This window comes from Pannonibacter sp. I15F10I1, from assembly GCF_900185665.1.
In the GTDB taxonomy this organism is placed as follows: Bacteria; Pseudomonadota; Alphaproteobacteria; order Rhizobiales; family Stappiaceae; genus Pannonibacter; species Pannonibacter indicus.
On the sequence record NZ_FYAN01000011.1, the window covers coordinates 1 to 57,671 of the forward strand.

General features: G+C 60.6%; 43 protein-coding genes and 2 pseudogenes (1 of these 45 running past the window's edge). 30 read left to right on the top strand and 15 right to left on the bottom strand.

Annotated elements, in window-relative coordinates:
- Positions 1 to 357: 357 nt before the first annotated feature.
- The 7 genes and pseudogenes from IF10I1_RS23140 to IF10I1_RS08620 all read left to right on the top strand — a co-directional run.
- A pseudogene (locus tag IF10I1_RS23140) lies at positions 358 to 411 on the top strand (hypothetical protein); the annotation flags it as partial.
- An 86-nt stretch (positions 412 to 497) separates the two neighbouring features.
- Positions 498 to 818 (top strand): annotated as a pseudogene (locus IF10I1_RS22945) (integrase core domain-containing protein); the annotation flags it as partial.
- 594 nt (positions 819 to 1,412) lie between these two features.
- Complete coding sequence (locus IF10I1_RS08600) at positions 1,413 to 2,237, top strand: ABC transporter permease (RefSeq protein ID WP_186393189.1); 825 nt, start codon at positions 1,413 to 1,415, stop codon at positions 2,235 to 2,237.
- Positions 2,227 to 3,609: an ABC transporter ATP-binding protein gene (locus IF10I1_RS08605; protein WP_186393190.1), complete on the top strand. Its 1,383-nt coding sequence runs from the start codon at positions 2,227 to 2,229 to the stop codon at positions 3,607 to 3,609. Before IF10I1_RS08600 ends, IF10I1_RS08605 begins: the two co-directional genes overlap by 11 nt.
- Positions 3,610 to 3,689: 80 nt before the next feature.
- The gene (locus IF10I1_RS08610) at positions 3,690 to 7,364 is read left to right on the top strand and encodes a rhamnan synthesis F family protein (protein WP_186393191.1); all 3,675 of its coding nucleotides are present in this window, start codon (positions 3,690 to 3,692) and stop codon (positions 7,362 to 7,364) included.
- The gene (locus tag IF10I1_RS08615) at positions 7,361 to 8,350 is read left to right on the top strand and encodes an NAD-dependent epimerase/dehydratase family protein (protein ID WP_186393192.1); all 990 of its coding nucleotides are present in this window, start codon (positions 7,361 to 7,363) and stop codon (positions 8,348 to 8,350) included. The genes IF10I1_RS08610 and IF10I1_RS08615 overlap by 4 nt, the downstream gene beginning before the upstream one ends.
- Positions 8,347 to 10,515, top strand: coding sequence for a glycosyltransferase (locus tag IF10I1_RS08620; RefSeq protein ID WP_186393193.1), 2,169 nt, complete (start codon positions 8,347 to 8,349; stop codon positions 10,513 to 10,515). Before IF10I1_RS08615 ends, IF10I1_RS08620 begins: the two co-directional genes overlap by 4 nt.
- 448 nt (positions 10,516 to 10,963) lie before the next feature.
- Here the strand turns inward: IF10I1_RS08620 and IF10I1_RS08625 are convergent, their stop codons facing one another.
- Complete coding sequence (locus IF10I1_RS08625) at positions 10,964 to 12,448, bottom strand: aldehyde dehydrogenase family protein (RefSeq protein WP_186393194.1); 1,485 nt, start codon at positions 12,446 to 12,448, stop codon at positions 10,964 to 10,966.
- A gap of 33 nt (positions 12,449 to 12,481) precedes the next feature.
- Positions 12,482 to 13,651 carry an alanine racemase gene (locus IF10I1_RS08630; protein ID WP_186393195.1) on the bottom strand — a complete coding sequence of 390 codons (1,170 nt, stop codon included), beginning with the start codon at positions 13,649 to 13,651 and terminating at the stop codon, positions 12,482 to 12,484.
- 401 nt (positions 13,652 to 14,052) lie between these two features.
- Here IF10I1_RS08630 and IF10I1_RS08635 point away from each other — a divergent pair, with 401 nt between their 5' ends.
- Positions 14,053 to 14,991: an ornithine cyclodeaminase family protein gene (locus tag IF10I1_RS08635; protein WP_186415065.1), complete on the top strand. Its 939-nt coding sequence runs from the start codon at positions 14,053 to 14,055 to the stop codon at positions 14,989 to 14,991.
- 102 nt (positions 14,992 to 15,093) lie between these two features.
- Here IF10I1_RS08635 and IF10I1_RS08640 read toward each other — a convergent pair whose 3' ends face one another.
- The gene (locus IF10I1_RS08640) at positions 15,094 to 16,416 is read right to left on the bottom strand and encodes an FAD-binding oxidoreductase (RefSeq protein ID WP_186415066.1); all 1,323 of its coding nucleotides are present in this window, start codon (positions 16,414 to 16,416) and stop codon (positions 15,094 to 15,096) included.
- A gap of 355 nt (positions 16,417 to 16,771) precedes the next feature.
- On the opposite strand from IF10I1_RS08640, the gene IF10I1_RS08645 reads away from it, so the two are divergent.
- Together IF10I1_RS08645 and IF10I1_RS08650 are read left to right on the top strand one after the other, a co-directional pair.
- Positions 16,772 to 17,020 (top strand): helix-turn-helix domain-containing protein, encoded by a 249-nt coding sequence (locus IF10I1_RS08645; protein ID WP_019962830.1) that lies wholly within the window; start codon positions 16,772 to 16,774, stop codon positions 17,018 to 17,020.
- On the top strand, positions 17,021 to 18,340 hold the full coding sequence (locus IF10I1_RS08650; protein ID WP_186415067.1) for a type II toxin-antitoxin system HipA family toxin: 1,320 nt from the start codon (positions 17,021 to 17,023) through the stop codon (positions 18,338 to 18,340). It abuts the gene before it with no gap.
- Between the two features lie 175 nt (positions 18,341 to 18,515).
- On the opposite strand, the gene scpA is transcribed toward IF10I1_RS08650, so the two are convergent.
- Positions 18,516 to 20,681 (bottom strand): methylmalonyl-CoA mutase, encoded by a 2,166-nt coding sequence (gene scpA, locus IF10I1_RS08655; protein WP_186415068.1) that lies wholly within the window; start codon positions 20,679 to 20,681, stop codon positions 18,516 to 18,518.
- On the bottom strand, positions 20,678 to 22,666 hold the full coding sequence (locus tag IF10I1_RS08660) for a methylmalonyl-CoA mutase subunit beta (RefSeq protein WP_186392486.1): 1,989 nt from the start codon (positions 22,664 to 22,666) through the stop codon (positions 20,678 to 20,680). Before IF10I1_RS08660 ends, scpA begins: the two co-directional genes overlap by 4 nt.
- Positions 22,667 to 22,769: 103 nt before the next feature.
- On the opposite strand from IF10I1_RS08660, the gene IF10I1_RS08665 reads away from it, so the two are divergent.
- Positions 22,770 to 23,003 (top strand): hypothetical protein, encoded by a 234-nt coding sequence (locus IF10I1_RS08665; protein ID WP_164477509.1) that lies wholly within the window; start codon positions 22,770 to 22,772, stop codon positions 23,001 to 23,003.
- Between the two features lie 69 nt (positions 23,004 to 23,072).
- On the top strand, positions 23,073 to 23,774 hold the full coding sequence (locus IF10I1_RS08670) for a helix-turn-helix transcriptional regulator (protein ID WP_186392487.1): 702 nt from the start codon (positions 23,073 to 23,075) through the stop codon (positions 23,772 to 23,774).
- Between the two features lie 92 nt (positions 23,775 to 23,866).
- On the opposite strand, the gene IF10I1_RS08675 is transcribed toward IF10I1_RS08670, so the two are convergent.
- On the bottom strand, positions 23,867 to 24,274 hold the full coding sequence (locus IF10I1_RS08675; RefSeq protein ID WP_123195610.1) for a DUF4332 domain-containing protein: 408 nt from the start codon (positions 24,272 to 24,274) through the stop codon (positions 23,867 to 23,869).
- A 187-nt stretch (positions 24,275 to 24,461) separates the two neighbouring features.
- Between IF10I1_RS08675 and IF10I1_RS08680 the strand changes: the two genes are divergently transcribed.
- From IF10I1_RS08680 to panC, 3 genes are all read left to right on the top strand, one after another.
- Positions 24,462 to 26,021 carry a helicase HerA-like domain-containing protein gene (locus tag IF10I1_RS08680; protein WP_186392488.1) on the top strand — a complete coding sequence of 520 codons (1,560 nt, stop codon included), beginning with the start codon at positions 24,462 to 24,464 and terminating at the stop codon, positions 26,019 to 26,021.
- A 148-nt stretch (positions 26,022 to 26,169) separates the two neighbouring features.
- Positions 26,170 to 27,009, top strand: coding sequence for a 3-methyl-2-oxobutanoate hydroxymethyltransferase (gene panB / locus IF10I1_RS08685; RefSeq protein WP_186392489.1), 840 nt, complete (start codon positions 26,170 to 26,172; stop codon positions 27,007 to 27,009).
- Complete coding sequence (gene panC / locus IF10I1_RS08690) at positions 27,006 to 27,860, top strand: pantoate--beta-alanine ligase (RefSeq protein ID WP_186392490.1); 855 nt, start codon at positions 27,006 to 27,008, stop codon at positions 27,858 to 27,860. The genes panB and panC overlap by 4 nt, the downstream gene beginning before the upstream one ends.
- Positions 27,861 to 27,872: 12 nt before the next feature.
- Here the strand turns inward: panC and IF10I1_RS08695 are convergent, their stop codons facing one another.
- Positions 27,873 to 29,258 (bottom strand): multicopper oxidase family protein, encoded by a 1,386-nt coding sequence (locus IF10I1_RS08695; RefSeq protein WP_186392491.1) that lies wholly within the window; start codon positions 29,256 to 29,258, stop codon positions 27,873 to 27,875.
- A gap of 226 nt (positions 29,259 to 29,484) precedes the next feature.
- Between IF10I1_RS08695 and IF10I1_RS08700 the strand changes: the two genes are divergently transcribed.
- Complete coding sequence (locus IF10I1_RS08700) at positions 29,485 to 30,873, top strand: dipeptidase (protein ID WP_050471042.1); 1,389 nt, start codon at positions 29,485 to 29,487, stop codon at positions 30,871 to 30,873.
- Between the two features lie 45 nt (positions 30,874 to 30,918).
- Here IF10I1_RS08700 and IF10I1_RS08705 read toward each other — a convergent pair whose 3' ends face one another.
- On the bottom strand, positions 30,919 to 31,665 hold the full coding sequence (locus tag IF10I1_RS08705; RefSeq protein ID WP_123193821.1) for a YoaK family protein: 747 nt from the start codon (positions 31,663 to 31,665) through the stop codon (positions 30,919 to 30,921).
- A gap of 630 nt (positions 31,666 to 32,295) precedes the next feature.
- Positions 32,296 to 34,458, bottom strand: coding sequence for a malate synthase G (locus IF10I1_RS08710; protein ID WP_186392492.1), 2,163 nt, complete (start codon positions 34,456 to 34,458; stop codon positions 32,296 to 32,298).
- 339 nt (positions 34,459 to 34,797) lie between these two features.
- On the opposite strand from IF10I1_RS08710, the gene IF10I1_RS08715 reads away from it, so the two are divergent.
- From IF10I1_RS08715 to IF10I1_RS08735, 5 genes are all read left to right on the top strand, one after another.
- The gene (locus IF10I1_RS08715; RefSeq protein ID WP_122519598.1) at positions 34,798 to 35,739 is read left to right on the top strand and encodes a DMT family transporter; all 942 of its coding nucleotides are present in this window, start codon (positions 34,798 to 34,800) and stop codon (positions 35,737 to 35,739) included.
- An 81-nt stretch (positions 35,740 to 35,820) separates the two neighbouring features.
- Positions 35,821 to 38,331 (top strand): cation:proton antiporter, encoded by a 2,511-nt coding sequence (locus tag IF10I1_RS08720; RefSeq protein ID WP_050471039.1) that lies wholly within the window; start codon positions 35,821 to 35,823, stop codon positions 38,329 to 38,331.
- A gap of 129 nt (positions 38,332 to 38,460) precedes the next feature.
- Complete coding sequence (locus IF10I1_RS08725) at positions 38,461 to 39,219, top strand: SDR family oxidoreductase (RefSeq protein ID WP_186392493.1); 759 nt, start codon at positions 38,461 to 38,463, stop codon at positions 39,217 to 39,219.
- A gap of 922 nt (positions 39,220 to 40,141) precedes the next feature.
- Positions 40,142 to 40,378: a hypothetical protein gene (locus IF10I1_RS08730; RefSeq protein WP_186392494.1), complete on the top strand. Its 237-nt coding sequence runs from the start codon at positions 40,142 to 40,144 to the stop codon at positions 40,376 to 40,378.
- 141 nt (positions 40,379 to 40,519) lie between these two features.
- The gene (locus IF10I1_RS08735; protein WP_186392495.1) at positions 40,520 to 42,004 is read left to right on the top strand and encodes an autotransporter outer membrane beta-barrel domain-containing protein; all 1,485 of its coding nucleotides are present in this window, start codon (positions 40,520 to 40,522) and stop codon (positions 42,002 to 42,004) included.
- A 74-nt stretch (positions 42,005 to 42,078) separates the two neighbouring features.
- Here the strand turns inward: IF10I1_RS08735 and mnmD are convergent, their stop codons facing one another.
- On the bottom strand, positions 42,079 to 42,837 hold the full coding sequence (gene mnmD, locus IF10I1_RS08740; protein ID WP_244284681.1) for a tRNA (5-methylaminomethyl-2-thiouridine)(34)-methyltransferase MnmD: 759 nt from the start codon (positions 42,835 to 42,837) through the stop codon (positions 42,079 to 42,081).
- Between the two features lie 137 nt (positions 42,838 to 42,974).
- On the opposite strand from mnmD, the gene IF10I1_RS08745 reads away from it, so the two are divergent.
- The 3 genes from IF10I1_RS08745 to IF10I1_RS08755 all read left to right on the top strand — a co-directional run bounded on the left by IF10I1_RS08745 (position 42,975) and on the right by IF10I1_RS08755 (position 46,092).
- Positions 42,975 to 44,123, top strand: coding sequence for an FAD-binding oxidoreductase (locus IF10I1_RS08745; protein ID WP_186392497.1), 1,149 nt, complete (start codon positions 42,975 to 42,977; stop codon positions 44,121 to 44,123).
- Positions 44,124 to 44,355: 232 nt separating this feature from the next.
- Complete coding sequence (locus tag IF10I1_RS08750; RefSeq protein WP_050471034.1) at positions 44,356 to 44,841, top strand: YbaK/EbsC family protein; 486 nt, start codon at positions 44,356 to 44,358, stop codon at positions 44,839 to 44,841.
- A gap of 81 nt (positions 44,842 to 44,922) precedes the next feature.
- Complete coding sequence (locus IF10I1_RS08755) at positions 44,923 to 46,092, top strand: OmpA family protein (RefSeq protein ID WP_186392498.1); 1,170 nt, start codon at positions 44,923 to 44,925, stop codon at positions 46,090 to 46,092.
- A gap of 178 nt (positions 46,093 to 46,270) precedes the next feature.
- Here the strand turns inward: IF10I1_RS08755 and IF10I1_RS08760 are convergent, their stop codons facing one another.
- From IF10I1_RS08760 to IF10I1_RS08770, 3 genes are all read right to left on the bottom strand, one after another.
- Positions 46,271 to 47,578 carry a UDP-glucose/GDP-mannose dehydrogenase family protein gene (locus tag IF10I1_RS08760; protein ID WP_186392499.1) on the bottom strand — a complete coding sequence of 436 codons (1,308 nt, stop codon included), beginning with the start codon at positions 47,576 to 47,578 and terminating at the stop codon, positions 46,271 to 46,273.
- A gap of 18 nt (positions 47,579 to 47,596) precedes the next feature.
- Entirely contained in the window at positions 47,597 to 48,472 is an 876-nt protein-coding gene (cysQ, locus tag IF10I1_RS08765; RefSeq protein ID WP_186392500.1) for a 3'(2'),5'-bisphosphate nucleotidase CysQ, read from the bottom strand.
- A gap of 112 nt (positions 48,473 to 48,584) precedes the next feature.
- Positions 48,585 to 48,860: a hypothetical protein gene (locus tag IF10I1_RS08770; RefSeq protein WP_186392501.1), complete on the bottom strand. Its 276-nt coding sequence runs from the start codon at positions 48,858 to 48,860 to the stop codon at positions 48,585 to 48,587.
- A 320-nt stretch (positions 48,861 to 49,180) separates the two neighbouring features.
- On the opposite strand from IF10I1_RS08770, the gene IF10I1_RS08775 reads away from it, so the two are divergent.
- Entirely contained in the window at positions 49,181 to 49,762 is a 582-nt protein-coding gene (locus tag IF10I1_RS08775) for a transglutaminase-like cysteine peptidase (protein ID WP_186392502.1), read from the top strand.
- A 288-nt stretch (positions 49,763 to 50,050) separates the two neighbouring features.
- On the opposite strand, the gene IF10I1_RS08780 is transcribed toward IF10I1_RS08775, so the two are convergent.
- Positions 50,051 to 50,479 carry a hypothetical protein gene (locus IF10I1_RS08780; protein WP_186392503.1) on the bottom strand — a complete coding sequence of 143 codons (429 nt, stop codon included), beginning with the start codon at positions 50,477 to 50,479 and terminating at the stop codon, positions 50,051 to 50,053.
- 349 nt (positions 50,480 to 50,828) lie between these two features.
- Between IF10I1_RS08780 and IF10I1_RS08785 the strand changes: the two genes are divergently transcribed.
- The 5 genes from IF10I1_RS08785 (at position 50,829) to IF10I1_RS08805 (ending at position 57,360) form a co-directional block, all read left to right on the top strand.
- On the top strand, positions 50,829 to 51,533 hold the full coding sequence (locus IF10I1_RS08785) for a hypothetical protein (RefSeq protein WP_186392504.1): 705 nt from the start codon (positions 50,829 to 50,831) through the stop codon (positions 51,531 to 51,533).
- A gap of 295 nt (positions 51,534 to 51,828) precedes the next feature.
- On the top strand, positions 51,829 to 53,019 hold the full coding sequence (locus IF10I1_RS08790; protein ID WP_186392505.1) for an O-antigen ligase: 1,191 nt from the start codon (positions 51,829 to 51,831) through the stop codon (positions 53,017 to 53,019).
- Entirely contained in the window at positions 53,016 to 53,840 is an 825-nt protein-coding gene (locus IF10I1_RS08795; RefSeq protein ID WP_186392506.1) for a metallophosphoesterase, read from the top strand. Before IF10I1_RS08790 ends, IF10I1_RS08795 begins: the two co-directional genes overlap by 4 nt.
- A gap of 82 nt (positions 53,841 to 53,922) precedes the next feature.
- Positions 53,923 to 56,061 (top strand): Wzz/FepE/Etk N-terminal domain-containing protein, encoded by a 2,139-nt coding sequence (locus IF10I1_RS08800; RefSeq protein WP_186392507.1) that lies wholly within the window; start codon positions 53,923 to 53,925, stop codon positions 56,059 to 56,061.
- A 396-nt stretch (positions 56,062 to 56,457) separates the two neighbouring features.
- The gene (locus tag IF10I1_RS08805) at positions 56,458 to 57,360 is read left to right on the top strand and encodes a sugar transferase (protein ID WP_186392508.1); all 903 of its coding nucleotides are present in this window, start codon (positions 56,458 to 56,460) and stop codon (positions 57,358 to 57,360) included.
- Between the two features lie 119 nt (positions 57,361 to 57,479).
- On the opposite strand, the gene IF10I1_RS08810 is transcribed toward IF10I1_RS08805, so the two are convergent.
- Positions 57,480 to 57,671: the end of a DMT family transporter gene (locus IF10I1_RS08810; protein ID WP_186392509.1), read on the bottom strand. Its footprint extends 717 nt past the window's final position; only the last 192 of its 909 coding nucleotides appear in the window; the start codon falls outside the window, past its right edge; the stop codon is at positions 57,480 to 57,482.

Genomic DNA, 57,671 nt, shown 5'->3' on the forward strand with positions numbered 1-57,671 from the left:
CGTCGACCTAACCGCAATCGATGAACAAACAGACATACCAGTCATCAAAAGCTGGATAACCGAAGACGGACACGTCATCTCAACAATCGGACACCAGCAAACATTCATCGAATTCGGAATCGTATAAGAGGCTGTTTGAAAAAGGCTTTATCGCGCGAGGCTGTGGCGCTTCAAGGTGCCGATGTGGACCACATCGGCACGCAACAGCATGGCGGCTATTGAAAAGAAGACGAGACAGTATCCCAGCGGCCTGACCGGTGAGGAGTGGGGTGCGCTGGAGCCATTGTTGCCGCAGCCTTCCGGCCAGAGCGCAGGAGGACGACCGATCTGCGCGAGGTGGCGAACGCCTTGCACTACATGGTGCGATCGGGCGGCGAGTGGCGGATGCTGCCGGTGCATTTTTCGCCGTGGCAGAAGGTCTATTGGTGGTTCCGGCGTTTCGTGCGTTCGCTGCTGTTTCGCACCATCCATGACGTGGCGCTGATGATCGGCCGCGAGCGTGCGGCCGGCCCGACCAGCATCCTTATGAACTCCTCCTGCAACTGGAGGAGATTGAGCACCGGACGACCAAGGTCAGGCGGCCGCAGTCGAACGGCATCGTCGAGCGCTTCCACCGCACCGTACTCAACGAACACTTCCGCGTCGAAGGCCGCAGAACCTGGTTCGAGACCATCGAGGAGATGCAGGCGGTGCTCGACGAATGGCTCGCCCTCTACAACACCAGGCGACCTCATCAGGGCCGAAACATGGAGGGACGGACACCCCTCAAGGCCTTCGTCGAAGGCCTGAAAAAAGCCCCGAAACGCCTCCGGAAAAAAGGGAGAGACGCTGACAGCCAGACCCAAACAGGCTTCAATGCAACCGGAAACCCGAGCCGCCTGAACCCGCTTCAAACCGCCGCACTGTCAGGTGAATACCATCTCTGTACACATATACATTGAGGCATATCGTGACTTTGTTCAGGAAAACTTAAATTAAAGCGAAAATCCATGAACGCAGCCGTGCTTTATTCGGAGAAAACCTCAACTCGCAGAGCCGTCGCCTGACGAAATGTGCAAAAGATTCTGGACACGATCGATCAGGCTGCTTGGGCTTCCACTCTCTTCCTCCAAAGAGCACCTGCACTCCCCGAATGGGCATCACGCCAGCTGATCGACACAGCAAAACATTGATATATTTACGTCTTTTTTGCGCATATTCTGCCCCGCCATACTGGTCTTGCGGCTGGTGATCAGGCGCTGTATACGGATAAATTCAGTGCAAGAGCCGATGAGTGTCCCCTACCGATGTATGGGATGGCGCGAGCTTGAGCAGAGGCTGGGCAAATACGCATGTCTTTGCACAGCGGAAAATTGACATGAGGTGCCGGGCATTAGGTCCGATTAGAGATACCTCGGCACAAGGCCTACAATATGAATTCTGCCAGTAAAGCCACCCTTGTCTCAAAATTCCATCAACTTTATCAAATTGCCATTCCCCTATTCAGACGCGATATCGCAGCACGTTACCGCGGCTCTGTTATGGGATTGGCATGGACCTTTCTTGTCCCACTGCTGATGCTTGCTGTCTATACTTTCATGTTCGGAAAAGTTTTTCAAATGCGGTGGTCAGCAGATGGAACCGACGAGCCCGGGGGTACGCTTGGCTTTGCGCTAACACTTTTCGTCGGGCTTATGACGCATAGCTATGCAACAGAAGTCCTAACTCGATCACCATCCATCATTCTCGCAAACGCAAACCTTGTGAAGAGAGTTGTTTTTCCACTGGAAATATTTCCAGTTATGACAATCTCAACAGCTCTATTCCAATACTTCATAAGTGTATTTGTTTTCCTATCATTCCAGTTCATTGCAACTGGCAGCATATCCGTTGGCGTTCTTTGGCTCCCATTGATCATTGCGCCTTTCACGCTTCTCCTAACAGGCTTGTCATGGGCGATCTCCGGCGTCTCCGTTTATGTCAGAGACACTGCTCAGTTAATGGGTCTCCTCGCAACGGTCTTGCTCTTCATGTCTCCCGTGTTCTACCCTGTTTCCCGTCTTCCTGAGTCAATTCAGCCAATATTTGCGATAAACCCTCTGACTTTTATTATAGAGCAATCCCGACTGGTAGTTTTTTCACATTCATTGCCCGATTTTTGGGGGTTGGCTATCTATTCCCTCATTTCACTTTTCATCGCGGCCGCCGGTTACACCGCTTTCTCTCGCATGAGACGAGGATTCTCAGATGTCCTGTGACGCAGCGACCGAAATTGCCATCGAAGTTCGCTGCCTGACGAAACAGTTCCGTCTGTTTACGAGGCAAATTCATCGGATCGCTGAACTCGTTTCATTTGGAAGGCAGCGGTATCACACGGCCTTCACAGCACTGAACAGCGTTTCCTTTACCGTAAAAAAAGGCGAGGCTGTTGGCATTATAGGAAAGAACGGGTCTGGCAAGTCGACCTTGCTGCAAATGATCTGCGGCACTCTCACACCGACAAGTGGTGAAATCCTAATAAAGGGCAAGGTCGCAGCACTTCTGGAACTCGGTGCGGGATTCAATCCTGAATTCACGGGACGTGAGAACGTCTACCTCAACGCTGCACTTTATGGCTTGACCAAGTCTGAAGTAGATCAGCGCTTTGACAAGATCACCCAGTTTGCTGATATTGGCCAATTTATCGATCAGCCTGTAAAGACATATTCAAGTGGTATGTTTGTGCGCTTAGCATTTGCCGTAATTGCACATGTCGATGCGGATATACTCGTTATCGATGAGGCTCTTGCAGTTGGGGACGTTGCCTTCGGTCAGAAATGCATGCGATTCCTACGGGCTTTTCGCGAAAGAGGCACCATCCTATTCGTCAGTCATGACACTGCTGCGGTCATCGGTCTATGTGATCAAGCCATTTGGCTGGACAGCGGAGAACTGAAGGCAGAGGGCCGGGCAAAAGACGTTTGTGAGCTTTATTTCGGTCACGTCTTTGGCGATGCGAAAGCTTCCGACGATGATACTCCGCTAGAAGACGAACCCGACAGTAGCCCAAGAGTAACAGTTGCACCAGAAGACTGGCTGGACTGCCGCCAGAAATGGATTAACGGCAGCAATCTTCGCAACGACATTGAGCTGTTTGCATTTGAGCCAAATAGCGGAGGAGATTTTGGATCTGGAGGAGCCCGAATTGAAGACGTGCGCTTTGTAGATACAAAAAACCGCCCATACCGCTGGATTGTTGGTGGAGAAGAGGTCATTTTGGCGGTCGAAGTAAAAGCGCTGATAGACCTGTCGCGTCCAATCGTCGGCTTCTATGTCAAGGACCGGCTGGGTCAGGCGCTCTTTGGCGACAATACCTTTCTTACAACCCTCAATGAGGACGGCAGCAGCACTACCTCGTTTAGGGCGGGAGAGCGGTTTACAGCGACCTTCAGATTTCCGATGCCCGCGCTACCCAAAGGATCTTACGTCATAGCCGTGGCTGTGGCTGATGGGACCCAGGAAGAGCATGTGCAGCATCACTGGATGCATGATGCACTGATATTTAAATCGCATAGTAGTCAGACGGTCAGCGGGCTTGTAGGAATTCCTATGCTTGATATCTCGCTCGCTCCCGCAAATAGCGCGACTTAACTTGCAACTGGAAGCCCATCTGCGCATCACATCCAGTTCAAAGGTATGCCTGCGCAGATGACTCGAACCTGAGTTGGATTATGGCAGAGACAGTCGAAATAGTACCGTCCCATATGAATTCGCTCTGGCGTCTCATGAGCGCTGACGCCACGGGGCTGGAGCCTGCCTTGACACGTCCAGAGCGTTTGGTTTTCCCTGATTCATGGGCAGGGCATCTGCCATTCGCATTCTGGATCGTCGCGACAGCAAAGCCGAGGCGGTACGTCGAGCTCGGCGTGCACACTGGCAACTCGTATTGCGCAATAGCTCAGGCTGTCACCGCGTTTCGGCTCGACACTTTGTGTTTCGGCGTGGACCATTGGTTCGGCGACGTTCAGGCTGGCCTCTATGGTGAGGATGTCTATGCCGACCTGAAGGCATGGCATGATCCGCGTTATGGGCAATTTTCAAGATTGATGCGCATGAGCTTTGCGAACGCAAGGGCCTATATCGAAGATGCGAGCGTAGATCTCCTCCACATCGACGGCCTTCATACATATGAGGCCGTCCGTGAGGACTTCGAGACTTGGGAGTCAAAACTTAGCGATCGTGCGATCGTATTGTTCCATGACACCAATGTGTTCAAGGAAGGCTTTGGTGTTTGTGATTACTGGCGCGAGATAAAGTCCCGCTACCCAACATTCGAATTCCTCAACTCAAATGGTCTCGGTGTCGCATATGTGGGCAGCCAGCCTCTGGAAACGCTGCCTGCAGCCGTCGCTTCACTCTTTTCGCTAACCGCGGAAGAAACCGCAGCCGTCCGGCTTTACTTCTCGTGTTTGGGAGATGCACATATTGATGCGATCCGGAGCACGGAAACACGGCGCCGCGCTGAAGAGACTGCAGAGCAGCTTCATAAAGCGTACAGCGATCTAGCTGCGCTGGACCAGGACCGGTCCGCTATACTTAGCGCGCGCACGGAACTACAGCACAAAGCTGTCAAATGGGATCAGCTGTATGTCAAGACAGGTGGAGCCATCAGTGTTGATATTGATGAGTTAAGTTTGGCCTTGGGACGTCTTTACAACAGTGACAATCCTCAGGCACGGCGCGACAGGGATATCCTGAAACGCCAATTTACTGAACTTGTAAAGACCGGTACGCTGACTCCACAATATAAGGACCTTGCCCTGCGTGCGGGCAAGCATGCCCTGAAGAAGATCGGCGTAGCCCTCGGCCGGCCAGTAAGCACGGATGAGGATAGTGCCATCGCATCCATTCGGGACAGCGGTTTTTTTGATGAGGGCCACTACACCCTCGCGGCCGAAGCTCGTGCCGCCGGTGTTGATCCGCTTGAGCACTATCTGCAGGTTGGTGAGGCGAAGCGTGTTGCTCCTTCAGCGCAATTTGATCCGGACTACTATGCCCGTCGCAATCCAGATGTGGCACAGTCCGGCTTTGGCCTGTTAAGACATTTTGTTCTGTTTGGAAGAAACGAACAACGACCGGGTATTACTCCTGCCAAAAGAATGACTCTTCCAACGTTGACACAGTCAGAACGCCCGCGCGTACTGTTGGTGCTTGGCAGTGATCCATATTTCACAAATTCTTGCTGGATCAGCGTTTCGAGGCAGATCAGCAAGACACACGACATCATTGCCTTTGTCAATGCGGGAACACCATTGCCTGCTGGCGTCTCTGACATTATGAGCGCCGTCGTAACCTTACCGGACGAGCCAGACATGGAAGGAAAGGACCGCAACGAAGCTCTTTCGCGGCTGGTAGACGAGTTACAACCGTCCTTCGCCCTTGTGATGTCAGTGAGTAGCCGTATTAATGTCAGGGGCTTGGCGGCTGCAGGTTTGGGCGTTGTGCAGGTCGTTGACGCATTTTCGTCCTCTGTCCGCCCGTATGGCAGCGCCTATGAGTTTCTTCCCTGGGCACACCGGCTCGTGTTCCCCTCCAGGGCAGTGGTAGAATCCTTCGCCGCGGAACACCCATATCTCTCCCGGCGCCAGATGAACATTCTGCCGCCTGCGGCAGAGCTCACTCCTGCGCGGCCAGACCGAGGCTTTGGAACGGAGCAATATCATCTGGAAGTCCGGAAGCTTGTCCGCCCGGCCCAGCATCAGGATGATTTCATCGTGCTAGGCTCCGGTGAGCTGACACCCGCATCAGGTATAGAAGCATTCATCGCGCTGGCAGCTGAAACCGGTGCAAGTGACCGGCAAGGTAGAGCATTGCGCTATATCTGGGTGACACAGGGGAGCTCAGCGTACCAAGACGGTAGATATGAAGATATCATACAAACACTTATCAAAAAAAGCGGCATCAAAGAATACATTTCCATCTTGAATGCGGAGAATGACCTCTCCGCCATTATGGATTGCGTCGATATCTACGCTTCTGTGTCGGTTTCTGATGCAATGTCGCAGATTTCAATTGCGGCTTTGAGATCAGGTACTCCTGTTGTATGCATTGATAATGCAAACTCTATTGCAGAAATTTTGAAGTCTCAGGATGAAACGCGACGCCTGGTTGCCCCACATTTGAGAGCATCCTCTCTTGCGGACATAGTCCTGCGCCTCTCCAGCGACAAAGTCTTCTATTCTCAGGCGCAGAAGGCTTGCCTTTCTTTCGGAGCTAACGTGTTCAGCGTAGAAAGCTATGCCGACGGCCTACGGAAGTGCGGTGAGGAAGCCCGTCAAGAAGCACTGGCGATCGGCCGTGACTATGAGCGGATTGCCAAGGCGAGACCTTCAGCTTTTGACGAAGCTGTTTTTGGCGGCAGCTGGCCTGCTGACCGGTATCCTCAAGATTTGCTGCACACTTATCTGCTCAGATCGCGAATTGCGCGCGCATTGCCCGGAACTTCACCAAGTGGGCTCAGACGCCCAATTGCCGGCTTTAATCCTGTGATCTACGCAGAAGACTGCAAGGACTATGACGGGAGTTGTGATCCTTTGGCGCATTGGCTGGAAAAAGGGCGGCCTGAAGGACGCTGGGCTCACGCGCTTGTTCATCTCAGCGGGGCCGCGCCAGCACCGACCAGTTTGAAGGCTCTTGTCCATGGACACTTCTATTACATTGACCTGCTGCAGGATTTTCTGACGCGACTTAGTCATAATGCGAGCGTGTTTGACCTCATCGTCACAGTGCCTGACGACGAAAAGGCGGCTGTAGCGCAAGAAATTATGTCGAAGGCGGGCCTCAAGGGGCAACACAGTATTTCTGTTGTGGGTAACAAAGGCCGCGATATTGGACCATTCTTGAGTGGAATAGATAGAGATTTACTGTCGCGCTATGATGTTGTCGGTCATTTTCATGGGAAAAAATCACCCCATGTTGAGAAACAAACTGGCGACCAATGGAGAGAGTTTCTGTGGGAACATCTGATCGGTAACAAGGTTCCTGCCGCAGACGTTTGTCTGGGTGCATTTTCTGCTGATCCGCGGCTGGGACTCGTTTTCCCGGAGGACGCACATATCCATGGATGGGATCAAAACTTTGACACCGCGCAGGAACTTGCACGCCGGATGGGACGTATTGCTGAGCTGCCAAGATCATTCGAGTGGCCAATCGGAACTATGTTCTGGGCAAGAACAGAAGCCCTGAAGCCACTTTTCGACCTGAAACTGGACTGGGCAGACTATCCGGCTGAACCGCTGCCAAGCGACGGCACATTACTCCATGCAATTGAACGCGTCATTCCTTTTGCTGTTGAGCAAGCAGGGTTCGGCTATGCCGCTTCATATCTGCCGGAGATCCAAAGATGACAGTGCACTTGATCCTTGGAGGAAACGGTTTCATCGGGCGTCATGTGGCACTTGCTCTTCACCGTCGCGGTGAAACAGTTATCCTGGCGGATGTGACCGACCCCTCTCCGGCTCTACTCGAACTCTTGCCGGTCAAACACCGCAAAGTCACCACACTCAATCCAGATTGGGAGGAGGTTCTGGAAGGCGCCGATGTAGTTCATCACTACGCATGGACCACGATTCCCTCTTCGGCAGATGCAGATCCATTGGTAGATTTCGATTCAAACCTACGCGAGACAATTCGCCTCCTGGAGGTTCTGAAGAAACGCAAGCAAGCTGGCGGACTCGGAACGAAGGTTGTCTTTTCCTCCTCCGGCGGAACAATCTATGGCCCGGTCAGACGCACACCCGTGACCGAGATCGAGCCCTACGACCCGATAAACGCCTATGGCGCCTCGAAGTCGGCAGCAGAGGTCTATTTGAAATATTACCGCAAGGCCCATGGGATCGACTGCCGTATCGCGAGAATTTCAAACCCCTACGGTGCTGGGCAGAATCCGGCAAAGCGCCAGGGAGCAGCCAGCACATTTCTGTTTCAAGCACTCGATGCCAAACCGATCTCCATCTGGGGAGATGGGGAAGTCGTGAGAGACTATATTCATATAGCGGATTTAACGGCGGCGCTTTTGGCTTTAAGCGATGCATCTCACAAAGCAATCAATGAGGCGCAGTCACCGGTTTTTAATATAGGAAGTGGTGAAGGCATTTCCTTGAATAGAATTCTGGATGTACTTCGCACTCAGCTGTGCTTGAGTCCTAGCGTCAGCTATCAGACTGCCAGGAGCTTTGACGTTCCGGTGAGCATTTTGGACATATCCAAAGCATGCCGGATCTTGGAGTGGAAACCCAAGCTTAGTTTTGAAGAAGGCTACTCTCTGATGCTTGCCGACGTTCGCGGCGGATCAGCTCTTTTTTCAACTCTTTTGGATTCGCTCCCGCAATGACAAACACAGTATCGACCTCCCCATTGGTTTCGGTCATCATCCCCGTCTATAATCACGGCCGTTATATTGTTGACGCGCTGATGTCAGTTGTGCAGCAGGACTGGCGGCCGCTCGAAATAATTGTCATCGACGACGGTTCAAAGGACGATAGCGTCCAAAAGCTTGAAGCTGCTGTTGCTAACTTGCAGATTGCCCCGGATCTAACGATACAAATTTCCAGCAGAGAGAACCGGGGAGCTCATAATACGATCAATGAGGGCCTGGAACGTGCACGCGGCGAATATTTGGCTATTTTGAACTCGGATGACTACTACCTCCCAGGACGTATACGGCGCTGCGTAGAGGCAGCACTGGCGCACAAGGCACGTTTTGTCTTCACATATGTTGATCCGATTGATGATGACGGAGCCCCGCTTCCGGCAGAGCACAGGTGGCGTCATTGGTATGCCGATCTGAAGATGCAAGAACTGGATATTGCGCCAAGCATTTCACAGCTCCTTTTACGTTACAATATTGGCGTCTCTACCGGTAATTTTTTCTTCCATAAGTCGCTCATCCAGGAGATCGGTTTATTTAACGACTTTCGCTACGCGCACGATCTCGACTTCATGTTGAGAGTAAGTGCTCTCGAGGAGCCTGTTCTCATCAGGGATAAACTCTACGCATATCGTATTCACGCTAGCAATACGATTGGTGAGAGCGACAATCTCATCACGGACGAGGTTGCTCGCATCGTTAGATCATATCTGAAACGCTCTGCAGAGGTACACCCAGCCAATCCACTTGCTCCAAGGCTGGATCATGGCTGTTATACTCTTGCAACCACAGTTTGGCCGCCACATCTGGAGAAGGCTGTCGACGGTCTTATGCATGATCCGTCTTTAGCTCGTACACACCGTTCCACTTCTGAACCGGAAGATCTTGCAACCGCTCCGCAAAAGGGAACCGAGCGTTCTCAGATAACCTTGATTAGTCACGAGCTTAGCCGAACGGGAGCCCCCGTTCTCCTGAGAGACGTTGCCTCAGCATTGCATCAGTTGAATGTGTCGACACATGTTATCAGCTTGGGCACAGGCCCTCTTGCAGATGACTATGCGAGAATGAAAAGCCCTGTGGTGACGGAAGACACTTTATCGCACCTCTTGAGCAAAGCTGGTGGCTTTCTTATGCAACTGGCCGACGACCGGCGTGTTCCGGTACTCGCCAAACGTCCGTTGACGTTCTCAGCTAAACTGTCAGGTGCCCTAGGAGCCAGGATCCGCATACTACGGTACAGAATGAAGACATCCGGAAAAGGCCCCTTGCTGGTGAACTCATTCGCCAGCTGGCCATTGGCCTTGCCTTTGCTTGAAAAGTGGAACGGCCCTGCTTTCTGGTACATACATGAAACCTATGAGCCATCCCTAGTCATGCGATCCGGCCGCCATCTTACACGTCTGCGGCGTTTGGCAGACCAGAAGCGTGTTGTCTTTTTGTTCGGATCGGACGCCACAAGACAGAAATGGGCCGATGAAGGTTATGACGGCGAGGTCTTCTACTGGAGCGGCTTGAAGCACTCAAGCGGCTCCAGGCTAGTCCTGGATCAGGTGCAAGCAAGCACCAAACGTGTCATCCTGTCTGTGCAGTCAACAGGCCCGAGGAAAGGTACATGGAATCTCATCGAGGCCTTCGCAGAGGGTATCAAAAAAGGATTGATAGCCGATGATGTCCAGCTTCACATCATTGGAGCTCATGCGCCGTCGCGGAACGCGCTTAGCAGAGATCTCTTGGTGCGAGTCCTAAAAAATGATCTGAGAGACCGGGTCCAGCTCATTCCGAACCTTGCGCCGGAAGAGCTCTCCGCACATTATGCCTCTGCTTCCGTCTATGTCCAATCATCGACAATGGAATGCCTGCCGCTAGCGCTCTTGAATGCAATGGCTTTTGGTCTTCCAATTGTCTCCACTGATGCCGACGGCTGCCGTGAAGCGATCCTGCACGAGCGAACTGGTCTCCTGATCCCGCCACGCCAACCTGAAATGATGGCCATGGCGCTGGGAGCTTTGCTAAATGATACTGGAAAATCAGAGGCACTTGCGAAAAATGCGAGGAAGCTCTTTGAAGAAAAGTTCGCTGTAGAAGTCACTGCCCCCAAGCTCATGGAGCGCATCATCAGCACAGCGTGAAGCGTTGATGTCTTTTGTGGCGGACAGCGGCGGGGGGTATGCTGCCCGGAAATTCTGCTCCGCCTCCGAGGGATGAAACCCGGCAGGGATCAGCCGCCGTTCCCTGATCAGAAACAGCGCCAGTGACATGACGTTACCCAATTGCTGGAATTAGCAAAATTCGTATCTTCTGATTGTATCAATCAGATTTTCTGATCAAATAGCCGGAAACTTGGTTTGACTATGGAATTCATGACGTTAGGTCAGTTCCAGGCAGGGGTACGCGGGAACCCTGATCCGTCCATACCATCCAAACCCTGCAACAGGTCAAAGATCCCGCATCGTTGGGCCAAACACCTGAGACCAGCAGTCGTCTGCTCGCCGCTGACACTGTCCCTCACAAAAGCAGACAGCGTCCGGCACGGTGTGTCCGGACGCTGTCAACAAGCAACAACAGAAGCGGCCGAACCTAGGCCTCCTGATAGTATCCCAGCACCGACTTGACTTCGAGATATTCCAGCATGCCCTCAAGGCCATATTCGCGCCCGTTGCCGGACTGCTTGTAGCCGCCGAACGGGGCGTGGGGGTCCCAGGCCGGATAGTTCAGGTGCACCTGGCCGGAGCGGATCTGCGAGGCCACGTGCCGGACCAGATCCATGTCGCTGCCCTGAACATGGGCTCCGAGGCCATAGACCGTGTCGTTGGCGATGGCGACGGCTTCCTCAACCGTGTCATAGGGAAGGATGCAGAGCACCGGCCCGAACACCTCATCCTGTGCGATGCGCATATCCGTGCGCACGTCTGAGAAGATGGTGGGCTTGACGAAGAACCCGGCCTTGAGGCCGTCCGGGCGGCCCTGCCCGCCAGTCAACAGCTTGGCGCCTTCGGCAATGGCGGCGCCGATCATGGTCTGGATGCGGTCAAACTGGGCGCGATTGGCGATGGCCCCGTGCGTTGCCGTTTCCACAAAGGGATCCCCGACAACGATCTCGGCCGCAGCCTTGACGGCGAGTGCCTCGACCTCGGCCAGCCGCTCGCGCGGCACGATCATGCGGGTTGGTGCGCTGCAAGACTGTCCCAGATTGCGGAAGCTGGCAGCAACGCCGGGGGGCACTGCACGCGCGAGATCGGCATCCGGCAGGATAACGTTGGGCGATTTGCCCCCGAGTTCCTGCGCCACACGCTTCACCGTAGCTGCGGCGGTCTGCGCCACCGCAATGCCGGCACGGGTGGAGCCGGTTATGGAAATCATGTCGACATCAGGATGCGCGGCGAGCGCCGTCCCAACATCCGGGCCGTTGCCGTGGACGAGGTTGAACACCCCCTCCGGGAAACCCGCCTGCTCGATGGCTTCGGCGAAAAGCAGCGCACTCAGCGGCGACAGTTCGCTCGGCTTCAGCACCACGGTGCAACCTGCGGCAAGGGCCGGAGCCACCTTGGCCGTGATCTGGTAGAGCGGCCAGTTCCACGGCGTGATCAGCGCGCAGACGCCGATTGCCTCGCGTGCGATGGCGGTCTGGCCACGCCGCTCGATAAACTGGAAGTCCGCAAGGATCTCCCGTGCGGCCTTCACATGGGCGATGGCCAGCGGCACCTGGGCGCTCCGCGCGTAACTGATCGCGGCGCCCATTTCGAGGCTGAGGCACTGCGCGATGCGTTCGCTCTGCGCCTCGAGCTGCTGCTGCAGACGTTCCAGCAGCGCAGCGCGTTCGCCCGGCTGCGTCCGGCTCCAGCTGGCGAACGCCCCCCGCGCGGCAGCCACCGCAGCATCCACATCAGCGCTATTTCCGAGAGGAACCCGCGCGATGATCTCTTCGGTGGCCGGATTGACCACATCGGCATGGGCAGCGCCCTTGGGGGAAACCCATTGGCCGCCGATGTAGAAAAGGCCGAGATGGCCGTTGTCGGCGAGGTGCGTGAGCGGGGACACCGCCCCGCCAGATGTCAGTTTCATCTTGCTTCGTGCCTCTTGTCGTAGCGGCGGCCTTCACCAGCCGCGAATGCGTTCCCAGCGCGCCTCGATACCGGCATCCTCGCCGTCAACAACGCTGTAAAACCCGTGCTGGGCGGCCATGGCGCAGGCATGGTTGGGCAGAATGCGGACCCTTGTGCCGACGGGCAGATCCGGCATGGTCCTGCCCGAGCCGGGCCGGATGGACAGGATGCCGTGCTCCTGGCTTGCCTGCGAGACGATCACGTCCTCAATCACCCGCCCGGCTTCGTCGCAAACCACGCCATAGCCCTGGTCAACGCGCTGGCTTGCCGTGCCACGGTCACGCGACAGAGCCATCCAGCCGGCATCGACCAGGATCCAGCCCTTCTCCGGCTTGACGCCGATCACCGAGGCGAGCACGGAAATGGCGATGTCATCCTTGCTGCAGACCCCGACGCCGTGCTGGACAAGGTCAAAGAACATGTAAACGCCCGCGCGCAGCTCCGTGACACCCTCGAGGTTCCGCGCAAAGTGGGCGGTCGGGGTGGAGCCCAGGCTGACGACCGGGCAGGCATGGCCATGCGCCCGCAGGATTTCGGCGGCCCGGACCGTCGCCACCCGCTCGCTCTCGGCGGCGGCGATCAGGGCTTCAGGCGTGTTCAATCCATAGGACTCACCGGCATGCGCCAGAACTCCGAGAAGCTTGGCGCCCGCCGCACCAACGCGCCCGGCCACCTTGATGAGCTTGGGGTCGTCGGGCTTGAGCCCGCCGCGATGATCATCGACATCCAGTTCGATCAGCACCGAAGGGACCACCCCGGCCGCTTCGCGCACCGCAGCCAGGGCATCGGCCTGTTCCACCGTGTCGAGCAGCAGTTTGAGGTCTGCGCCCGTGCGGGCGCAAAGCTCCATGGCGCGCAGGGCAGAAGCAGGCGACAGGCCCACTGCATAAGTCATGTCACGATAGCCGTGGCTGGCGAAATACTCGGCCTCGGCAATCGTGGAGACGGTGATCGGCCCCGGCCCATCCGGAAAGACACGCCGCGCCACGTCAATGCTCTTTGCGGTCTTCATATGCGGGCGCAGGACCACGCCCAACTGCCGCGCGTGATCAGCCAGCCGGGTGATATTGCGGTCGAGCTTGCTGCGGTCGAGCAGAAGCGATGGCGTGACGAGACCGTGGATCGATTGCGGGTGCGGGCTGGTTTGTTCTGCGGTTTGCATGGGTGGCGCGATCCTCATCACTGGCCGAAGGATTGATTTTCAGGGGCGGAGCTGAGGGCCGTCCTGCGGCCCAGGCAGATCTTTGAAGAACCGGATGCCATTGCCCTGCGCCGGAGGCGTGGCGATGGTCATGCAAGCCGCAGTGTCTCTAACGCTCTGGCTTGCCACAGGTGCAACGGGGTCCGGCTTCTGTTGAAGTCACGGTCAGGATGACATCCTCCGTCAAGGCGCCCCTGCCGTTTGGCGCAGCCAAGCCAGTGGAATCATTCGTTTTTGCCGTTCAATCAGCACAATTGACGGCGGCCATGCGGGCAAAGATGCAGCCTGCCCCCTGAAACCGCCGCCCCTGACACTGCCCGGTCAGCGGCCTGCGGCGTTCCACGCGCAATCGGAGACCCAGGATGATCTATGTGAGCGAAGAAGAATCCGCCGCAATGGTGACGCATGAGCTGGCATTCGAGGCGGCGCGCCAGGCGCTCGCTGCTGCAGCCTCCGGCCAGAGCGGCGTCTTTCCGGCTGTCCTGGGGCACTCCAAGGATCCAACCAACAGGTTCTCCCTGAAGTCGGGCTGGTCGGACGAGCTGACCGGCGTGAAGGTCGGCTCCTTCTGGTCCGGAAACCCGGCCATCGGCCTGCCGCGGCACAATTCGACCATCGTACTGCTCGATCAGCGGACCGGCCGTCTGCGCGCCGTGCTTGAGGGCGGCAAGGTCAACGCCTACCGGACCGCCGCCGCCGATGCGGTTGCCGCCAGCCTGCTGGCCCGCAAGGATTCCAGGACCCTTGCCGTCTTCGGGTCCGGCAATCAGGCCAGCTTCGAGATTGCCGCCCTCGCAAGGATCCGGCCGGTTACGGAGGTGCTGGTCGTCTCCCGCCCATCCGAGCGGCTGGACGCCTTTGTCGGGCAAGTCTCTCAGACCGGGCTCAAGGCCCGCGCGGTTTCGGCCCAGGAAGCGGTGCAGGCCGCCGATATCATCGTCACGGCAACCCCTTCACGTGAGCCGCTGTTCGATGCCGGCTGGGTTCGCCCCGGCACGCATGTGGTCAGCATGGGGTCGGATGCGCCCGGCAAGCACGAATTGCCCGAAGGTCTCTACCCGCGTGCGAGCCTTTTCTGCGATCTGCTGTCCCAATCCGTCCAGATCGGTGATTTCCAGCACGCGCGGCAGGAGATCGAAGCGGGCACTCTCAAGGTTACGCAGATCGGCGATGTCATCGAGGGACGGGCGCCCGGACGCCGCAGCGATGAGGAGATCACCGTCTTCGACAGTTCGGGAATTTCTCTTCAGGACCTGTTCATCGCCGATGCGCTGATCCGTGCCAAGACACAGCAAGGCTGACACGCCAGATCAGGCGGCTGCGAACCGGGGGGACGGCGGATGCCAGCTCCCCCGGCCAATATGCGGGCCGCCCGCTCAGCACTGACGCATCACGCCCGGATATCAGATGGCGGAGACGTCCAGCTTCGAGCCATCAACCAGACGCGACAGGCGGAACGGCGCCGGATCGACGCTGGGCGTGTCGTTGACGATGAGTTCAGCGGCCAGATAGCCCAGCCCCGGCCCCAGACCAAAGCCATGGCCCGAACAGCCCGCCGCGAGCACCAGCCCCTCAACCTTGTCCACCTTGGAGACCACAGGCACCGCGTCCGGCGTGCAATCGACGAAGCCGCCCCAGGCGCTTTCGATCTTGATGCCCTCCAGCTGGGGGAAGGTCTTGCTGACGCTCTCCACCACCTGGCGGATCAGCCATTTCAACGGCGGCGGGTCCAGCTCCCGGTTCTTTTCAAAGATCCGGTCGTCGGTGGCCAGCAGGGCAGACAGTGAATCCGGCCCGGACAGGAACGACTTGCCAATGCCGAGTTTGACATTCTTCAGCCGGCGGATGAATTGCGGCATGAATTCCCGGCTGTAGCGGATGGCCTGGGGCGTGATCTCGAGGTTCGCCTTGCCGCTGATGGCAAGTGTGTAGCTTCCGTCCAGCCGGCGCGTGATCGTGCAATAGGGCGTGGAAATCGCCTCGCCGATGTTGACCGTGGGGGCGGAGCGCAGCGCAGTCTGGCGGATGCTCGCCTGCGGGAAGCTGACCCCAAGCGGCCTCAGGAACCGCGAGGACCAGGCACCCGCCGAACACAGCACGGCGCTGGTCTTGATATAGCCCTTCTCCGTGTGCACACCGGCGATCCTGCCATTGGCCAGATCAATCCCCCGGGCGGCGCATCCCTGATGGATCGTGGCGCCCAAAGCTCTGGCCCCTTCCGCGATCGCAGGCGCGGCGAGTGCTGGCTCGGCCTTGCCATCGTGCTCCGAATAGGTGCCGCCAACCCATTTGCCACGTGTCTCGGGAACGCGCTCGGCCAGCTCGGCCCGGCTGAGCACGCGGGTGCCGACGCCATAATCCCGGGCGACTTCACGCCATTTTTCCCAGCCGGCGAGCACCGCTTCGTCATGGGTCGCATAAACAAGGCCGCAACGCCGGAAGCCGAGATCCCGGTTGATGTCCCGGGTCAGCTCGTCCCACAGCCGCATGGAGATCACCGAGAGCGGCAACTCCCGCCTGTCGCGGTTCTGCTGGCGGCACCAGCCCCAGTTCCGGCTCGATTGTTCGCAGGCGATATGCCCCTTCTCGAGCAGAGCCACAGACAGGCCCCGCTTTGCCAGGAAATAGGCAGCGGTGGCGCCGAGGATGCCCCCGCCAACAATAACGGCATCGGCCTCAGCCGGAAGGCGTTCATCGCTCGGAATGCGTTCGACTATGGGCGACATGTTCCAATCAACCTCGGCTGCAGGACTGCGGACACAAAGGCCCGATCAGCCCTTCATCGCACCATGCCGGCAAAACAATGCGCCGAAATCACCCAGAACGCCGCCAGATCTGCGGTCTTTTGGGCCGTCCGGCCGGTACGATCTGCTCACGCCCGGCAGGGTCTGGTTCTGCATCCAACGGGGTGCCCGTTTGGCCTGACACCAGTATTCAAGCAAGTCAGCGCCATACATACGCTAAAGCGTATTATTTTAATTTATACGCCGCTCCGTATAACGCAATTTTATACCTTGTAGCGTATAAATTATTTTGATACGCTGGGGCGTATAGGATGAGCAGCCGCGCCTGCGAGGTTTCATGAGCACCATTGTCCGCATCCCATTCCAGATTGGCGCCGCCATACGGCGGCAGCGCAAACTGAAAGGCCTGACACAAGCCCAGCTTGGTCAAAAGACCGGCCTGCGGCAGGCGACAATCTCTCAATTGGAAAAGGGTGAAGGCGGCGCCCAGCTGAAAACGCTGACTGACGTTCTCTCCGCCCTCAATCTCGAACTCGTCATCCAGGAGCGCACCACCTCCCCGGTCAGCTTCGAGGACATCTTCTGAATGGCGCGCAAGAGACAAAACCCTCCGCTACAGGTGCTGATCAACGGGCGCAGGGCAGGTCTGCTCATGCAGGAAGCCAACGGCGCCGTCTTGTTCAGCTATGAAAGGGACTGGCTGGATTGGGAACATGCCTTTCCGGTCTCCCTATCCCTGCCCTTGCGCGAAGAGCGCTATTCCGGTGCTGCCGTCATTTCCTTCTTTGAAAACCTGCTGCCGGACAACGTCGGAATACGCCGTCAGGTCGCTGCAAGGGTGAAGGCGCACGGCACGGATGCCTACAGCCTGCTCAGCAAGATCGGCGGCGACTGCGCTGGAGCGCTTCAATTCCTTGCAGAGGATGCTGATCCGGGCAAGGCCGGAACCATCTCCGGACACCCGATCAGCGATGAAGGTATCGCCCGGAAAATCGCAGCCCTCAAGATGGCGCCGCTAGGTATGGATGGCGAGGACGCATTCAGGATTTCAATTGCAGGCGCGCAGGAAAAGACCGCCTTGCTGCGCCATGCCGGGCAATGGATGGTCCCCGATGGGACGACACCCACGACACATATCATCAAGCCTCAGATCGGCCAGCTTCCGGACGGTATCGACCTCAGCAACAGCATCGAGAATGAATATCTCTGCCTGCGCCTCTGTGCGGCTTTCGGCCTCCCGGTAGCCAATGCCGGGATCGTGGATTTTGCTGGCACCAAGGCCCTTGCTATCGAGCGTTTCGACCGCTTCTGGACAGCTGATGGCCGCCTGCTGCGGCTGCCGCAGGAGGATATGTGTCAGGCGCTGTCCGTACCGCCCGAGCGCAAATACCAGGCGGATGGCGGGCCGGACAATCAAGCTGTCATGACGCTGCTGAAGGGCAGCGATAGGCCGGAGGAGGATCAACGCGCCTACCTCAAGGCTCAGATCGTCTTCTGGCTGATTGGAGCGACGGATGGCCACGCCAAGAACTTCAGTATCTTCCTGCGGACCGGAGGCCGCTACCAGCTGACCCCGCTGTATGATGTGCTGACAGCACAGCCGAGTGTTGATGCCGGTCAGGTGGATATCAGCAGGTTCAAGATGGCCATTTCGGCAGGGGACCGCAATCACTACAAGATCGCCAGCATTACGCCACGCCACTTCCTTCAGACGGCAGGACGGTGTGACTTTGATCCGGCCATCATCGCCCGGGAACTCGAAACGCTGCTCGACACAGGCCACGCAGCCGCGCAGGCCTGCATCTCTTCACTACCCGGCTCCTTTCCTGAAGAGTTGGTGCACTCAACCCTGCAAGGCATGAGATCCCGCCTTCGCAGCATCGAACTCTGGCGCAACGCCAACTGACGCAGCTTGAGGCACTGCCGGCACGCACGCACCGGCGGCTCCGAAACCGAATAGCTTCCATCGCCATCCCTGGCCTTGTGCCGGGGATCTGCACAAGCCATTGGCCTGCAGATGGCCGGGACAAGCCCGGCCATGACGAAGGAGAGAACACCAGCTTTGTGAGGAATCTGATCCCTCACGCCGCCTCGCTCCCCTCATACCCCAGCCTCGCGTTCAGCTTGGCGATGAGGTCCACGGCGGCGTCGGCGATGACGGTGCCGGGGGGGAAGATGGCGGTGGCGCCGGAGGCGTAGAGGGCGTCGTAGTCCTGCGGGGGGACGACGCCGCCGACGACGATCATGATGTCCTCGCGCCCTTCAGCGGCCAGTGCCGCCTTGAGGGCGGGCACCAGGGTGAGGTGGCCGGCGGCAAGCGACGAGACGCCCACCACATGCACGTCATTTTCCACCGCCTGCCGGGCGGCTTCCTCAGGCGTTGCAAACAGCGGGCCGATGTCCACGTCGAAGCCGAGGTCGGCAAAGGCGGAGGCGATCACCTTCTGGCCGCGGTCGTGGCCGTCCTGCCCCATCTTGGCGACGAGAATGCGCGGGCGGCGCCCGTCGTTCTCCTCAAAGGCCTCCACGAGCTTCTGCACCTTGCCCACCTTGTCCGACATGGCCCCTGCCTCGCGCTTGTAGACGCCGGAAATGGAGCGGATCTCCGCCTTGTGGCGGCCAAACACCTGCTCCATCGCCAAGCTGATTTCGCCCACCGTCGCCTTCGCCCTTGCCGCCTTGACGGAAAGGTCCAGCAGGTTGCCTTCGCCGGAGGCCGCGCAGGCGGTGAGGGCGGCCAGCGCGGCCTGCGTTTCGGCCTCGTTGCGCTCGGCCCTGAGGCGCTGCAGCTTTTCGATCTGCATGGCGCGCACCTGCGCATTGTCCACCTTCAGAACCTCGATGGGCTCTTCAAAGTCGGGCTTGTACTTGTTGACGCCCACCACGGTCTGCGCCCCGCTGTCGATGCGCGCCTGCGTCTTGGCAGCGGCCTCCTCGATGCGCAGCTTCGGAATGCCCTTTTCGATGGCCTTGGCCATGCCGCCCAGCGCCTCGACTTCGGTGATATGCGCCATGGCCTTGGCGGCGAGATCCGCGGTCAGCTTCTCCACATAGAAGGATCCGCCCCACAGGTCGATGGGGCTGGTGGTGCCGCTTTCCTGCTGCAGAAACAGCTGGGTGTTGCGGGCAATGCGGGCGGAAAAGTCCGTCGGCAGGGCCAGCGCCTCGTCCAGCGCGTTGGTGTGCAGCGACTGGGTGTGGCCTTGCGTCGCCGCCATGGCCTCCACGCAGGTGCGGATAACGTTGTTGTAGACATCCTGCGCCGTCAGCGACCAGCCGGAGGTCTGCGAATGGGTGCGCAGCGACAGGGACTTGTCACTCTTCGGCGCAAAGTTCTGCTGCATCAGCTGCGCCCAGATCAGGCGCGCGGCGCGCAGCTTGGCCACTTCCATGAAGAAGTTCATGCCGATGGCCCAGAAGAACGACAGGCGCGGCGCGAACTGGTCAATGTCCATGCCCGCCGCCACCCCGGCGCGGGCATATTCGATGCCGTCGGCGATAGTATAGGCCAGCTCCAGATCCGCCGTCGCCCCCGCTTCCTGCATGTGGTAGCCGGAGATGGAGATGGAGTTGAACTTCGGCATGTTCTGCGAGGTATAGGCAAAAATGTCCGAAATGATCCGCATCGAGGGCGCAGGCGGGTAAATGTAGGTGTTGCGGACCATGAACTCCTTGAGGATGTCGTTCTGGATGGTCCCCGACAGCCGGTTCTGCGCCACGCCCTGCTCTTCGGCAGTAACGATATAGAGCGCCAGCACCGGCAGCACGGCACCGTTCATGGTCATGGACACGCTCATCTGGTCCAGCGGAATGCCGGAAAACAGCGTGCGCATGTCGAAGATGCTGTCGATGGCCACGCCCGCCATGCCCACGTCCCCGGCCACACGCGGGTGGTCGCTGTCATAGCCGCGATGGGTGGCAAGGTCGAAGGCGACGGAAAGCCCCTTCTGCCCGGCCGCCAGATTGCGCCGGTAGAAGGCGTTGGAATCCTCCGCCGTGGAGAAGCCCGCATATTGGCGCACCGTCCAGGGCTGCTGCACATACATGGTGGGGTAAGGCCCGCGCACGAAGGGCGGCAGGCCGGGGTAGCTGTCGAGATGCGAGAGCCCTTCAAGATCGGCAGCTGTTGGCACCGGGGGGACGGCGATGTCTTCCGGCGTCATCCAGCTGTCCAGGCCCTCAGGCGCTTCGGCCTTGCCGAGCACATCACGGAACGGGCGGACGGCAAAATTCGGAATCCGGCTCACAGCAACCCCTCCCCTGATGTTCCCGCCGCAACCGGCAATCCAAGACGCCTGTGCGCATCGGCAAGGATGTCCAGCATGGCACAGCCCTCGAAGACAAAGGCGCTGACACCTGCATCCTTCAAGGAGGTCTCCAGTTCGCCCGGCTTTCCGGCCAGATAGATGTGCTCCGCCCCGGCGGCGGAAAGGGCGGCAGCGGCCTCCGCGCCTTGCGCGGCATAGATCTTGTCCGAGGAGACGAGGCAGACCAGCGGCGCCCCGCTGGCGCGCCAGGCCTCGACGGTGGCGCCGATGCCATCCGTCTCTGCCCCGCCGGTCACCGGCAGACCGCCCGCCTCGAAGAAGTTCTTGGCCCAGGTTGCCCTTGCGGTGAAATCCGCCAGCGGCCCGAGAGCCGCCAGAAACACGGTGCGCCCGGCCGGATTGGTCAGGGCTGCGGCCTCCCGCAGGCGCTCGAATGGCTCGGACTGGCGCTCCGGCTGCGGCATTCTGGTGTTGAGGCTGATCTCGTCGATCAGCGGGCGGGACGCCATGATGTCCGTCAGCGTCGCTCCCTGTTCCAGCGCGTCGAAAATCGCCTGCATGACGGAACCCTCCCCCGGTCTCGGCAGGGCGAGGGTTGAAGAGGCGACGTCCAGCAGCAGATGCTCACCGGACAGAACCCGCACCGGCCCTTCCTGCAGGTTGGGGAATGCGCTGACGCCGGTGATCTGCTGGCGGCGGCGGGCAATCTTCTGGCTGCGCTCCGTCCTTGCCACGTCCACGCGTTTCTGCACGGTACCGGCCACCATGGCCTCAACGATGCCGCCGGCCGCTTCCGTTTCCTGAAACAGCGCCCAGGCAGCAGCGGCCAGATCTTCAGTCCGGGCCTCGATGGCGCCGGAACCGGCGCCCGGGTCGGCCACCCGGTGCAGGTTGCTTTCCTCGATCAGGATGGTCTGCGTGTTGCGGGCAACGCGCCGGGCAAAGCTGTCCGGCAGGCCGCAGGCGGTGGTGAAGGGCAGCACGCTGATGCTGTCCGCCCCGCCCACGCCAGCCGCGAAGCAGGCCACGGTGCCGCGCAGCATGTTCACGTATGGATCGGCCTTGGTCAGCATCCGCCAGGAGGTTTCCATATGCAGATGCAGGTGGTGTTGCGGCAGGCTGCTTTGCTCCAGCACCGCCGCCCAGAGACGGCGCATCGCCCGCCCCTTGGCAATGGTGCCGGTCTGGTCAGCCGTCGCGGCCAGCGTCATGCTGATGAGCGAGGCGGGGTTGTCTCCCCCTTCGCCTTCAGCATCGAGGTCGCGCAGATAATGCAGGGCCGTAGCCAGCGTGAAGGCCAGCTCCTGCGCATCCGTTGCGCCCCGGTTGTGCCAGCTGCGGCCGTCGGCGCAGAGCAGCGGCCCACGCATCCCCTTTGCCTGTGCAAAGCGGGAGAGGTCAGCGATGCGTTTGCGCAATACGGGAATGGAATTCTTGAGCGTGCCGGTGTGCACCAGCTTGGTCACATAGTCACTGCAGGAAATGATATTCAGCTTCGACACGTCCAGCCCCATGCGCTGAGCGTGACCAATCAGCAGGGCCAGCGTCGAGCCGCTTTCGTAGCCGCCATCGACCCGTATGGTGATGAGATCGGTGTAGACACCTTCGAACAGACGGTCGAACCCGGCTGCATCCTGCGCCCCGCAGCCAAAGCCATGGGCATTGGCTGAGGAGGTCAGAACCAGGTCGATGCCATCGGCACCGCCCGCCAGGTCCTCCAGCAGCAGCCGGTTGGCAGCTTCCACATCCGGATGGTCAACGCGCTGCAGAATTTTCCAGGGCTGCCCGGCCGGGCGGCCGGCCCGCGGGGAGGCTTCCGCCTTGCGCGGATACAAGGGCGCAATGGCAAGGTTGTCCTCGCTGCGCGAGACGAGACGCTCGCGCGGAGCGCCCTTCAGCGCCTTGTCAACGGCTGCCAGCCATGCAGCTTCATCAGGTGTCCAGTCCGGGTGCAATTCTGCCACGACGCTCAACTCCTCGGGATTGTCACCTTTATTTCATTTGAGGGAGAGTGAGACAAGCTCGCCCAAAGGCTGAAGCCTTTTCGCCAACGGACGCAGCGTTATCATGATGATAACCATCCAGCCGCCGTTTACCCGTCTTTGCCCGATTGTTCCGGCCTCAGGTGCAGATTGGCGGATTTGGCAAAAACTCTGCTCATATTACGGTTGGTATTTTTATGGTTTCTGGGCTAAAAGCAAAGACAAGCTTCCGAGCAAGCAAAACGCTTGTTTCCCGGCAGCCTGCAGACCGGAAACGCTTCCCATCAAAAAACAGCGGACGGCCTGCAGACCCGAATGAGGTCAAACTTCCGGTCACCCGGAAGTATAACAACAAGCGGTTCATGCCGCCTGCAAGTGGATGTGCACAATGATGGATGAAGCTGAACTCAGCACAGAGCTGCGTACCATTTCAGAGTCGAACTCTGCCCAGATTGTCCTTGACGTTCTGGAGACAAATCTCCGCCGCCTGGGTGCGACCCATATTCTCGTCACCGGCCTGCCGATGCCCAAGCGCTCCATCGAGAGCCTTGTTCAGCGCTATCGCTGGCCGGATGCCCGCACCGGTTCGGCTGACAATCCGCCGCTCTCGGCCAATGATGCGGTCCTGTCTCTCGGCCTTGCCTCGGACCGCACCTCGGTCTGGACCGTGTCGGCCGGTGACACACATCATTCGCGCCTGATGGCTGCGGTTGGAGAAGGCTACCAGATCATCGCGGTGCCGGTGACCGAGTTGCAGCCCTTCCAGGCCTTCGTCTATTGCGCCGGCCCCAGCCTGAAGGCTGACAAATGCTCCCTCGCGGCTATCGAAATGATTGCGGAAGCGGTCTTCGTGAAGCTGCAGGACATGGGCGTCATCACCGCCCAGCGCCCCGGCGCATTGTCCACCCGCGAACGCAAGGTGCTTGAGCTCACCGCCTTCGGCAAGACCGCAGGGGAAATTGCCGAGCTTCTGGATATTTCCCAGCGCACGGTGCATGCCCACCTGCAGAACGCCAGCGTCAAGCTGAACGCCTCCAACAAGACCCATACGGTCGTTGAGGCCCTGCGCTACGGCCAGATCCGCGTCTGAGCGCTGAAGGCTCCCGAACTCCAAGATTCCAAAGGCCCACCGGTTGCATCCGGCGGGCCTTTTGTTTTTCAGGCAGCTGCGAAGCTCGGCTGTCAGTACGTGAGGATGGCCGGCAGCTGCTTGGCCTCTTCGATCCAGCGGGCCACCATCGTCTCCGACGGCACCTGGCGGACAAGTTTTTTCACCGCATTCACCTCGGCCATTTTCGCGGTCAGATTTGCAGGCACCCGGTGCTTCAATTCCTTCACCGTGTCGACACCAGCTGCTTCCAGCAGTTCGGAATATTCCTCTGCAACGCCCCTGATGCGCATCAGATCGGCCATGTTGGCCCATTTCAGGATCCGCTTGTGTTCGATGCCGGTTTCGGCGCCCAGCGCCTCGCGCCCCTTGGGATCCTTGGCACGCTCCAGCAGATCGCCGGTCGTCCGGATGCCCGCCGCGTGAAGCCTTTCTGCATAGACAGGACCGATGCCTTCAATATCAATGACTGGATAAGACATGCGCATTACTCCCTTTAGCTCCCACCGGTCCGGCGCGGCAGCGCCAGCCCCAGTCCATTGAAGCCGTTGCGTCAGAAAATGCAATCACCGGTTCCGCGAGATTTTCCGGAAACAGATTTGCCTCTGGACCGCGCCCCTTACGGTGATAGAAATCACCAAGGGACATGACGCCAAAGGACGGGAAAACGTGACGGACAGCATTTTCATTGGCAGCAGCGGCAAGGATGAGGTTCTGAACCTGAAGTTTGCCAACCGGCACGGCCTCATCACCGGGGCCACTGGCACCGGCAAGACGGTGACATTGCAGATCCTGGCGGAGGGCTTTTCCAAGGCCGGCGTCCCGGTCTTCTGCGCCGATGTGAAGGGCGATCTGTCGGGCATTGCCATGCCGGGCGATCCGAAGGACTTCCTGCTGAAGCGGGCAAAGGACATCGGCTTTGCAGACCGCTATGAATTTGAAGGCTTCCCCACTGTCTTCTGGGATCTATTCGGTGAGCAGGGCCATCCGCTCAGGGCAACCATCTCCGAGATCGGGCCGCTGCTTCTGGCCCGGATGCTGGACCTCAACGAAACGCAGGAAGGCGTGCTGAACATCGCCTTTGAACTGGCCGATGACGAGGGCCTGCTGCTGCTGGATCTGAAGGATCTGCGTGCCATGATCGCCCATGTGGGCGAGCGGGCGGCCGAGCTGTCACGCATCTATGGCAATGTCTCCTCCGCCTCCGTCGGTGCCATTCAGCGCGCCCTGCTGGTGCTCGAGCGCGAAGGCGCCGACAAGTTCTTTGGCGAGCCTGCCCTCGACATCCGCGACTTTGCCCGCCAGAGCCGCGACGGGCTCGGCACCATCAACATTCTGGCCGCCGACCGGCTGATGCACTCGCCCCGGCTCTATGCCACCTTCCTGCTGTGGATGCTGTCGGAGCTGTTCGAGGAGCTGCCCGAGGTGGGCGACCCGGAAAAGCCGAAGCTGGTCTTCTTCTTCGACGAGGCCCATCTTCTGTTCACCGGCGCCCCCAAGGCGCTGCTGCAGAAGGTGGAACAGGTGGTGCGCCTGATCCGCTCCAAGGGCGTGGGCGTCTATTTCGTCACCCAGAACCCGATGGACGTGCCCGAAACGGTGCTGGCGCAGCTTGGCAACCGGGTGCAGCACGCCCTGCGCGCCTTCACCCCGCGCGAGCAGAAGGCCGTGCGTGCGGCCGCTGAAACCTTCCGCCCCAACCCGAACCTTGATACAAGCAGCGTCATCATGGAAATGGGCGTTGGCGAGGCGCTGGTTTCGACGCTGGAAGGCAAGGGCGTGCCCTCTGTCGTGCAGCGCACGCTCATCCGTCCGCCCTCATCGCGCCTTGGCCCCATCAGCGCGGCAGAGCGGCGCGACTGCATCCAGTCCAGCCCCCTCTTTGGCCTTTATGAGCGCGCCCGTGACCGGGAGTCCGCCTATGAAATGCTGACCGAGCGGGCACGCGATCAGGCCCGTGTGGAAGAGCGCCAGAGGACGGAAGACCTGCGCACCGGCGCCTATGACCGGGAAGAGCCTGTCCGCCGCACGCGCACCGGCTTTCAGCTGCCGGATTTCGGCCGCGACGACCGGCCCCGGCAGGACAGCCAGACCCAGCGGCGGCAGCGGGCTTCTTCCCGCGACACTGCACTGGAAGCGGGCATGAAATCCGCCGCCCGCAGCCTTGGTTCCTCGCTGGGCCGGGCGCTGGTGCGCGGTGTTCTGGGCTCGCTCAAGCGGGGCTTCTGAGCCCTGCTTCACCACTGCGGCGCACAATTCACTTCGCAGGCGCAAGAAAATATGCCAATGACGCAGGCCATGCGCAACGCATCGGCCTGCGGCGGCCCCGCCCGGACCTTCCGGCAGTCTCCGCCATCAGGCCTCTGGGAGGAACTGCATGAGCGCTTCGGTTTCCGTCAGCGGCCTGACGCCGCCCGAGATCAAGGCCCGCAAGGGCGGCACACCGCTGGTGTGCCTCACCGCCTACTCCACCCCCGTCGCCCGCATTGCCGACACCGCCTGTGACGTGGTCCTGGTGGGCGACAGCGTCGGCATGGTGCTGCATGGCCTGCCCTCCACGCTCGGCGTCACCATGGAGATGATGATCCTGCATGGTCAGGCCGTCCGGCGCGGCGTCGAAAAGGCCCTGCTCGTCATCGACATGCCTTTCGGCTCCTATGAGGAAAGCCCCGAACAGGCCTTCCGCAATGCCGCAAGGCTGATGCGCGAAACGGGCGCAGGCGCGGTCAAGCTTGAGGGCGGCGAGACAATGGCGGAGACCATCGCCTTCCTCACCCGGCGCGGCATTCCCGTCATGGCCCACATCGGCCTGACGCCGCAGGCGGTCAACGCTTTTGGCGGCTACAAGGTGCAGGGACGGGGCGAGGATGGGACCCGCATTCTCGCCGATGCCCATGCGGTGGCACAGGCCGGCGCCTTTTCGGTGGTGCTGGAAAAAGTGCCGGACAGCCTCGCGCGCCAGATCACGCAGGAGCTGGCCATTCCCACCATCGGCATTGGCGCCTCGGTGGATTGCGACGGGCAGATCCTCGTCATCGACGACATGCTCGGCATGTTCACGGCCTTCCGCCCCCGCTTCGTCAAGCGCTACGCCGAACTGGGCCACACGGCGGAAGCCGCCGTTGCTGCCTATGCCGAAGAGGTGCGCGCCCGCAGCTTCCCCGGCCCCGAACATGTCTTCGCTGACGCGCCGCGCTCCAAGGGAGAAAAAGCATGAGCCTTGAGACGATCAACCGCCTTGCCGCCCTGCGTGCCCGCACTGCTGGTTGGCGGCGCGAGGGGCTGACCATTGGCGTGGTGCCGACCATGGGCGCGCTGCATGACGGCCATCTCAGCCTTGTGCGCACCGCCCTCACCCGCACCGACCGGGTGATCGTCACCCTCTTCGTCAACCCGAAGCAGTTCAACAACGCAGCGGATCTCGCCGCCTATCCGCGCACGGTCGAAAGCGATGCGGCCAAACTCACGCCGCTCGGCACCCATGTGCTCTATGCGCCGGAAGTGGAAGAGATCTATCCCGACGGCTTTGCCACCAATGTCTCCGTCAGCGGCGTCAGCGAAGGTCTGTGCGGCGCGCACCGGCCCGGGCACTTCGATGGCGTCGCAACGGTCGTCAGCAAGCTTCTCCTGCAGACCGGCGCAGACCTTGCCTTCTTCGGCGAGAAGGATTTCCAGCAGTTGCAAGTGGTCAAGCGCATGGTACGCGATCTCGACATCCCGGTGGAGATCGTCCCCTGCCCGACGGTGCGCGAGACGGATGGCCTCGCCATGTCATCCCGCAATGTGCGCCTGTCAGCGCAGGCCCGCAGCACGGCAGCAGCCCTGCCCGCTGTCCTCTTCGCCGCCGCAGAGCGCCTGTCCGGCGGTGAAGCGGCAGAGTCCGTTCTGGCAGATGCCCGCGCAGCCATTGCCGCTGCCGGCTTCGGCGACCTTGAATATCTGGAACTGCGCGCCGAAAGCGACCTGACGCCCCTGTCCCGCGCCGACCGCCCCGCCCGCCTCCTCGCCGCCGTCTGGCTCGACGGCGTGCGCCTCATCGACAATGTGGAGGTGATGCCGAGGGGGTGAGCTGCCCTTTCGTCACGCCTCAACGGAAATATAGCCCGTCAGTCCGGTCTTCTGGTGTTCGATGACATGGCAGTGGAAGGCCCAGTTGCCGGGGTTGTCGGCCACAAGGCCAACCTCGATGGTTTCCTGCGCCATCAGCAGCGCCGTATCGGTCACCAGCGGCGGCAGCTCGCGCTTGTTGGAGCGCAGCAACTGGAAGGACAGGCCGTGCAGGTGGATGGGGTGGTCGTTCTGCGTTTCGTTGCGCAAGCGCAGCACATAGGACCTGCCCTTGCGCAGCACCGCCAGCGGATCGACCGGCCCCGGCGCATCCCCCTGCCAGGCCACCCGGTTGATCGACCAGAAGTTCAGCCCCAGCGTGCCGCAGATGCTGGGCTGCGGCGCGGTGCCATCCGGCGTCCAGCCGAAGACGAAATCGATTGTTTCCGCCGAAGCCAGATCCGGCAGCGGCACGGGATTGGCGGGCAGCGGCTTCAGCTCCGCCAGACTGCGCTTCAGGCTCTGTCCTTGCGCCTTCAGCCGGGCCACTACGCGCGGCCCCTTCTGGGTGGCCAGCGTCACCAGCACCTCCTGCCCTTCCCCGTCCGGCATGCGCAGCGCCACATCCGCGCGCTGACCGGGGGCAAGAAGAATGCTGTCTGCGGAAAGAGGAGACGCCAGCGGGTTGGAATCGAGCGCAATCACCCGCGCCTCGCCGCCTGAAACAGCAAAGGTTCCAACGCGCGTTACATCCGTCATGATCAGACGCAGCCGCACAAGCCCGCCAGCCGGGGCCTCATAGGCTGGTTCTTCCTGCCAGTTTGCCGTGGAAACCGTGCCCAGCGTGCCGCCTCTGGCCGCGTTGCGCAGCTTGTAGAACTCGATGAACTGCCCGTCGCTGCCCAGCCGGAAATCGCGCAGGTTCAGCGGCAGGTCGAGATCAAAGCCGGGGTCTTCCGCCTCTTCCACGATCAGCGTGCCCGTCAGCCCTCTGGCCATCTGCTCCAGTGTGTTGCAATGGGGGTGATACCAGAAGGTGCCCGCATCCGGCGCTGTCAGCTCATAGCGGAAGCTCTGTCCCGGCTCGATGGGATCCTGCGTCAGATAGGGCACGCCGTCCATGGCATTGGCGATGCGCAGGCCGTGCCAATGCACCACGGAAGCCTCTTCCAGCTGGTTCTGCACATCGACAATGAAAGGCTGGCCCTGCTTGAGCCGCAGCACAGGCGGCACGCCCGTATCGCCGAAACCCATCATGCCGCGGGTAACGGTGCCGGGGCGCAATTCATGCTCGCAAGGGCGGATCGGCAGCACGAAATCCGCCGCCTTTGCCCGGCTTGCGGCAAGACCGCCCGCCCCGAAGGCCGCAAGGCTTGCGGCTGTCCCGGTCAGGAATTCGCGGCGGGAAATGGAGAACATGAGTTTTTCCTTCAGCTTGTGCCGGCGATCCTAGCACCGGCGCGGCCAGATGCAATTTGGCCGGAAGGAACGGATTGACGCAGGGCGCAGCCAACTGTGTCCTTTGTCCGCAGCACACTTGCCCCGCTGGTCCGATGCCGCCATTGTGGCGCAACCGGAGCAAGGCCCATGCCTTCGCCCCCCGCCTTTTGCCCCGTGATGGCAGACATACCCCAGGAGCCTCTTCATGAGCCAGATCGACAAGGTTCTCGCCCGCATTGACGCGGATCTCGACAACGCCCTTGCGCGCCTCTTCGACCTTATCAAGATCCCCAGCATCTCCACCGACCCGTCCTACAAGGCCGATTGCCGCAAGGCGGCCGAGTGGCTGGCGGCTGAGCTGACCGGCATCGGCATTCCCGCAAGCGTGCGCGACACGGCGGGCCATCCGATGGTCGTCGGCCACCGCAAGTCCGGCAAGCCCGGCCCGCATGTGCTGTTCTACGGTCACTATGACGTGCAGCCGGTCGATCCGCTGAACCTTTGGGAAACTGATCCCTTCGAGCCGCGCATTGTCACCCGCGCCGATGGCTCGAAGATGATCGTTGCGCGCGGTGCCGCCGACGACAAGGGCCAGCTGATGACCTTCGTGGAAGCCGCCCGCGCCTATATCGCCGAAACGGGCGATCTGCCGGTGGATGTCTCCATCCTGTTCGAGGGCGAGGAAGAATCCGGATCGCCCTCGCTGCACCCGTTCCTCGAAGCCAACAAGGACGAACTCTCCTGCGACCTCGCGCTTGTCTGCGACACGGGCATGTGGGACCGGGACACCCCGGCCATTGCCCTGATGCTGCGCGGCATGGTGGGGGACGAGATCATCGTCAAGGCCGCCGCCCGTGACCTGCACTCGGGCAGCTACGGCGGCTCGGCACAGAACCCGAACCATATCGTCGCCAGCATCATTGCGGGCCTGCATGACGAAAATGGCCGCATCACCCTGCCCGGCTTCTATGACGGCGTGCATGACCTGCCGGAGAGCCTCGCCGCCATGTGGTCAAAGCTCGACTTCTCGGCGGAGGAATTCCTCGGCGAGATCGGCCTCAAGTATCCGCGCGGCGAAAAGGGCCGCCTGCCGCTGGAGCACATCTGGACCCGCCCGACCGCCGAAGTGAACGGCATGTGGGGTGGCTATCAGGGGCCCGGCTCCAAGACGGTGATCCCGGCCGAAGCCCATGCCAAGTTCACCTTCCGCCTCGTCGGCGATCAGGATCCGGAAAAGGTACGCGAGGCCTTCCGCGCCTATGTACGCTCCAAGATCCCGGCGGACTGCACGGTGGACTTCATCGCCAAGGACGGCAGCCCGGCCATTTCCCTCAACCCGGATATGCCGGCCATCGCCAAGGGTCAGGCCGCGCTGAAGGCCGAATGGGGCAAGGAAGCCGCCCTCATCGGCATGGGCGGCTCCATTCCGATCGTCGGCGACTTCAAGCGCATGCTCGGCATGGACAGCATGCTGATCGGCTTTGGTCTTGATGACGACCAGATCCACTCGCCGAATGAGAAATACGAGCTGAAGAGCTTCCACAAGGGTATCCGCTCCTGGGCCCGCGTGCTGGAAGAGCTGGCCAAGGCCTGATCAGACGCCTTCTGCCTGACCGTTCCGGACAATGCTCCGGAGCGGTCAGGCCCCGGCGCCTGAGGCGCCGTTCTGGCGGCTGCGCTTGCGCACATGGAAGATGGCCCGCGTGGCGATGAGGCTGAGCGCGCCGGAGCAGATGAACAAGAGCCCCGCCCCGATCTCCCGGTAGACGAGAACGCCCGCCACGCCTCCGGCGAGGAACGACAGGATCGTCGCGCCATGCAGGCGCAGCTTGGCCATGTTGTGGGCTGCGTCCGTCTGCGTATCGCGCCCGCGCGCAATATCAACGGCAACGCCGATCTCGATGCCGATATCCGTCGCCATGCCTGACACATGCGTCGTGCGCACCCGCGCATCTGAAATGCGGGTCACCGTGGCATTCTGCAGCCCCATGAGGAAGGCAAGGCCCAGCACCAGCACCGTGCTGCGCCATTCCGCCAGCAACCACAGGTCCGCCGCCGCCAGCGCCGCCAGCAGAACGGCCTCGCTGAAGATACTGTAGGCATAGATGCCGATATTGCCTCTGCGGCGCCCGGCGCTGATCATCAGAGCGGACACGGCAGCACCGGCGATAAACACCACGACGATCGTCAGAAAAAACAAGGCCGGCAGCCAGTTGCCCTCAGCCGCCTTGTCGGAAAACAGCGAGACATTGCCCGTCATGTTGGCCGAGAAGAAGCCGACAGCGTAAAAAGCTGCCGCATTCAGCGCACCTGAAATCGCGGCAAGCGAGCAGGCCAGCGCCAGATCGATCCGCTCGTTGCGGGCAAGCCCTTCCGCAATCAGCATGGTGACAGCCCTGCTCCCATCCGCAACACCCCGTTTGCGGCAAGGCTACAGCGGGCACAGCAGAACGCAAGGTGCTATGCCCGTCAGATGGTAAAACACCGGGTGGACCCGCAAAAGAAAACGGCAACCCCGCTGCCGCAGCTGCAAGGTTGCCTTCTTCAAACAGTTGACCAGCCCAAGACGGACAGGCAGCGCGGTCTCCCCAGTCTCCAGAACAGGCGCAAGCCTGAATGGGACTGGAAACAAGCACTTTCCGTCCAGTCTCCCCGGCTGCTGGCCTCGCAACCGGGGCCCGGTACCGGGAGCCTTCTGGCTCTTCTCGCACCGGTGGTACAGCGTCGATGGGGCGCGTTATGCGTTCTGTACTAACGCCAAGGTATGCTTGTCCCTTTGCGCTTTCAAGCCGAATGAGAAGCACGCAGAAAACTTGTCTAGATGAATCCCACCAAAGTCTTACAATGTTTGATGAAAACGTCCAAAGACGCACCAAAACGATACAACCGCCCTACACGCTTACGGGATGGACGAACAAGTATCGAGAATCACAGCTCATTTCAGCGGCTTCACCCCCATGAAAAAAGGCGCAGGCAACCGCTGCCTGCGCCTCCTGCTTTTCCCATGCTGCCGGTCTCAGCCGCGCTGGCGGGCCTTGGCCTCGCGGCGGCGGGCGTGCAGCACCGGCTCGGTGTAGCCATTGGGCTGCTCAACGCCCTTGAACACCAGATCGCAGGCCGCCTGGAACGCGACGGAGCCGTCGAAATCTGCGGCCATCGGCTGATAGGCCGGATCACCGGCGTTCTGCCGGTCCACCACAGCAGCCATGCGCTTCATGGTTTCCATCACCTGTTCGCGGGAGCAGACGCCATGGCGCAGCCAGTTGGCGATATGCTGCGAGGAAATGCGCAGCGTCGCCCGGTCCTCCATCAGCCCGACATTGTGAATGTCCGGGACCTTGGAGCAGCCGATGCCCTGATCCACCCAGCGCACCACATAGCCAAGGATGCCCTGGGCATTGTTGTCGAGTTCGGCCTGGATGTCTTCCGCGCTCCAGTTCGGCCGTGTGGCCACCGGGATGGAGAGAATGTCCTCCAGCTTTGCCTTCGGGCGGCTCTTCAGCTCCTCCTGTCGGGCGGCGACGCTGACCTTGTGGTAATGCAGCGCATGCAGCGCCGCGGCCGTGGGCGACGGCACCCAGGCGGTGTTGGCCCCAGCCATCGGGTGGCCGATCTTCTGCTCGATCATCGCCTTCATCAGGTCCGGCATGGCCCACATGCCCTTGCCGATCTGCGCATGGCCCGGCAACCCGCAGGCAAGGCCCACATCCACGTTGTTTGCCTCATAGGCCGAGATCCATGCGGCGGCCTTCATGTCGCCCTTGCGGATCATCGGCCCGGCCTCCATCGAGGTGTGCATCTCGTCGCCCGTGCGGTCGAGGAAGCCGGTGTTGATGAAGAACACCCGGTCCTTCGCAGCGCGGATGCACTCCTTCAGGTTCACCGTGGTGCGGCGCTCCTCGTCCATGATGCCCATCTTCAGCGTGTTGCGGGCTATGCCCAGCACGTCCTCGATGCGCGCAAACAGCGTATCGGCAAAGGCCACCTCTTCCGGCCCGTGCATCTTCGGCTTGACGATATAGACCGAGCCCGCCCGGCTGTTGGCGCGCCGGCCCTTTGGCCCGATGTCATGCAGCGCGATGGCCGCCGTCACCATGCCGTCGAGAATGCCTTCCGGCACCTCGTTGCCCTCCGCATCCAGCACCGCATCGATGGTCATCAGATGCCCGACATTGCGCACCAGCATCAGCGAGCGGCCATGCAGCGTGAAGGTGTCTCCTCGCGGCGACAGATAGGTCCGGTCGCCATTGAGGCGGCGGGTCATCTGGCGCCCGCCCTTCTCGAACGTGTCTTCCAGATCGCCCTTCATCAGGCCCAGCCAGTTGGCATAGACCGTCACCTTGTCTTCCGCATCCACGGCGGCAACGGAATCCTCGCAGTCCATGATGGTGGACAGCGCCGCCTCCACCACGACATCGGCGATGCCCGCCTTGTCCGTGGCGCCGATCCGGTGGGTGCGGTCCCGCAGGATTTCCAGATGCAGGCCGTTGCGGCGCAGCAGCACCTTCTCCGGATCCTGAGCCCCGCCCGTGTAACCGGCGAACTGCTCCGGCGCGGCAAGCCCGGTCTTGCCGGACATGAGCGAACAGACCAGCGCCCCGCCTTCAACGGCAAGCCCGGTCACCTGCGACCAGGCGCCTTCGGCCAGAGGCGCCGCCTCGTCCAGCACCTTGCGGGCATAGGCAATCACCTGCGCCCCGCGCGCTTCGTCATAGCCACCGCCTGCCGGTGGCGTGCCCATGGCGTCGGTGCCGTAAAGCGCGTCGTAGAGCGAGCCCCAGCGGGCATTTGCCGCATTCAGCGCATAGCGCGCATTCATCACCGGCACCACGAGCTGCGGCCCGGCGACTTCGCCGATTTCCGGGTCCACATTCTGCGTGCCAACCGCAAAATCCGCGCCTTCCGGCACCAGATAGCCGAGCTCCGTCAGGAAAGCCTTGTAGGCCTCCATGTCCGGCGCGCCCGGATTGGCCCGGTGCCAGGCATCAATGGCGGTCTGCAGCCCGTCGCGCTTTTCAAGGAGGGCCCGGTTCACCGGCGCCAGATCCGCCAGGATCTTCGCAAAGCCGCTCCAGAACACCTGCGGACTGACGCCAGTGCCCGGCAGGGCCTGATCATTCACGAAGTCATGAAGCGCGCGCGCAATCTTCAGGCCATCGATTTCAATCCGTTCCGTCATGTCCAGCTCCCGGCAACTGCCCTGTGCAAACACCTCTCGCGGCACATACCGCCGCATCATGCCCGCACTCTCTCCGCGAGCAGGCTTTGCGTCAATCCAACGAAATCCCACATGACCTTTTCCCTGAGGGAACAAATCAAATCTCCCGGCTCCCTTTGAGAAAGGGAGCCGGACCTGATGCAGATGCAAGGCAGAGAGGAATTTTCAGGCAGGGCCGCTTGCCAGCAGTGGATCAGCCGTGCAACTTCTTTGGGCACATCGCGCAACGTCCGACCTTCCAGCCAGAAGCGCCTTCAGGCGCCGGAGCCTCCTTTCGGGGGCGTCCGTCATGGAGCCATCATGATCCAGCCGCTTTCACGCCTCCTGCGGAGCGCCTATGACCGTCCCGTTCTCATGCTGATGCTGGCGACACTGGCCTGGGGCGGCAATTCGGTGGCAGGCAAAATGGCGATTGGCGAAGTGTCACCGATGGTGATCGTGTTCCTGCGGTGGGCCATCGTCGGCAGCATTGTGCTTGTGACCATGCGCAAGGGCATCACCGCCCACTGGCCGCAGATGCGCCCCTATTTCCTGCATCTGACGCTGATGGCCCTCTTCGGCTTCGTGGGCTTCAACATGCTGTTCTACATTGCCGCCCATTCGACCTCAGCAGTCAATCTCGGCATCATCCAGGGCGCCATGCCCGCCCTTGTGCTCATCGGCGCAGTGATTGCCTTCGGCACGCGGGTGGTGGCGCTGCAGGTTGCCGGGATCTTTGTCACCATGACGGGCGTCGCTCTGGTGGCGGCCAAGGGGGATCTGAGCAATCTGGCGGCACTGGAGATCAACATGGGCGACGGCATCATGCTGATCGCCTGCGTCTTTTATGCAGGCTACACGCTCGCCCTGCGCAACCGTCCGCTCGTGCCGGGCGCCATCTTCTTCGGCGTCATGGCACTCATTTCCGCCGCCGCCTCCGTTCCGCCGGTGATCTATGAGGTGATGGCCGGAAATGCCCTGTGGCCGACGCCCAAGGGCTGGCTGATCGTGCTGTTCATCGCCATCTTTCCGTCCTTCCTGTCGCAGATCTTCTTCATGCGCGGCGTGGAACTGATCGGCCCGGCGCGGGCGGGCATCTTCATCAATCTGGTGCCCATCTTCGGCGCCATTCTGGCCGTGCTGATCCTGAGCGAGCCTTTCCACCTCTACCACGCCCTTGCGCTGGGTCTGGTGTTCACCGGCATCTGGCTGTCCGAGCGGCGGAAGGCACCGGAGGCCGCCTCTGCGTCAGGTGAGGGCTAAGCACATAAAAAAACTGCTTTCAAAGCAGCTTGGCAGAGAATTTTAACCACATTTTGCCACATCGCCCGCCAAGATAGGCACATGCACACTCCTGTCGTCATCGCGGCCTTCGCCAGCCTCCTTGTTGTCATTGCCCTGCTGCAGCCTCTGGCGCGGCGGCTTGACCTTGCGCCCAGCGTTCTCATTGCCGCGGTGGGCGCCATGATCGGCGTTCTCGCGGCCTATCTGCTCTATACGCCGCGGACCGACACCTTCAACGCGCTGGCCTATGTCTTCGTCGATCCGCCGATCGATTCCGAGACGGTGCTCTACATTTTCCTGCCGCTGCTGCTCTTCCAGACGACGCTGACGCTGGACGTGCGGCGGATCCTGGAAGACTGGGTTCCGATCCTGCTGCTGGCAGTCATCGCCGTGCTGGTGGCCACCGCGATCATCGGCTTTGCATTGTTCCCGCTGGCGGGCGTTTCCCTGGTGGCCTGCCTGCTGCTGGGTGCCATCGTCGCCACCACAGACCCCGTGGCCGTTGTCTCCATCTTCCGCGACATCGGCGCTCCGGGGCGCCTCGGACGCCTCGTTGAAGGCGAAAGCCTGCTGAATGACGCCGCCGCCATCGTGCTCTTCGTCATTCTGCTGGGCATGCTGACCGGTGCGCAGACCCCCGAGCCGATGGCAGCTGTCGTCACCTTCTTCCGCTCCTTCATCGGCGGCATCCTTCTGGGCCTCGTTGCGGGGCGCGGAGCGGTGGCCCTCCTGCCGATGATGCGGGAGAACAAGCTGGCGCAGGTCACCTTCTCCGTCGCCCTGCCCTATCTCGTCTACGTGGTCAGCGAGCAGCTGGCGGATGTTTCGGCCGTAGTCGCCGTGGTCGCCAGCGGCATCGTCTTCAATCTCTACGGCCCGGCCCGCATCACCCCGGATGCCTGGTCCTATCTGCATGATGTGTGGGAGCAGATCGCCTTCTGGGCCAGTTCCCTCATCTTCGTGCTTGCCTCGATCCTGATCCCCGAGCTGCTGACAGGCTTCCGCATGCTGGACGCCCTGCTGCTGGTCGTCCTCATCGTTGCCGCCCTTGCCGCACGCGCCGTGGTCATATTCGGGATCATGCCACTGCTTGAGGTGATGAAACTCAGCGAACCGGTCAATACACGCTACAAGACCGTCATTCTCTGGGGCGGCATGCGCGGTGCGGTGACGCTGATCCTTGCCCTGTCCATCACCGAGCACCGGACCCTGCCGGATGATGTGCAGCGCTTCGTGGCCGTTCTGGCCACCAGCTTCGTGCTCTTCACCCTGCTGATCTACGGCACCACGCTGAAGCCGCTGATCAAGATCCTGAAGCTCAACACCCTGTCGCCGCTGGATCAGGCGCTGCGGCACCAGTTCCAGGCGCTTGCCCTTTCGGACGTGCGGGACGAGGTGGACGAGGCCGCGCACGCCTATTCCATTTCGGATGCCATCGCCCGCAAGGTCAGCGACGACTATGCGGCGCGCTCGGCGGAAGCGGCGGAAATCAATGCCTTTGCCGAAGACATCATGGACCGTGAACGCGTGCTGCTGGGCCTCATCGCCCTTGCCGACCGCGAGCGTGTTCTGGTGCTGCGCCATTTCCGCGAAGGCACGGTTTCCAACCGTACCATCACCAGCCATCTGGCTCTTGTCGGCCGGATCGCCGATCAGGCGCGCACCAAAGGCCGGACCGGCTACAACCGCTCGGCCCGGCGGATCGTCTCTTTCGGCAAGCTGTTCCGCCTCGCCCAGTGGACCCAGCGCTGGCTGAAGATCGACCTGCCGCTGCGCATCGTCGTGGCTGACCGTTTCGAGCGGCTGCTGCTGACCCGCATCGTCCTGAACGAGCTGATCGAGTTCAACAGCAACCGCATCAAGCCGCTCCTAGGCGACCGCGTGGCGTCGATCCTGCACGAAACCCTCGACATCCGCCGCGAGGATATCGTCCAGGGGCTGGATGCCATGCGCCTGCAATATCCCGATTATGCCGATGCGCTGGAGCTGGACTTCCTGCGCCGCACCGGCCAGCGTTTTGAGGAGGCGGCCTATTCCGACGCCTATACCCAGACGCTGATCGGCACCGAGCTTTACAACGACCTCAAGCACGAGTTGGCCCAGCGCCGCACCACGGGCGGCGGCCGCCCGCGTCTGGACCTTGGCCTGAAGACGCGCGATCTCGTTGCCCAGAACCCGTTCTTCTCCGGGCTGAAGGATGCCGAGCGTGAGGAAATCGTCCGGCTGATGCGCCCGCGCTTTGCAACGCCCGGCGAATACATCATCCGCAAGGGCGAGAAAGGTGACGCAGCCTATTTCATCTCGTCGGGAGCGGCAGAGGTGCGGACCGCCTTCGGCACCCATGCTGTCGGACGTGGTGACGTGGTGGGCGAAATCGCCCTTCTGACCGGCCAGCCGCGCAGTGCCGATGTGGTCGCCCTTGGCTATTGCAATCTGCTGGTGCTCTCGGCCACCGATTTCCGTGCATTGATGAAGCGTTCGGCGGATCTGCGCGCCCACGTGGAGCATCTGGCCCAGGTCCGCCTCGGCATGAACCAGGCAGATGCGGCAGCGCTTGCGACGCCAGAATAGCTTTCCCTTGTTGCAGAACACTTTTGCCGCCTTCCGGTCTTGCCGGAGGGCGGACCTGCGGGCTAGCTTGCAGCCGGAGTTGTCAGACAACATGGCCGCACAGGCTTGTGGCCGTATGGGAGATGTTTCATGGATTTCACCGGCAAGACCGTTCTCGTCACCGGCGCAAGCTCCGGCATTGGCCGCGCCACCGCCATTGCCTTCCTGAAGACCGGCGCGAATGTGGTTCTCACCGGCCGCCGGGAGGATGCGCTGGCGGATACACTCGCCCGCTCGGGTGCTACCGCTGACAAGGCGCTGATCCTGGCCGGAGATGTGAGCACCGAAAGCTTCACCGATGGTCTCTTTGCCCGTCTGGGCGAGCGGTTCGGCCGTCTGGATGTGGTGTTCAACAACGCCGGCATCAGCCTGCCCTCGACGCTGATCGACGACATGAAGCCGGAGGACTTCCGCAAGGTGCTGGACGTGAACGTCTACGGCGCTTTCCTCATCGCCCGTGGCGCCTTCGGCATGATGCGCCGCCAGTCGCCGCAGGGCGGGCGCATCATCAACAACGGCTCCATCTCCGCCGCCGTGCCGCGTCCGGGTTCTGTTGCCTACACCGCGTCCAAGCATGCCATCACCGGCCTCACCCGCACCCTTTCGCTCGACGGGCGGCCCTTCTCCATCGCCTGCGGCCAGATCGACATCGGCAACGCCGCTTCGGACATGACGGAAGTGATGCAGAAAGGCGTGCCGCAGGCCAACGGCACCATCGCCCCGGAACCGGTGATGGACGTCGCCCACGTCGCCAACTCGGTGCTGCATATGGCCAGCCTGCCGCTGGAGGCCAATGTCCAGTTCATGACCGTGATGGCCACAAATATGCCCTTCATCGGCCGCGGCTGATTTTCTTCCAACATCTGACGCAGATGCCGCCGGACCTTCCGGCGGCATTTTTATTTTGCAGTCTTGTGCAGATCACTTCTCACAGAGAGCTGAAATTACTTATTCCGTTCGCACAGGTGGTATCCACACCTAGCCTTCGTGCGAGACTTTCTTAAACCTCTTGCCCCTATCGCGGCGCCCATGATCGCCCTGTTTCCAACGCGTTGGCGGAATGACAAGCCACCATGGCCTGCAGCCGGAGTAGCAGAGACGGATCACGCGGAGATTCAAACATCACTGAAGCCATGGTGGGCGGAGCAGCAGATAGCGGGTTCTTAGAAAAAATTAAAATGGGACCTTTCCGAGAACTCCAGGGACTAACTGCGGACAAATCTAGCAGCCGGTCTTCCTTCTGTTTCGGTGATTTTTGTGAAAATCTCGGAAGCGGCGACTTCCGGAGAGATGGTGTTTTGAACCATGCATCCAAGGGATCTGAGATTACGTTCGAAGGCACGGTAAGTCTGAATCGTAAGGTCTCCCAATGGTTCTCGACCTTCGCGCGTGGCTTCTCTTTCGATCACGGCTTCAATAGGTGCCCAGATCGTAAAGAGGTAAACCGGAGTGTCCGGAGGAAGCCATCGGCAAAATCTCGAGATTTTTTCCGCAGCATCAAAGACGTACTCGAAAATTATTCGCGGTGCTCCCATTCCTAAGTATGCCGACGTCAAAGATGCCCCGGCGCGGTAGGTCGAGCCAGGGCCTAGGTATTGTCCAGCATCAGGTGGCGCAAACCATCGAATGGCATCGCCCGAAATATTTATCGTCCCTGGGAGCATTCCTGCCAGCTTCAAGGAAACAGAGGTTTTCCCCACCCCGGCTGGACCATTGATGATTACGACATGTGTCAATTCGAACTTCCGTTCAACGCGCGGCTGTTTGCATCATGCTGATGGAACTTCGCCGCCGCGACAAGATGGTGAACAAGATCAACAATGGGACTGTCTCGTTTGATGGGACGGCGCAACGGCGATCTGTCAGATCAGGAAAGAATCTGTTCCCCCTGCAATTGGCATCGGAGATGCTAAGGCAATGCGCCGCCGCAATATCTGGCGTTTCCCTGAGCGAACAGGACAAGCAATATCCTAAAAACGCCCCATCTAATAAACTTCTATTTATTTGAAAATTACTTGCAAAATTTTTTCTGCAAAATCGCCACATAAACACCAAACAGACAGTCCATCTTTTCAGGTAACGCAGCTTTGCCAGTTTTCGCCAAGGCGAAGACCTTGTTTTTGATTTAGGAATTCACGGAGCCAGCCCCGTGCCTCACCCGCTCTACAGCTACCGGCGCCTGCGGTACGGTCTGCTTCCGGCCGTGCTGCTGCTGCTGGCAGGAGAGGCACCGGCCAATGCACAGGCAGTCTCGCAAGGCTGCCTTGAGATCAACGCCGGGCATTTCAACGCCATGTCCGGCAATCTCAATCAGATTGAGCGAACGGCAACCGGCTTCGGCAGTGGGGACACGGTGACCATCACCTTCACACCGAACAGCGGCACGCCCTATCGCTACACCCTGTCCGAAACCGGCGAAGCGCCCAGATCCGCCGCTCCCTCCGGTGCGATGACGATCACCCGCACCATTGAGCGGGCAAACAGTGCATTGACGCTGCAGTTCCGGACTGAGGGGCTTTATTTCGACACGGTCACGGTTACCGCCGCCTGCGTGCCATCGCGAGAGACAGGCCCCTTGAGCCCGGAAGCTGCCAGCATCCGGAGTTTCCGGGAGGCACAGGGGCGGGCCTCTCTCTCCGCTCTCGCTGCCTCGGCCAGCACCATGAGCGATGTGGTGAGCGGAAGCATCGGCGCCGGCTTCGGCGGGGGAAAGTTCTTCGCGGCAGCCCCCGGCTATATCACCCTCAACCTTGGCGAAGGCATCGCCGCCAAGGAGAATGCGGCGCGCAACCGGGAGCTCTTCCGCAAGCTGCGGATGGATGAAAAGCTGGCACTTGCCGCCACCCGCCAGCCCGTGCCGGTGCAGCGCCCGTGGACCGCCTGGGCCACCGTACGCGGCAGCTGGCTGAGCGGCGGCCCGGAAAGCACCGGCAGCCAGATCAATGCCCTGTCAGGCGTCGGATACCGGGTGGCACCGGATACAATTCTTGGGGTAATGGCCGGTTCGGAGCGCTTCGATTACGGTTACAGCTCCGCAAAATCCGGCCTCATCGGCGAAGGCACCACCCTTGGCAGCTATTCCGGCTGGCGCCTGACCCCGGCGCTGACGCTCACCACCATGGCCGCATGGTCGGGTCTCACCTACAAGGGCCGCTCCGATGACATTGGCGGCAATTTCTCCGGCTCACGCTATCTCGTGGGCGCCGGCCTGACAGGCCGTCAGACATTTGGGCCCGTTACCCTTTCTCCGGAAGCGCGCTTCTACGGCGCCTATGAGCGGCACGGCAGCTTCACGGCCAGCAACGGCACCTCAATGGAGGCGATGGATGTGTTTCTGGGGCGCACGACCCTCGGCGCGCGGGCCAGCATCACCCAGACACTCACCCCCTATATCAAGACCTCTCCCTATGCGGGCGTCTATGCCAACCTGCGTTACTCGCAGGCCCTCGACCTGAGCCAGCCGAACACCGAGCCAATGGTGGCCGGAGCCTGGTCTGCCCTCACCAGCGCCAGCCTCGGCGTCAACTTTACAGGCCGCCGGGGAGCCAGCCTCAATCTGGGCGGCCAGGTGTCCGACATCGGCGCCAGCAGCCAGAGCTGGAGCGCCACGGGGCGCCTTTCCATCGGCTTCTGATATCAACTCCCCTGCCGCACTTGAGCCGTTTCAAGGCGTGATACGTCAGCATCGAAAGCCTTGGCAGGAAGCGCTCAGCGCCGCATGCCACGCATCATCTGCCGCTTGCCCGCAAAGCCCTTGATGCGCTCCACCTCGAAGCCCGCCGCCTCAAGGTTTCGCCGCACCCATCCAGCGGCGCTATAGGTGGCAAAGGTGCCGTCCGGTGCCGTCAGGCCATGCACAGCCGCCATCAGCTCCGGGCTCCAGAGCTCCGGATTCTTCGCCGGGGAGAAGCCATCGAGGAACCACGCCTCGACCGGCAGCACGGACAAAAGCCCCTCAGGCCCCTGTCCCGATGTCAGCTCGGGCAGCAAGCTGCGCGCGTCACCAATGCCAAGCCACAGGCGCGCCCCGTCCACCCCCGCCAGGTGCCAGCCCGGCGTCAGGGTGCCGTCATCTGAAGCCATGCCGGCAAGTGCCGACCGCAGTTCAGCTGCTTCCCCGGCCACATCGGGAAAGGCCGCATGCGCCCGCTCCAGCTGCGCCAGCGTCAGGGGATAAGCCTCGAAGGACAGAAAGGTCAGCTGCGGCGGCGCCTCCAGTGTCCGGATCAGCTTCAGCGTTGCCAGAAGGTTCAGCCCGGTGCCGAAGCCAAGCTCGCCGATGGTGAAGCCTTGACGCCCCGCCATGCGCTGCGGCAGGCCGTTTCCGGCGTGGAACACGTGCCCCGTCTCGGCCAGACCGCCCGCACGGGAGAAATAGGTGTCGCCGAAGCGCCCGGCGCGGGGCACCCCGTCTTCCAGCCATTCCAGCTCCGGCGCTGTGCCTGCCTGCGGCAATACAGCACTCAAATCCTCTTGCCCTGCCTGTGTCATGCGCTACTGATCGGATCGTGACAGTTGCCTTAAGTTGCATCACTTCCGGACGATATGTCAAAGCCAATCCATCCTTCTGCCCGCGCCATCAGCCCAAGCCAAGGACGCCCCGCATGACCCAGCAGCCCAGCCCCGCCATCCTTCAGGGGGCACCGGATGTTCTGGTCATCGGTGCGGGCGTCTTCGGCCTCTCCACCGCACGGGCTGCGGCAGAGGCCGGTCTGTCGGTCACGCTGGTGGAAGCAGCTCAGGTGGGGTCAGGCGCCAGTGGGGGCGTTCTCGGCGCGCTGATGCCGCATATGCCCGCCCGCTGGAATGCCAAGAAGGCCTTTCAGTTTGAGGCCCTTGCCGGTCTTGAGGGGCACATTGCCCAACTTGAGGCCGAGACGGGCCTTGAGACCGGCTACCGCCGCTGCGGCCGGGTTCTTCCCATCACCACGGCGGATCTTCTCGCGCACCACCATGCCCGGGCGGCTGAGGCGCGGACGCACTGGAACACGCCTGTTACCGGCTTTGCCTACGAGATCGAAGAGGCGGGGGACCACGCTGCCTGGCTTGCCCCCGAGGCCGCGCCCTTTGGCGTTGTGCGTGAGACGCTGGCCGCGCGCATCAGCCCCCGCCGCTATCTTCAGGCGCTGGCGCAGGCCTTTTCCGCGCGCGGGCACCTCCTCACCGGTGCGCCCGTTGCCAGCGTCAGCGGCAGCGCCCCTTCCGTCACCCTCGCGGATGGCCAGGTGCTGAGCGCCGGTGCCATCGTTCTTGCGCAGGGCTTTTCCAGCTTTGCCATGCTGGAGGCGCTGACCGGCAAGCCGCTTGGCGAGGGCGAGAAGGGACAGGCCCTGCGCGTTGCCGCCCCGGAGCTTTCCGCCATGCCCGCCGTCTACTGCGACGGCCTCTACGTTGTCCCCCACGGGGACGGCACCGTCGCCATCGGCAGCACCGCGATTGCCCGCCGTACGGACACCGAAGCGGAGGCGGGCCCCGCCGCGGCCCTGCTCGCCCGTGCCATCCGTTTCTGCCCCGCTCTTGCGGGCCGTGAGCTTGTGGAGACCTGGGCCGGGGTGCGGCCAAAGCCGTTTGGCCGTGATCCGCTGGTTGGCCGCATCCCCGGCTTTGACGGCATCTTTGCCGCCACCGGCGGCTTCAAGATCAGCTTTGGCATCGCCCACCTTGTTGGCGCCGCCCTTGCCGCCGAGCTTTGCGGCAAGGAACCTGAGCACCCCCTGCCCCCGACCTTCCGCGCCAGCGCCCACTTTGCCTGACCCCGCGGTTTGACCATCTGACATTCCGGCCTCCCTATGCCCATCCGGCAAAGCCCCGGGAGGGCGCTGACCTTCTCCACCCACTCAGGAGAGGCTTCCATTCCCAGGGACGCAGGGACGCTGCACATGTGAGATGAGGGGCTGGACAGTCCGCCAACCGGTCATTACTCTCCCAAAAAACGAACCGAACGGTTCGGTACGCAGATCATCACCAGAGTTGCAGGGGAAGACTATGAGCCTTGAAAGCGTGCGCGCCTTCTTTGCCAGCAAGGCACCGGATATCGAGGTGATGGTGAAGGACGCCAGCACCGCCACCGTTGTGGAAGCAGCAGCTGCCCTTGGCGTTGAACCCGCGCAGATTGCCAAGACGCTCTCCATCGCTGCCGGCGATGAGACGATCCTTCTGGTCACACGCGGCGATGCCCGCCTCGACAACAAGAAGGCCAAGGCCGCTTTTGGCAGCAAGGTGAAGATGCTGGGGCTGGATGTGGTGGAAGAGATCACCGGCCACCCGGTCGGCGGTGTCTGCCCCTTCGGCCTCGTCCAGCCGCTGAAGGTCCACTGCGACATTTCGCTGAAGGCCTTTGATGTGGTCTATCCGGCGGCCGGTGCCGTCAATGCTGCCGTCTGCATCACCCCGGAGCGCATGGCCGAACTGACGGATGCCATCTGGGTGGATGTCTGCCGCGAGCCGGAAGCCGCCACGCAGGACGCCTGAACGCCGTCCTGCGGCTTCATCTTGCCGCCGCATTCTCTGGCCTTAATGCCGCTCCAGATTTCTATTCGCGGAGCGGACCAGATGATTTCAACCCGTTATTCTCTTGCCCGGCTCGCCGCCATCTCACTTGCCGGCGTTTCCCTGTTCGTTTTCCCGGCAAATGCCGGGAGCATCAACGTTACATTCACTCTGGCTGGCGAGGCATTCGACGGCCCGCCCGCCTACGAAATCCGATATGGTGATCAGGAAATAGCCAAGGGCACTGTTGAAAACGCAATCGATACATCCACAGACGGACCGCTCTCAAAGCTGACGGACTGGCAGGATCATCAGAAGGCAGTCACTTTCACCGTCGATTCTGCCGATCTTGAAAAGAACCAGCCCTTCTCCGTCCACTTCACCAATGACAAATGGGGCGGCGCAGGCACGGCGATGGACCGGAACCTCTACGTGCTGTCGGCGGAAATCGGCAGCGTGAAGGTTCCAGCGCAAGACATCAAGGTGCTCGACAAGGCTCAGCCCAAGGACAACGCCACCGGACCGCGCGGCGCCCGGCTTAGCAACAATTCCAGCATTGCCGTGATCGAGCCGCCGGCAACCGGCTGGCTGCCGGCCTCTGCACAGGCCGGGGAAAACACGCCTTCCGAAGGTGCGGAGCCTCCGGTTGCGGACGCGCAAACACCGGAGGCGCAAATACAGGGGACCCAGCCTCCGGCCGAGCCTGCTCCCGCGGACAAGGCTCCGGAAGCACAGGCTGACGCCACTGCCGCGCCGTCCACGTCCCCGGCCGTTCCTGACGCCCCGGCCGCTCCTCAGGCCTCTGCGCCGGAGGCTGCCGTGCCTGCCGCTGGTGAAAAGGTGCCGAATGCGCCGAAGTCCAAGGCATCGACCAACACGGCAACGCCGAGCCCGAAAGCCAAATGCGCGCCCAAGCGCGTTGATGTGACCGGCTTCCCGCTCAACCGCTCGGACCTGCCCGGCGAAGCGCATCTGCCGCTGAAGACGGTGGCGGAGCTGAGTGCAAAAGAGGGCTGCAAGCTGGAGGTGACCGGCTTCAGCAGTGTGGCCGGGCCGCGCAAGATGAACGAGGCCCTGGCCCATGTGCGTGCGCAGGCCGTGGCAGATTTCCTGACGGAACAGGGCGCCAGCGCGGACCGCATCACCATTGTCACCGGCGGCGAAACCCGCCGCTTCGGCCGCACCGGCGCGCTCAACCGTCGCGTCACCGTAGAGGTCATGGACGGAAACTGATACCAAGGCTTTCGATGCTGACGCATCACACCTTGAAGATGCTCAAGCGCCGCACGGGCTTAACCAATTCTCGATGAGTCAAGCTCATCGAGAATTGGTATGAGTCCAATCCCCCGCGAAACGGAAAATGCCCCGGCTCATCGCCGGGGCATTGCTGTTTCATGGGACCTGACAGATATCAGTAGCTGCGGCCCACGCTGACGTAGTTGAAGCCGCGCTGGGTCATGTCTTCCATACGGTAGATGTTGCGCAGGTCGATGACGTTCGGCGTGCGCATGATCGACTTCAGCCGGTTGAGATCCAGCGCACGGAACTGGTCCCATTCCGTGATGATCACCACCGCATCGGCATTCTCGACCGCATGATACGGGCCGTCGCAGAACATCACGTCCGTCATGGACTTGGACGCCTCGTGCATGCTCACCGGGTCGAAGGCGCGGATCGTGGCGCCGGCTTCCTGCAGGCGCTTGATGATCGGAATGGACGGCGCCTCGCGCATGTCGTCGGTGTTCGGCTTGAAGGCAAGGCCAAGCACGGCCACCGTCTTGCCGGCGATGTCACCGCCCAGATGACGGATCACCTTGTCGGCCATGGCCAGCTTGCGGTCATCATTGACCTTGATCACCGTATCGACGATCTGCACCGGAGACCCGGCCTCGTGGCCGATCTTGGACAGGGCCAGCGTGTCCTTCGGGAAGCAGGAGCCGCCATAGCCGGGACCTGCATGCAGGAACTTGGAGCCGATGCGGTTGTCGAGGCCGATGCCGCGCGACACTTCCTGAACGTTGGCCCCCACCTTCTCGCAAAGATCGGCCATCTCGTTGATGAAGGTGATCTTCACGGCGAGGAAGGCGTTGGCAGCATATTTGATCAGTTCGGACGTGCGGCGGCGCGTCACCAGGATCGGCGTTTCGTTGAGATAAAGCGGGCGGTACAGTTCGCGCATCACCTCAACGGCACGCGGATCATCCGTGCCGACGACAATACGGTCCGGACGCTTGAAGTCCTCGATGGCCGCGCCTTCCCGCAGGAACTCCGGGTTGGACACAACCGCAAAATCAGCAGCCGGATTGACGCGGCGGATGATGTCTTCCACTTCGTCACCGGTGCCGACCGGAACGGTGGACTTGGTCACAACCACGGTGAAGTTCTTGATGGATGCAGCGATTTCTTCTGCTGCACCATAGACATAGCTCAGGTCCGCATGGCCATCGCCACGGCGCGACGGCGTGCCCACGGCGATGAACACCGCATCGGCACCGGCAATGGCGTCTGCCGCGTCGGTGGTGAAGGACAGGCGCTCTTCGCGCACGTTCTTGGCCACCAGTTCAGCCAGGCCCGGCTCATAGATCGGGATCAGGCCCTTGTTCAGGGCGTCAATCTTGCTGGCGTCCTTGTCGACGCAGATGACCGTATGACCAAAATCCGCAAAGCAGGTACCGGAAACAAGCCCGACATACCCAGTCCCAATCATTGTCACGCGCATGGCGGTAACCTCATTTAATCAAATATGACTTGCTTTCAGAACCAGCGGAGCAAGCTCCGGATCGCCGATTGCGATGAAAGCGGAATTCTCGAGCCCGCTGCCATCCCGGGAGGCGGGAGCGTGGTACGCGAGTTCCGTGGCCTCTGCCCCGCCCGGGGTCAGAGACAAAACCCTTCCACCGGCTGCACGCAGAACCGCGTGACCGGCAGCAATATCCCATTGCATGGTCGGCGACAGGCGCGGATAGACATCCGCGCGTCCTGCCGCCACCAGGCACAATTTCAATGAAGATCCCGCGGACGTGACATCCGAAACGGGTAGTTGCTCAATCAGCTGCTTGGTGCGCGCGCAGGCATGGGAACGGCTGGCCAGCACCGTCAAGCCCCCCTCCGGCGCGGGGCGAACATGGACCGGCACACCGTCCCCCGCCTCCAGCGCGTCAGGGCTGACCCTGGCCATGCGGGCATCCGCACCGCCGGTCCAGTAGATTTCGCCTGAGGCCGGAGCATAGACGACGCCAGCCACCGGAACACCCCGGTCGATCAGCGCAATATTGACCGTGAATTCGCCGTTGCGGCTGATGAACTCGCGGGTTCCGTCAAGCGGGTCGACGAGAAAATAACGGCTTGCAGCAGCCGGCACATGCCCGGCCGAAACCGCCTCCTCCGCAATAACCGGAATGTCCGGGCAGGCATCCGCAAGGCCCTTCAGGATGACCGCTTCAGCCGCCTGGTCAGCCAGGGTCACGGGCGATCCGTCCTTTTTTTCGGCCGCGTCATGATCACCGGTATAAATAGCGAGGATAGCCCGCCCCGCCTCCAGCGCCATGCTGATCAGAGGTTTGCAGTCGATGGCAGCTTCACTCGCCGCAGCCATATGGCCAAGCTCTGTCACACCAGATCCCCACGCTTTACACTGCTCTTCTCATACAGAGGAAAGCTGTGCAGCGCGAGCGGAAATTGGCAGCAGAAGTTGCGAATGAAATCAGCGGCTTCGCTGAAAGCTCTCAGACCGCGAGACGTTCTGCGGGCTGGGTTGCAGCCCTTGCACGCGCCTGCTGGCCAAGGACGGGGCCAGCCTTCGGCCGCATCATCAGCGCTGCCAGCGTCGCCACCACAAGCGCAACAGGCCAGAACAGCGCGGAAACCACGGCAAGTGCGGCGGAGAAGCGGGAGGAGTTACGGGTTTCAACCAGCTCGGCAAAGGAGAATGTCAGGAAAAATCCGGCAACAATGCAATAGATCCCGCCACCGAGAAGGCTCAGAACAAGGGTTCCAGTCATCGCAAACTCCACGCCGGTCGACTGCCGATGCCAGTCTCCGCGGGCACTGCCGCCCGGTGGAGATCCTCGGCATTTGAGCAATTCGATTCATAGACTGGAAATCATTAACAAGGCTTGAACTTCCGTAGCGGCTCCACGGCCCCGCCACACTTCTCTTCAAGCGCCAGAAAAAGAGCACTTCGATAAAATTGTCCCGATCCATTTAAAATGGTTTCAGGAGGAGGCGCTGTATCAACGGAACAGGATCAAGGGAAAGTCATGCGCCGTAAGGTCTCAAGCCGATGGCTGCTGCTTCCACCATTCGAAGATGGGAAAAGGTCATGTTCAAGAAAGTACTTGCAGCGGCGGCCGCGGCGCTTTTTCTCAGCGCAACCGCATATCAACCGGCCCAAGCCAGCTGGTTTGGTGGTGCCCGCACGCTCGGAGACCCGGAAATCTCGCGCATCGAGCCTAAAGGAACGACATACGCCCCTCTTGGCTACCAGATCTTCTGCCTGCAGAACAGCAAGGAGTGCCGCAAGGCCAAGGGCCCCAAGTCGGTTACCTACTCTGCAGCGCTCGCATCCAAGATCGAACGGGTGAACCTTTCGGTCAACCGCTCCATGAAATGGCGGCAGGATAAGGGTGATGTTTGGAAGATCGGCGGCGCGGCCGGGGATTGCGAGGATTTTGCCCTGACCAAGCGCAGCCGCCTGATCCGCATGGGCATACCCGCTGGCGCCCTGCGCATGGCTGTCGTCAAGACCCGTCAGGGCGAATCCCATGCAGTGCTGGTGGTTCGCACGAACAAAGGCGATCTGGTACTCGACAATCTTACGGATCAGGTCGTCCCCCGGGAGCAGAGCAGCTACCGCTGGATTGCAATTGCCTCGACCGATCCGATTATTTGGGACCTTCTCTGATCCCTTGCGCCAAGACGCTGACAAGCTGATCAACGCGCCTTGAAAAGGCACAAGTTCTGCACAAGCTTAACCAGATCCCGATGTGTCACCCTCATCGGGATCTGGCCTTATACCAATGCTCGAAGAGTCAAGCTCATCGAGCGTCTGTACAAGCAATCTACCCAGCCGCAGAACGAAGCTACAGCGGGGTAGACCAACTTTTGTTTGCCTAGACTCTTAAAAACAAGCGCGCCGCCCGTCAAAAAATGAGCCAACACATCCAGGCCGCATGAACGCGATGACGCGACATCAGTTCTGACTTGAGCTTTCACGATCTGCGTTTCCAGCAGGTGCGTTTCCAGTTGGAGAACCAGATGCAGTCTGCGTTTGATCAAGAAATCCAGGAGTAGTCACCGTCGCTGTAGTCGTGCTCGGATCATAAGTTGCTGCAGCAGTGACAGCCAAACTAATTCTGCTGGCAAGCGCTTGATTGCCAGCAGCAGTTGCCGCGTTACGGGCAGCCTCGAGCTGTCTTCCCAACTGCGACTTTACAGTATCAAGCTGCGCCGCAGGCACATTCGCGAGAAAAGCTTTAACAAGCTCATCGCAGTCACCAGTTTCACACGCGGCCACAACATCTTCAACCGTCTGGGGAGACTCCTGAGCAAAAGCAGGAGCAGAAACACCAGCAAGCATCAGAGTTGCAGCGGCAACCCGAAACATCTTCAAAAGAGCCATTTTATGCCTCCAAAACGATAAATTAAATCACCCAACCGCGCACATGCCGTAAAGTCCGGCAATTTCGATCTCTTGTATGCCATACGTTCCGATATTTGTCATCAGCTTTTAAAGATTGTGTTAACCGGTTTCCTACTCATGGTTACCGCCGCTTTCGGGCAGCGCAAGCCACATGCTTGGCATTTTTAGGGAGGAGCCCGCCTTCCGCCCTCCAGCCTCTATTTAGGAATTGAGTATAAAACACATGAAAGTGATGCAGGTGACAGACTTGGATACGTTTTGGTGCTTCAAACAATCTGCATTCCACATTACGCGATAATCCTGACGGCAAGCTGGAGCAGCTTCAATTTTGACGCTATCTAAAGACACTTCCTCAACCCGCCGCGCTTCCAAAGGCCTCGCAGTCGCCGGCTGTATCGCCGGTCTCGGCCTCGCCCTTGCCGGGCTGGATGCGGTCATAGGCGAAAGCAGCGCTTTCTTCACCCGCTCGGGCAGTCAGTCCGAGCGTCTGCAGCCGATCTATGATGGCACTGCGAGAATCAGCCTTTCAACATATTCGAACATGCTGTTAATGCGGGACTGTGATGACGCGATGGTTTCCCCATACGCCCAATTGCTTCCTCAAGAGCAACGGCATGCCGGTGCACGCCATTGCCTGGGCTATGCCCGGGAGGTGATTGCCAGTTCGCCCGCCAGCGGCGTGGCATGGATTATTCAGGCGAAGGCGCATGACCTGCTTGGCGACACAGCCTCCGCCCTTGCCGCCGTCAAACGCTCCCAGGAGGCTTCGGCAGGCGAAGGATGGCTGGCCATTTCCCGCCTGCGCTTCCTTTTACCAAGAACCCCGGTCATGGGCGAAGCAGGCGAAGCGGTGATTATACAGGATGTCACCCTGATGGCGATGTCACAGAATGGCGCCGCTCCGCTTGCGGAACTTTACAAGCAGCAAGGCGCAAATGGACAGGTTCTGATCGGTATTATCGACAGGTTGCCCAATGAACCCAAATCGCGATTCTTACGGCATCTGCGCGCCCTCTCAAGTCAGGGTTCCTGACGTTTCCAGATGCCAACGGCATAGCCTTTTTCCGAGAGCCAACATGTTCAGCAGCAGGACCACAGTATCCCGGGACAGGGTTCCATCAAGCAACAGCGGCACCACCCGGCTCAACGATACGGCTGGACGCGCGCTCATTGCAGTAATGTGCGCTGCACCGGTGCCGTTTGGCAGCAACAGGCCGGTTTTCTGGGCGCTCTGGGCTCTCGTGCTCGGGCTTGTTCTTGCCTGGTACTGCTTTCAGCTTGGCAGGTCTCGCACCACACTGCGGCTGCCCCTTTCTGCTGCCTGGCCCGTGGCCCTTCCGTTTTTCGCCGTTGCTGCCTTCATGCTGGCCCAGATCCTGCCGCTCGGCAGTTTCACCTTCACCGGGCAGACCGGTGCCGTTTTCGAAAGCCGCAGCATCAGCCTTGTGCCGGGCGACACATTTCTCGCCCTGTTGCGCTGGCTGTCCTATGGCGTGCTTTTCTTCCTCGCAGTACAGGCAGGCGTGCGCAAGAACCGCGCAAGGCGAATTACGCTGTTTCTGACAGGCATCGTCACGGCGCAGGCGCTCTATGCCATCATCGCCCTGCTTTACCTGGGTGATGGCGTGCTGTTCATCGAAAAGTCGCAGTATATGGGCGATGCCACAGGCACATTCATCAACCGGAACTCCTTTGCGACTTTCATGGGGTTCGGCGCCATTCTGGCTGCTCTGCTTGTCCTGCCACCGGCTGAGAACGAGCCTGGCTCGCCCCCGCCGCAGTTGCGCGGCGTCGGTGAGCGCAGCGGCCTGCCCAAGCGGGGGTTCAGGATCTCGTCCTCGCAAGTCCTTGCAGCATCCGCATTTCTGATCATTGCGGCTGCGCTCGCAGCCTCCAACTCGCGCATGGGCCTCTTCGCCAGCGGCTGCGGGGTCGCAACCGCCGTGCTTCTCCGCCTGTCCTCGCTGCGCAGCCGTCTCATTGCCTTCAGCCTGCTGATAGCGGGCGGACTGGCGATCGTTGCCGTTTATGGCCAGGGCACGCTGGAACGCAGCCTGACCGTTGAACGGGATGCCGACGTCCGCTGGGCAGTCTACGAAAACACCTTCAGAATGATCGGCGACCGCCCCCTTCTCGGTTTCGGTGCAAGCACGTTCGAAGCCGCCTATCCGCTTTACAATGTCATGCCCCGGTCCACCTCCGTCGTCTTTGACAAGGCGCATTCCACGTACCTGGCACACTGGAGCGAGATGGGCCTCCTGTTCGGCAGCCTGCCGATCGTCATCGTCCTTGTCGTTGCCGCCTCGGTTCTGCCGGCGGCTCTGTTTCGCGGCAACCGGCAGATCGAAATCTGCGCGGCATCAGGAGCGATCGTCCTGGGCGCCGTTCACTCGCTTGTCGACTTCAGTCTTGAGATCGAAGCCGTCACCTTCCTCTTTGTCATCATGCTGGGCCTTGGCTATGCCGCAGCGCGTGAACGCGCTGCGCGCGCCGCGGGAGATGCAGGAGGCAGCGCATGAGGCGCCTGCTGACTGCATTTGGCGGCCTGTTTTCGGGCAGAGCGCGGGAAACCGGAGGCGTCAATCCGCGCGTTATCCTGCGCGAAGACCGGCCACAGGTGCTCTATGCCGTAGGCGACATCCACGGATGCCTTGATCTCTATGAAGAGCTCGAGGCCATGATCCTGGAGGACGCGGCCCAGTTCTCCGGCCCTGCAGACCTCATTCTGCTCGGCGACCTCGTCGACCGCGGCCCTTCGACCGCGCAGATGCTCGATCGCATGCTGGCCCCGCCTCGCGGCGGCATGAGGCGCACCATTCTTGCGGGCAATCATGAAATGATGATGCTCGGCTTCCTGGAGGATCCGAAAGCGAACACGGCCTGGCTGGCCCACGGCGGCAAGGAGGCGCTGTTTTCCTACGGCATGAGCGCGGAGGAAATTGACAACCTCCGGCGCAATCCCAGAACGGCTGCAATGCTATTGCGCAGCTACATCCCGGAAGAGCATGTGCAGCTGCTGGACAGCCTGCCGACGGCATACGCGATGCCCGGCATCATATTCGCTCACGCGGGCATCCGCCCGAATGTGCCGCTTGCGCTGCAGGACGATCTGGATCTGGCCTGGATAAGACAGGATTTTCTGTCCAGCACCGCCGACCATGGTGCCATCGTGGTGCATGGGCATACGGTCGTTCAGGCGCCCGAGGTCCATAGCAACCGCATCGCCATCGATACCGGCGCATATGCAACCGGAATACTGACGGCTCTGCGCGTGACCTACGACGGGCATATTTCATTCCTGCAGGCAAGCGCTGGACGCAAAGGCGCTGCTCAAGTATGACTTTGCGCGATAATGTTTTGTCTCCAATCATTGACCCAAGATCTGAGCCCTCCCCTCAGTCTGACAGGAAAGATGTCTTTTCATGGATGACGCAGAGATTGATTTCCGCCGCCTTTTTGGCATAGTTCGCCGCCAGATCAAGTTAATCATTGCGACAATTGCAATCATCCTCGCCATTGCGAGCATCGCACTTTTCTCGATTACACCGCTCTACACCGGAACCGCCCTGGTTCTTGTCGATCCCAGCCGCAAAAACCTTCTGGATCCCAGCAATTCCATGGGATCTTCGGCAGCTGACAGCGCGCGCGTGGAAAGTGAAGTGCAAATAGTCGATTCCGACGCTGTTCTTCTTTCCGTCATTGCTGAAAAAGGTCTTGTGACCGATCCCGAGTTCGGTGTGAAGATTGGCCTTCGGGACAAGCTGCTCGCATTCCTACGTATCAGAGACATAACGATTCCGACGGGCGAAAAGGCACTTGGCTCGGTTCTGGCGAAGCTCAAGAACAATGTATCCGTGTCCCGCCGCGGTCTCACCTATCTGATTGCAGTCAGTGTGCGGTCAGAGAACCCAGCACGTGCTGCCGAGCTCGCTAACACAATCACCACGACCTACATCCGGCTGCAGATCGAGTCCAAGACATCGAATACAAGAGAGGCGCGCGATAAAGTGCAACGCCAGGTGGCCGATGCTGAAAATGCTGTCATCGCCGCCGAGAGGGCCTACGACGACTTCATTCTCTCCAATGTCAATGCAATTGCCGAACAAACAGGGCGCACTGATCTGAGCAGCATGCGCGAGCGGATAGATCAGCTGATCGCGAGCCGGTCCTCGGCAGAAAGCCAAGCCATGGCATTGCGCCAAAGCGTGGCTCGAAGCGACTGGCAAAGCGTTGCTGACAATCTCCAGACGGCTGCTGTAGCCGAACTGAACCGCCAGCGCATGGAACTGGAGCGCAGCCTGGCGCAGGTAGAAGGCGGCTCCGCACGGGCCATCAATCTGCGCGAGGAGCTAGACAAGATCAACGCCAACCTGCAGCAGGAGACGGACTCAGCGCTGCAACAGCTCCAGAACTCTGCATCTCAGTATGATCAGGAAGCTGCAACGCTGCGGCGGGATCTCAGCAGCGCCATCCTCAACAGCAATCTACCTGCTGACCTGCTGGCGCAGATCTACCGGCTCCAGCAGATCTCACGTAATGCGACTTCGCAATACCAGATGCTTCTTGCCCGCTCGCAGACACTGGAGACGGAAACCGCCCTGCAGATAGCCGACAGCCGCGTCGTCTCTCCGGCTTATCCGCCAAACGGACCCAGTTCGCCAAAAGTCCCCTTGATTCTTGGTGTGGCTGTTCTCTTTGCCATTGGTGCCGGCCTTGCTTTGGCTTTCATCTTCGAGAATTTCGTTGGCGGTTTTACGGACGAGGAGCAGGTTCAGGCCGTGACACGCCTGCCACTTGCAACCGTCGTTCCCCGGCACAACAGCAATGTGGCCGACATGCACTCCATTTCAGATGCGCTTGTCGACAGTCCTTTGTCCATGTATGCGGAATCCATCCGCAGGCTCCGGGCGACACTCGACAATGCGCTTCAAAGCTCCTGGGCACAGCAGCCAGAAGACGCCCGAAAGTCTGGCCGTGTGATCATGCTGTCTTCAGCCATGCCCGGAGAAGGCAAGTCGACTCTCGCCCTGTCACTGGCACGCACGCTCGCTCTTTCGGGCGCCAGCACACTGATCATCGACTGCGACTTCCGCAAGCCGAGTATCCAGCGCCATCTGAACATCGAGCCCTCCAATGGGCTGGTGGACTTCCTGATTGGTGACCTCGACTCGGATGAGCTGCTGCAGAATATCGTAAGGTCTGATCCCAAAACGTCGCTCACGGCCGTGGTCGGCGCCCGCCGGGCAGACGTGCCGACGGATCAGCTGCTGACCCGGGAGAAGTTCTCACGCCTCATTGAGACCGCACGCCCCCGCTTTGACTATATCGTGCTGGACTCCCCACCGATCGAGCCGGTAGTCGATGGTCTTTATCTCGCAAAATATGCAGATGTGATCACCTTCGTGATCCATTGGGCCCGCACTCCACAGCGCATGTGCGTCAACGCTATCGAGCGCCTCAACCAGACAAAGAATGAATACTGCCGTGTTATGACCGTACTCAACCAACAGGAAGGCAAACATTCATTTTATAAGACTTACTCTGATTATTACAGCGAGTGATAAAGAGGCTAGCATGCAGGCAAACGCCCTCAGACTCGCAGGGATCCTTCAATGGGAGTTGAAAAACCGACTCCATGCCTGGCCGATTTCAAGTTTTTTGCCCGATAAATGCCGTTAACCGGCAACCTTACCATGCATTTTTATTGACTCTGCTTCATATTGATAGAAAACACGCGCATACGAGTGGCTGAAACTTGGGCTACCGCCGCGAAAAAATGCTTAAAAGTGCCGCAGCGCACCAATTGCGCAACAGTGCCGGATATGTTACTAAAAGATTAAAAGAAAACTGAAAATTACTCGGATTGATAGACACCGCGCCTTTTTTGAAGCGGACTTTAATTAAAGTTGCCCCTAAGGGTCGTAACATATTGATTTTACATCTGTTTGGAGATTGCGATGGTGCACGAGTTTACGGACGGTGAAGCACGTAAGCGTTCAACTCCGGTGAAGGCAGCAAGACGCCTTCCTTTCTTCTCCAGAGCCCTTTCCGAACGCAATCTAGCTCCCGGACGCCACGTCGGGCCTCTGGCAGCTAGCTGGCAGCGTGGCGTTGCTTTGCCGACTGAACTTGGTACACCGTTAGTTGCTCAAACCGGAACCAGCCAAATACGTCACCCTTCCATTCCGGCACCTGAAGAGGCGCTTCAGGATGCTCTAGCCGCTGCGAGCGGTATTCAAAGCGGCCTTCGCAGCCGTATCCGTCCTTTCCTGAAGCGCAGCATCGACATTGCCGGCAGCGCTGCAGGCCTCATCCTGCTGAGCCCCCTGCTCGCCGGTCTTGCCATTGGCGTGAAGCTGTCAAGCCCAGGCCCGGTAATCTTCCGTCAGGCACGCTATGGACGGAACAACGAACTGTTCATGGCGCTCAAGTTCCGCTCCATGTATGTGGCCAAGCAGGATGCCACCGGCGTTGTCCAGACCCGGAAGAACGATCCGCGTATCACGCCGATCGGGCGTTTCCTGCGCAAGTCGAACTTCGACGAACTGCCGCAACTCTGGAACGTGCTGAAGGGTGAGATGTCTCTCGTCGGCCCGCGCCCGCATGTTCCGGGTATGCTCGCCGCCGGCAAGCTTTATGAAGAGTTCGACACCCGCTATCTGTCCCGTCATCAGGTACGCCCCGGCATCACCGGCCTTGCACAGGTCAACGGCTTCCGCGGCGAGACGACCGACCCTTACCATGCGTCCATGCGTCTCGAATATGATCTCGAATATCTGAAGTCCCAGAGCACGCGCGGCGATCTGAAGATCATCGTCATGACCGTGGTCAACGAATTCACACGCGGCTCGGGCTACTGAGCCCAAGCCTTTGCACCGCACCATCAAAAAGGGCACAGCCTTAGCTGCGCCCTTTTTGTTATGCAGACAGCGTGATCACTGTCGTGGCACAACGCCACCGTGCTCTGGGCGGTTTCCGTTTAACAAGATCCTGTCCGCTCAGCCGGGCGGCCCGTAAGGGACCAGCCGAATGCGGCACCGGCTGCAGCCAGCAGGATGACGGCCACGCCAGCCATTTGCAGCAGCCCCAGCCTGATCCCGAAAACCAGAAAATCCGCCACGATGGCAACGGCCGGATAGATGAACGACAGCGATCCGGCAAGGCTGGCCGG

Coding starts and splice junctions, on each gene's coding strand:
- IF10I1_RS08600 (WP_186393189.1), top strand. CDS start 1,413: ATGAATTCTGCCAGTAAAGCCACCCTTGTCTCAAAATTCCATCAACTT.
- IF10I1_RS08605 (WP_186393190.1), top strand. CDS start 2,227: ATGTCCTGTGACGCAGCGACCGAAATTGCCATCGAAGTTCGCTGCCTG.
- IF10I1_RS08610 (WP_186393191.1), top strand. CDS start 3,690: ATGGCAGAGACAGTCGAAATAGTACCGTCCCATATGAATTCGCTCTGG.
- IF10I1_RS08615 (WP_186393192.1), top strand. CDS start 7,361: ATGACAGTGCACTTGATCCTTGGAGGAAACGGTTTCATCGGGCGTCAT.
- IF10I1_RS08620 (WP_186393193.1), top strand. CDS start 8,347: ATGACAAACACAGTATCGACCTCCCCATTGGTTTCGGTCATCATCCCC.
- IF10I1_RS08625 (WP_186393194.1), bottom strand. CDS start 12,448: ATGAAACTGACATCTGGCGGGGCGGTGTCCCCGCTCACGCACCTCGCC.
- IF10I1_RS08630 (WP_186393195.1), bottom strand. CDS start 13,651: ATGCAAACCGCAGAACAAACCAGCCCGCACCCGCAATCGATCCACGGT.
- IF10I1_RS08635 (WP_186415065.1), top strand. CDS start 14,053: ATGATCTATGTGAGCGAAGAAGAATCCGCCGCAATGGTGACGCATGAG.
- IF10I1_RS08640 (WP_186415066.1), bottom strand. CDS start 16,416: ATGTCGCCCATAGTCGAACGCATTCCGAGCGATGAACGCCTTCCGGCT.
- IF10I1_RS08645 (WP_019962830.1), top strand. CDS start 16,772: ATGAGCACCATTGTCCGCATCCCATTCCAGATTGGCGCCGCCATACGG.
- IF10I1_RS08650 (WP_186415067.1), top strand. CDS start 17,021: ATGGCGCGCAAGAGACAAAACCCTCCGCTACAGGTGCTGATCAACGGG.
- IF10I1_RS08665 (WP_164477509.1), top strand. CDS start 22,770: ATGATGATAACCATCCAGCCGCCGTTTACCCGTCTTTGCCCGATTGTT.
- IF10I1_RS08670 (WP_186392487.1), top strand. CDS start 23,073: ATGATGGATGAAGCTGAACTCAGCACAGAGCTGCGTACCATTTCAGAG.
- IF10I1_RS08675 (WP_123195610.1), bottom strand. CDS start 24,274: ATGTCTTATCCAGTCATTGATATTGAAGGCATCGGTCCTGTCTATGCA.
- panB (WP_186392489.1), top strand. CDS start 26,170: ATGAGCGCTTCGGTTTCCGTCAGCGGCCTGACGCCGCCCGAGATCAAG.
- panC (WP_186392490.1), top strand. CDS start 27,006: ATGAGCCTTGAGACGATCAACCGCCTTGCCGCCCTGCGTGCCCGCACT.
- IF10I1_RS08695 (WP_186392491.1), bottom strand. CDS start 29,258: ATGTTCTCCATTTCCCGCCGCGAATTCCTGACCGGGACAGCCGCAAGC.
- IF10I1_RS08700 (WP_050471042.1), top strand. CDS start 29,485: ATGAGCCAGATCGACAAGGTTCTCGCCCGCATTGACGCGGATCTCGAC.
- IF10I1_RS08705 (WP_123193821.1), bottom strand. CDS start 31,665: ATGCTGATTGCGGAAGGGCTTGCCCGCAACGAGCGGATCGATCTGGCG.
- IF10I1_RS08710 (WP_186392492.1), bottom strand. CDS start 34,458: ATGACGGAACGGATTGAAATCGATGGCCTGAAGATTGCGCGCGCGCTT.
- IF10I1_RS08715 (WP_122519598.1), top strand. CDS start 34,798: ATGATCCAGCCGCTTTCACGCCTCCTGCGGAGCGCCTATGACCGTCCC.
- IF10I1_RS08720 (WP_050471039.1), top strand. CDS start 35,821: ATGCACACTCCTGTCGTCATCGCGGCCTTCGCCAGCCTCCTTGTTGTC.
- IF10I1_RS08725 (WP_186392493.1), top strand. CDS start 38,461: ATGGATTTCACCGGCAAGACCGTTCTCGTCACCGGCGCAAGCTCCGGC.
- IF10I1_RS08730 (WP_186392494.1), top strand. CDS start 40,142: ATGCTGATGGAACTTCGCCGCCGCGACAAGATGGTGAACAAGATCAAC.
- IF10I1_RS08745 (WP_186392497.1), top strand. CDS start 42,975: ATGACCCAGCAGCCCAGCCCCGCCATCCTTCAGGGGGCACCGGATGTT.
- IF10I1_RS08750 (WP_050471034.1), top strand. CDS start 44,356: ATGAGCCTTGAAAGCGTGCGCGCCTTCTTTGCCAGCAAGGCACCGGAT.
- IF10I1_RS08755 (WP_186392498.1), top strand. CDS start 44,923: ATGATTTCAACCCGTTATTCTCTTGCCCGGCTCGCCGCCATCTCACTT.
- IF10I1_RS08760 (WP_186392499.1), bottom strand. CDS start 47,578: ATGCGCGTGACAATGATTGGGACTGGGTATGTCGGGCTTGTTTCCGGT.
- IF10I1_RS08770 (WP_186392501.1), bottom strand. CDS start 48,860: ATGACTGGAACCCTTGTTCTGAGCCTTCTCGGTGGCGGGATCTATTGC.
- IF10I1_RS08775 (WP_186392502.1), top strand. CDS start 49,181: ATGTTCAAGAAAGTACTTGCAGCGGCGGCCGCGGCGCTTTTTCTCAGC.
- IF10I1_RS08780 (WP_186392503.1), bottom strand. CDS start 50,479: ATGGCTCTTTTGAAGATGTTTCGGGTTGCCGCTGCAACTCTGATGCTT.
- IF10I1_RS08795 (WP_186392506.1), top strand. CDS start 53,016: ATGAGGCGCCTGCTGACTGCATTTGGCGGCCTGTTTTCGGGCAGAGCG.
- IF10I1_RS08800 (WP_186392507.1), top strand. CDS start 53,923: ATGGATGACGCAGAGATTGATTTCCGCCGCCTTTTTGGCATAGTTCGC.
- IF10I1_RS08805 (WP_186392508.1), top strand. CDS start 56,458: ATGGTGCACGAGTTTACGGACGGTGAAGCACGTAAGCGTTCAACTCCG.